The sequence below is a fragment of the Hungatella effluvii genome (assembly GCF_003201875.1).
Lineage (GTDB): Bacteria > Bacillota > Clostridia > Lachnospirales > Lachnospiraceae > Hungatella > Hungatella effluvii.
This window is the reverse complement of sequence record NZ_QJKD01000009.1, coordinates 1-57,671: the sequence shown is the minus strand read 5'-3', so window position 1 is coordinate 57,671 and position 57,671 is coordinate 1. Positions and strand designations below refer to the sequence as shown.

Genomic DNA, 57,671 nt, shown 5'->3' with positions numbered 1-57,671 from the left:
GAACAGTGCGGTTACACCTTTATCTCCGAATCCATGACAAACCAGCTGTTTCCCCTCCTTCCGGATGCGGTCATCGAAGCCTTAAGCGCGGATTTTCTCTTTTCCATTCAGGAACGCGGCACCAACGGATCCAGTGCGATCCGTCTCGTTACTTCCTGGGCCACGAGAGAAGACGCCTGTCACGCCTTCGTCGCAGCCCTTCAAAACTGCAAAATTAAATAATTACATATAAGGACACTACGAATTGCAGTATTAGTGTCCTTTACCCGTAAAAAAGGATTGATATAATATGAAACGGCGTATTTTCGTCATCCTGAGATGGGCTCTGCTGCTCTATCTGCTTTACCTGGCGGCAGGGGCCCTGCTTCCCTTCGTACATACAAAGAAAACGGGAGAAGAATTTAAAAATAATTTTGAACCAGCCTCTTTTTATTCGGAGACAGAAAGTGTTGACAGGGCCCGCGTCGTAGAGACCAGCATGGATGCCCTGGAAAGCCGCGTTTTAATGATCCATCAGGCGGAGAAACGCATCGTGCTCTCCACCTTCGATATCCGGGACGGCTCCAGCTGCAGGGATATCTTTTCCTCCCTGCTGGAGGCCGCGGACCGTGGTGTAAAGGTCCAGATTCTGGTGGACGGATTGTACGGAACCCTTCATATGCAGGGAAACCCGATCTTCTACGCGGCAGGGACCAATCCGAACATTGAGATAAAATTTTATAATATTCCCAACCCGCTGAAGCCGTGGACCATCAACGGACGCATGCATGACAAATATCTGCTTATTGACGATAAGCTCCTGCTGCTGGGCGGCCGCAACACTTTTGATTACTTCCTTGGAGAGTATAACCTGCGCAATCTAAGCTATGACCGTGACGTGATGATCTATAACACGAAGCATGGCCAGGAGGAGGCATGGTCCTCCAGCGTTCTGTCGGAAGCAGACGAATATTTCGAGGCGATGTGGCAGTCCGGGTACTGCAAAACCGTGTTTGACGCCCCCTCTGCGTCCATGAAGAAGAAACTGCCTGCTGCAAGAGCGGAGCTGGCCGAGTATTACCAAACCCTGAAAGAAGCCATGCCGGAGCTGGTTCTGGCCGGTCACGACTACGGACCGGAGACCGTGGCAATCAACAAGGCCACCCTGATCTCCAATCCCACCCACATTCTTGCCAAGGAGCCCTGGGTCTGGTACCAGGTCCAGTACCTGATGGCACACGCGGAGAAACAGGCTTATATTCACACTCCATACACTGTCTTCAGCAAAGACATGTATGAAGGAATGAAGGAAATCACCGGTTCCGTACCGGAGGTCACCATGCTTTTGAATGCAACTTCCGTAGGCGACAATTTTATGGCCTCCTCCGATTACACAAAAAACCGCGGAAAAATACTGGATACAGGAGTCTCACTCCGTGAATATTTCGGAGATCACTCTTCCCATGGAAAATCGATCCTGGTGGACGACCGTCTCTCTATCGTGGGGTCCTATAACCTGGATATGAGAAGCACCTATGTGGATACGGAGACCATGCTGGTCATCGACGGAGAAGCCTTCAACCGACAGCTTAAGGCCTGCATCGACGATCTGGAAGCCGATTCCCTGGTGGTGCAGGCAGACGGCACCTATGTCCCGGACCCGGACGTTCCGGTGATTCCGGTCCCTGCGAAAAAGAAATGGATCTTTGCCGTTACCTCCCGTCTCTTCCAGCTGTTCCGTTACTTAATATAAGAAAACGAAGAAAAAGGATTAGAATCGAAGGCATGAAAGCCTCGGATTCTAATCCTTTTTCTTCGTTTTCTTATATTTCAGAACCAGTTATTTATCCAGCGCCTTCAGAGCCGCCTGAATCTGGTTATCTTCCTTCACATCCACCGTAATCTGATTCTTTAACTCTTCATTCAGCTCCACTTCCACGTCCGGTTCGATTCCCTTACCGTGTAAATCAAAGCCTGACGGTGTATAGTAGTGAGCCGTAGTCATCTTGATGGCAGTTCCATTGTCCAGAGGAATCAGATTCTGCACGATTCCCTTGCCAAATGTCTTTGTTCCCACAACTGTCGCCCTGCCGTAATCCTTCATGGCTCCCGTAAATACCTCGGAAGCGCTGGCGGACTCTCCATTGACCAGAACAGCCAGCGGAATATCGAGAGAATGGCCGTCGGAGGCGTATTCCTGCCCTCCCTTGCCATTCTTGTCGGCCATATACACAAGCAGCGTCGCTTCCGTGTTGGTACGCACCAGATCCTTATCACCCTCGATAATTAAATCATCCGGAAGGATATAATCCAGCATATCCACCACCGTATCCAAAACGCCGCCCGGGTTGTTCCTTAAATCAACCAGGAGCTTCTTCATGCCCTGTTTCTCCAGATCATCGACTGCGGCCTTAAACTGATCGGCTGTCACTACATCGAACTGGCTCACCGCAATATACCCCACATGGTCTTCCAGCATCTGGTATTCCACCGTCTGTACCGTGACATTGCGGCGTTCCATCTTCAAATCGACGTATTCGCCCTCATCCTGCCGGAAGACAGTAAGAGCCACTTCGGAGCCGTCTTTTCCCTTGATATAATCCTTTACCAGAATATCCATATCCATTCCGGTAACTTCCATGTCTCCGACTTTATAGAGAACATCGCCCGGTCTCATGCCTGCTTCCGCCGCCGGAGTATCCTTAAATACTTTGATCACTGTAATGATTCCGGTGGTTCTGTTCTGGCTGATCATGACACCGATTCCATGATACTCGCCTTCCGTATCCTCAGTTAATTTCTGATACTCCTCAGCCGTATAATACGTTGTATACGGATCGTTTAAGCCGTACATCATGCCCTTGTAAATCCAGTCTTCCACCTTCGTGGTATCTTCATCGAAGAGATAATATTTATCTATAATCTGTTGAAGCGTAGTGATCTTCTTCGTAATCCGGTTTAAATCCAGCGAACCGTCCTGGTTTTCCGCCTGATTTGATTCGGCCGCCTGCTGCGGCCCGTCGATCGCGGTTCTCCCAATCAGAAATATTCCGAGGGACATGCCCACGATGATCAGTCCTGCAAATGCTGTCAGAAGTGCGCCGACCAGGGCGCCTTTCCAAAATTTATTTTTGTTTTCCAATGTTATTCTCCTTGTTATGAGCACTTGGCGGACGTCCTTTGGCCGCTTACGTGCGATACATGTCACCTCCACTTAGTGAGGTCTCTCACGAACTTAGTGGAGTGACTTGTCTTTCGGGTTATGGACTTACATAGTTTATGGGATTAACGTAACTTCCATTCACCCGGATGCCAAAATGAAGGTGGGGGCCGGTAGAATAACCTGTAGAGCCCACCTTAGCAATTACCTGCCCCTGTGTCACCTCCTGCCCTGCAGAAACGAGAAGTTCCGAACAGTGCATGTAAACGGTGGAGACACCTCCTCCATGATTGATCATGATATAGTTGCCGGCAGAATAACTGTATGTAGATATGGTTACGGTACCTGAAGCCGCCGCCAGAATGCTGCTGCCCGTGGATGCGCCGATATCGATGCCCTGATGGCTGGATGACGCGCCTTCCGTCGGAGATTCCCGGTCTCCAAACGAGGAGGTGATCCTGCTGCTGGCCGGACATGGCCATATGAAGTTAATATTCCCAATACTAACGGTATTATACTTCTGCCCTGCCTCTAATGCGGCCTTCTTCGCTTCCTCTTCTTTTCGTTTGAGTTCAGCCTCAATAGCCTTAATTTTATCTTCCTGCGCAGCGATGTCTTTTTCCAAATCCGAGAGACTTCCCTCGCTGGCTGCGATCTTACTGTTATAGGATTTCAGTTCCGCTGTCTTTTCATTCATCAGACGCTCAGCGTCCTTCTGCTTTTCTTCCGTATTAGTCTTAAGCGTTACCAGCTCCTCGTGTTCTGCCTTTAGGTCTGCCTCTCTGGCAGCCACCTCTTCACTGGCCGCTTCATACTGATCCAGCATTTTTCTATCATATGCCGCAATCTGACTGATATATTCCGCACGATTAAAAAGCTGGGTGAGATCGGCCGACTTAAACAACAAGTCTAAATAACTGGTCTCACCCTTTTCATACATATATTGGATTCTAAGCTTCATGCTTTCATACTGACGTCTCTCATCTTCCTTCGAGGCGGCCAGCTCTGCCTCCGCCTCCTCGATCTCCGCTTCCTTCGCCGCAACGCGGGAATTAAGGGCGGTTACCTGCTTGTTTAAGGAATTCAGTTCCGCATCCAATTGATTTACATAAGATGCGGTGTCAGATTTCAACACTTCCAGTTTTTCAATCGTCTTCTCTATTTCTTTCTTTTCGTTTTCCAGATTTGACTTGCTTTCTCTGGCCGCATCTACATCAGTCTTTGTACCATAGGAAGGAAATATACAGGATACGGTAAGGACTGCGGTCATGACGGCCGCCTCTATCCGTTTTCTGTATTTCATATGCAGTTCCCCTTATACCTTTAAATGTTTACGAATTGTAAAGAAACTTACAAAAAATCCGATTCCGACGCCCAGCGCCAGCGCAGTTCCCGCCATATACGGGAATATCTGCTCAACCGGCAGAAACTGGAACAGGCCGGACAGGATGCTGAACTTCTCCACCACATATCCCACCGCGTTCCGGTAAAGATAATAGATGGCGACGAGGGGAATCAAAGCTCCGAAGATTCCCAAAAGCACCCCTTCTACTACAAACGGCGCACGAATCATATAGTTCGTGGCTCCGATTAATTTCATAATTTCGTTCTCATGCTTCCGGAATGCAGCCGCAACCGAGATCGTATTGCTGATCAGGAAAATGGCAACCGCCAGGAGAACACCGATAATCATCACGGACAGAACACCAATTACCTTATTGATGCTGGTAATTCCTTCCGCCGCGGTGCTGGAATAGTTCACCCTTCTGATAATGTCCTGACTCTTCAGCCAGGTAACAAATTCCTCCTGATTTTCCAGATCATTCAGGAAAATATCGTAAGAAGCAGAGTTGGCAAGGGGATTGTCGTCACGGAAGCCTTCCGCCAAATCCATCTTATCCTCTCCGAAATAATCACCCTTTATCTCTTCCCATGCTTCCTCGGCCGACTTGAACTTGATCTCTTTTACTTCCGGTCTCGCTTTCAAAGTCTCGCCGAACTGGGCAATTGTCTCATCCGTTGTACCTTCATTAAAAAATACGGTGATTCCCACCGTGCTTTCCGTATTCTTAACCACATACTGCACATTGACTACGATGGAAAAGAACAGGCAAAACAAAAAAATACACGCAGAAATCGTCGCGATCGAAGCAAGCGAAAACAGAATATTTCTGCATATATTATTTACGCCCTGTTTCAGGCAATACCAAAATGTACTAATCCTCATGTGTATATCCGCCCTTTTTCTCGTCGCTTACGATGGTTCCACGATCCATGGTGATAACCCGCCTCTTCATGCGGTCTACGATTTCATGGCTGTGGGTAACTACGATTACCGTGGTCCCTCTTTTATTGATCTCATCTAACAGCTTCATGATCTCCATAGAGTTGTGGCCATCTAAATTGCCCGTAGGCTCGTCGGCTAAAAGTATCTCCGGGCGGTTAATCAGTGCCCTTGCAATCGCAACTCGCTGCTGTTCGCCTCCTGACAGCTGCTGCGGATAAAATTTGTATTTCGATGAGAGTCCCACCATGGTCAGCATGGTTGGAACCGATTCTCTGATGCTCCTTGCGGAAGCGCCGATGACACGCTGCGCAAATGCCACATTCTCATAGACATTGCGGTCCTTTAACAGCCGGAAGTCCTGGAATATCATGCCCAGCCTCCTGCGGTATTTTGGAATGTAGCGCCTGGGCATCTTCCCTAGGTTCATATCGTTAACAATAATCTTGCCGGACGTCGGTTCCACCTCTTTTAAAAGAAGCTTTAAAAGCGTAGATTTTCCAGAGCCGCTCCGGCCGATGATGAAAACGAACTCCCCGTCCTCAACTGTGATGTTGATGTTACGCAGAGCCTTGTTTCCGGTTTCGTATGTTTTATTTACATTCCACAGTTCGATCATCTTTATCCTCTGAAGTCTTTTAATTTCCTTTGTCGCGACCCACTACCCCGCAGTGCAAACCTCGATTCCGCTTCGCTTCATACCCGATGAAGCGGGGCACGCTGTCTCGGTTTCCGGGCTTCACCCTATGAAAAGAGCCAGCAGGAAATCCGCTTTTGTGCCAGCACAACGCTGATTTCTTACTGTCTCTTTTCGCACTGCTCATGCCTCACTAATAGTCCTGGTTCTCCATGTACTTCATGTACTTGACAACCATTAAGGCTATCTTGAACGTTATTGCATCCTCAAATACTCTCAAATCAAGCCCTGTGCTCTTCTGTAACTTATCCAGCCTGTATACAAGCGTATTTCTGTGAATGTATAACTGTCTCGATGTCTCGGATACGTTTAAGCTGTTCTCGAAGAACTTGTTGATCGTGGTGAGTGTCTCTTCGTCGAACTCGTCAGGGGATTTGCCGTCGAAGATTTCTTTGATGAACATACGGCATAACGGAAGCGGAAGCTGATAGATCAGTCGTCCGATACCCAGTTTGCTGTATGCGACTACATTCTTGTTGCTGTAGAAGATCTTGCCTACATCCATCGCCATCTTGGCTTCCTTGTAGGATCTGGATACTTCCTTGATTTCTCCGACGATCGTACCGAAGGCCACATGAACCTGGGTCATGGCTTCTGTGTTCAGCATGTCCAGGATGGTGTTTGCCGTCTTCTCCAGTTCCTCATATGTCTCACCGTCCCGGACTTCCTTGACCAGGATGATGTTCTTCTCATCTACCGCGGTAACGAAATCCTTCGTCTTGGCAGCAAATAAGTTGCGGACCGTCTCTAATGCGTTGACATCCTTCTCGTGCTGTGTCTCAATGATAAATACGACACGCTTGATGTTTGTCTCAATATGAAGCTTCTTGGCGCGGTTGTAGATATCCACCAGAAGCAGGTTGTCCAGAAGCAGATTCTTAATGAAGTTATCCTTATCAAAACGCTCCTTATAAGCAACCAGAAGACTCTGAATCTGGAAGGCGGCAAGTTTGCCAACCATATATACGTCGTCACTGCCTCCCTTGGCAAGAAGAATATATTCTAACTGGTGCTCATCAAAAACCTTGAAAAACTGGTATCCCTGAATTACCTGGCTGTCAGCCGGAGAATCCACAAATGCCAGGATAGAACTCTCATAGTCTTCTGCGTCAGGAAATGTTGTTGCCAATACCTTTCCTTCCGTATCACAAATGCATAAATCAATTCTCGTAATTCCTTTTAATCCTTCAATTGTCGTTTGAAGTATTTGATTCGAAATCATGGCACACTCTCCTTATCGTAAATTTTCCCTTATTCTATATTAATGCAAAAACTAAAAAAAAGCAAGCGAGTATAGCACTCGCCTGCTTAAATTTTCATAAAATTTAGTTTAAGACTACCAGTTCTGTGTCCTTATCGAATACATGGATCTTTGTTAAGTCAAGAGCAAGCTTCACGGTATCGCCAGGTCTTGCTGTTGTACGAGGATTCACTCTTGCGGTAAAGTTTGCATCATCAACATCGAAGTATAAGTAAACTTCAGCACCTAAAAGCTCGTAAACTCTGATGGTTGCATCGATAATGCTGTTCGGAGAAGATGCAAGGAAAGCTTCCTCGTCATGTAAATCTTCCGGACGGATACCTAAAACAACAGTCTTGCCAACATATCCAGCGCCCTCTAACTTCTTCGCTTTTCCTTCCGGAAGTGCGATGGTGTGTCCGCCGAATGTAAGAGTAACGTCGCTTCCGCTCTTTGCAACGGTTGCTTCGATTAAGTTCATCTGAGGAGCTCCGATAAATCCGGCAACGAACTTGTTGCCTGGCTTGTCGTATAAGTTCTGAGGAGAATCAACCTGCTGAACAACGCCGTCCTTCATAACTACGATTCTGGTACCAAGTGTCATAGCCTCTGTCTGGTCATGTGTAACGTAGATGATGGTTGCCTGCAGTCTCTGATGTAATTTGGAGATCTCAATACGCATCTGGCCTCTCAGCTTTGCATCCAGGTTGGATAACGGTTCGTCCATTAAGAAGACTTTAGGATTACGTACGATAGCACGTCCCATAGCAACTCGCTGCCTCTGTCCACCGGATAATGCCTTCGGCTTTCTGTCTAATAAATGCTCAAGGTCAAGGATTCTTGCTGCTTCATGAACCAGCTTGTCGATCTCGTCCTTAGGTGTCTTTCTCAGTTTCAGACCGAATGCCATGTTATCGTAAACGGTCATATGTGGATACAGAGCGTAGTTCTGGAATACCATTGCGATATCTCTGTCCTTCGGCTCAACGTCGTTCATTAATTTGCCATCGATGTAAAGTTCACCGGAAGAAATATCTTCCAGACCAGCGATCATACGAAGGGTTGTGGACTTACCACAGCCGGAAGGTCCTACGAAGATGACAAACTCTCTGTCTGCAATCTCCAGATTGAAATCCTTTACAGCTTCGAATCCGTTCGGATATTTCTTTGTGATGTTCTTCAATGATAAACTAGCCATCGCTTAATCCTCCTAATTTTAAATAAAAATATGTGCTTGTTTTTCTCCTCGGACCCCGCAGCCCCTTGGACTGCCGTCCTTTTCATTTCCTGACCTTATCATACATGAATGGTCTTATCTTTACCATATGGCATTTAACCAAAATCCAAATCTGCCTTTTGGCTAATTTGTATATTCAATAAAAAAAATGACTGAAACGCCAAAATATAGAAAGATCCGGCCGGGCATTTCTGTCTAATATCTCTAACCTGCGGCATTTCCAGGCCGGATTTGGGCGGAAACGACAAAACAGCGCCGAATTTCTTCGCGCTGTCTTGTTAATATTTTCGTAAGATTTACTGTTTTCTGACCAGGACATTCAGCCACCGTGTGTCAGAATGACCAGAACGGACATCCTCGGTTTCCCAGATCCTTACCACGTCAAACCGGTCGTTGTCTTTCAGTACTTCCTCCATGGCATCCTCTGTGTAATCACAGAAATACCGCTCTCCCCGGAAGCCCTCAAAGTCTCCCAGCTTAAAGGACATATAAAGAATTCCGCTGTCTTTCAAGGCCCTTGCTATCTTTTTAAGAATGGCAGACAGTTCCTTTTCCGGAACGTGGAGCAGGGAAGCGCAGGCCCAGATTCCGTCAAACACGCTGTCGAAATCCATCTCCTCAAACGTCATGTTGAGTACTTCCAGCCCTGTGTGAATCTCGGCCAGTTTACACATCTCCTCTGATGCGTCCATGGCTGTCACATCGTATCCCAGTTCGTAGAAAATCAGGCTGTCCCTTCCGGAGCCGCATCCGAGGTCAAGGATCGTATCCCCTTCCTCCAGCAGATTTAAAAACTCCGTTCTTATCTCCGACATATCCTGATCCACTGTCTCTTCGAACACCTTTGCCGCATACTTATTATAATAGTCTATCGAGTCCAAAACAATCCTCCTGTTATTCCTTTCCACTCTATTTCAATATCTCTATGGTTTTCTCGGTAATCTTAACTTTTCCATCTTTTAAAAGATGGCCTACCGCGCGTTTAAACGCGTTCTTACTCATCTGAAACTCGCGCTTGATTACTTCCGGAGCCGCTTTATCCGTAAATGGAAGCACTCCGCCGAACTGGTCTCCGATCACTTCCAACACCCGCGCCGAATCGTCGTCCATCTGTAAGTACGCCTTCTGTCTCGGGCTTAAATCCAACTTGCCGTCTTCCCGAACCTTGGTGACCCGGGCCGAAACCGTGTCTCCCTCATGGTAATCGTCAAAGAGCTCCTTCTTCGGAATCAGTCCATAGTACTTATTGTCGACTGCCACAAACGCACCCAGAGTCTCATTGATCTCGTAGATCGTTCCAGTCACCTGATCGTCCTTCTTATAAGGCGACTCACTGCTCATGTAAGCGTAAACCCGCATGGTGGCCGCCAGCCTCTGGCTCTTATCCACGTACAGCGCCACCAGAACCGATTCTCCCTGGCGTACCTTATGTGTCTGCTCCCTAAACGGCAGAAGCAAATCCTTCTCCAGTCCCATATCGAGAAACGCTCCGATCTTGGCCACTTCCTTTACCGGAAGCATCGCGGTCTCTCCCACCGAAAGCTTCGGGATTCCCGTGGTCGCAATCAGACGGTCCTCCGAGTCTTTATAAATAAATACGCTGATTTCATCGCCCGGCTTCGTTCCTTCCGGAACCTGTTTCTTCGGAAGCAGTACGGAAGCTTCTGAAGCCACGCCCTCTCCCACATATACACCGAACTCCTTGACCCTCTGTACCGTCAGGGTCTGCACTTTTCCCAGTTCTATCATCTTATATCCTCTCTCGTTTTTCCCCGCAGCCATATCACTGCATAAGCGGCTCCCTGCTCATCACAGAGAGAAACCGTGTATCCTTCATCCGTCCGGCTGACATGCGGATAAACCACATCGCCGCAGACGGCTGCTTTCTTATATTCCACCCGAAGCTCTCCGACCTCGATTTCAGACGGAAGCACCTCCCTGGCGATCTCCACATACTGGGCGTTGTTCACATGATGATTCGTATCGATGTGGTGTTTTGCGATCGTCACGCACTCCGCTTCCTCATATTCAGCGGGAACAGTGATCTTTCGCGGTGCGTACTCCATCTCCAGGCGCTTCTCATCGCCTCGGCCGTATCCCCGTATATTCTCTTCCTTCACCTTCACAGGCCGCCCCAGCTCCGTGTCAAACAGAAACCATACGGAATTAGCTCTCACCAGGTAATTCCCGGCCGGATCACAGATAGTAAAATTACGGTATCCGTAAAAGCCTTTGAAATCATAGGGCCATGTACCGATAACCACTTCTTCTCCCAGCGCAGGGTACCGGTCGATCACGATCTGCCAGGAAGAAAGCCACCACGCCTGATGGTGTTCCGTCAAATAGGAAATTCCCAGCCCGATGTCTTCCGACTGAAACGTCGAACAGTCCTGTAAGTAATTCATGATACCTGTAAGAGTCAGTTTACCATATTCATCCGTCTCACTGTACCGTATCCTGCTGCCAAATGTGTACATGCTGCACCTCTCATCAAAATTAAGTAACATTATAAAGCATTTTGCCTGTCTTGTCCAGAAGAAGGAGCGATTCTACTGCAGAAAAAGAAGCAGTTCCTTATGGATTCCTGCTTCTTTTCAAGTTTCTGCAATTTATAAGACGCTATTCTCACAAAATACTGCAAAACCCGCAGGAACTTTCCTGCGGGTTTTATCAAGACTGGGCTACAAGGATTCGAACCTTGAAATGACGGAGTCAGAGTCCGTTGCCTTACCATTTGGCGATAGCCCATTAACACAGCAAGATGTAGTATACACGATGTTAGTCCGATAGTCAAGCACTTTTTTTACTTCTTTTTATTTTTTTTGTTTTAAATTTGCTCAATATTTTAGTTGTATTTTCTATATTTAATGCTATTCTTATATTATCGGAACTTTTGATAATTTTTGCATAAATTTAAATACATTTTAAGGGGTAAAGGGGTTACAAATGAAAAATCTGCGTATCAAAACAAAACTGCTTATGCAAACGACCTTTTTGTTGTTGGGTCTGACCGCACTCGGCGTAATATCCCTCGTGTTCATGTATCGGATGAATGAGCGCAACACGGCTATCAACGATGACTGGCTGCCTTCCGTTGTCACGGCAGAAGAACTGGACACACTCACCTCCAATTTCCGCATCAGGGAATATGGACACATCATCGCCTGGGAGCCGGAAATTATGGCGTTGCGGGAAGAACAGATGGCAGACCTTCTCCTTGAAATCGACTCCAAATTCGCCGAATACGATCAGCTTGGCAGCAGCGATGAGGAAAAACAACTGCTCACCTCCGCCAGACTGGCCTGGGACGATTATCTGCAGCTGCACAACACCGTAGTCGAATTGAGCCGCAGGGGCGAGATGGAACAGGCGATGGTGATTGCACGGGCCGATTCCCAAAACCGTTTTGACGAAGCCACCGAAATATTCGAGGAGCTGGTCGAATACAGCAAGACAAACGCCCAGAATGCAAGCCACGAAAGTACGCTTCTCTATTCCAGGGCGTGGATGCTTCTGATCTCTATTATTGTACTCCTGATCACTGCAGGATTTCTATTATCCCTTGCCACAGTGAAAGCCATACTTACTCCGGTCAATGAGCTCGACAATGTTGCCGCCCGAATTGCAGACGGCAACTTAAATGAAGTAATTACGTATAACTCGAAAGATGAGCTGGGCTCCCTGGCTGTAAATTTCAACAAGACGGTAACGCGGCTTAAGGATTACGTGAATTATATAAAGGAAATCTCCGCCGTACTCAATCAGATTGCAGACGGCGACCTGGCTTTTAAACTGACATACGACTATGCCGGTGAATTTATGAAGGTCAAAGAGGCTCTCGAACATATTTCCGGGTCCTTAAATGGAATTATCGGACAGATCAACCGTGCCTCCGATCAGGTTGCATGTGGTGCGGAACAGGTAGCCACCGGCGCCCAGTCCCTCTCTCAGGGCACCTCCGAGCAGGCGGGTTCCATCGAAGGGCTGGCTGTATTTGTCGGAGACATCTCCGGGCAGATCCGGGGCAATGCCTCCAACGCGGAGCAGGCGAGCGAGAAAGCACGCAAGGTCGGTAATCAGATGTACGCCAGCAATCAGCAGATGCAGCGGATGATCGCCGCCATGGATGAAATCAGCAGCAGCTCCCGGGAGATCGTCAACATTATTGAAACCATTGAATCCATTGCGCTCCAGACAAATATTCTGGCACTCAACGCCTCCGTGGAAGCGGCGAGAGCCGGTGTTTCCGGAAAGGGCTTCACAGTCATTGCAAATGAGGTCAGAAACCTTGCCGGGGAAACAGCGGACGCCTCCCAAAACACCTCCGCTCTCATCGAGAATTCCATGAAGGCAGTGAAAAACGGTGCAGCGATCGCTTCCGAGACAGCGGCCGCCATGATGGAAGCCGTAAACGGTGCCGTGGAGGTAGCCGAGACCGTGGACCTCATCTCCAAGGCTTCCTTAAAGCAGGCGGAGGCCACCTCACAAATCACCGTTGGAATCGAACAGATTACCGCCGTAATCCAGAGCAACTCTGCAACCGCCGAGGAATGTGCCGCGGCCAGCGAAGAACTGTCCGACCAAGCGATCCTTTTAAATGGACTGGTCGAGCAGTTCCGGCTGAAAGAAAGTTGATAGTCTGAAAAGAGTAAACGTATTATGCGACCACCACTTCCACCTTCCCGTCTCCCAGAACCTCAAACGTAAATCCTGCTGAAACGTCCGCCGAAACCTCCTCGGAGGCAGCCACGGCGGTTCTTTCTACCCGAAGCGTAATCTTTCCATCTGCCCGGCTGGCCGCTGCGGTCATCACTACGCGGCCTTCTAAGTCCGTTACGCCAGTCTCTGCGGTCATTCCCTCCTCCGGGAGATACAGAAGGAATCTGACTCCATCCGCAAACGCGTAATCCGGTCTGCTGCTCTCTTTTCCAACCGCCACAATGCTGCCGGGGCGCACCATGAGCGGCAGGGAGAAGTAATCGTGTGTCTCCTTCTGCCATCTGCCTCCCACGACGGTCTTTCCGGTAAGCAGGTTCACCCAGTTTCCCTCCGGAAGGTAGTATTCCACCTCGCCGGATTCCCTAAATACCGGGGCTACCAGCAGGGAATCGCCCAGCATATACTGCTTATCCAGCGGTTCGCAGGCCCGGTCCTCCGGGAATTCCACGAACATTGGACGCATCATCGGTATGCCCTCTTCATGGGCTTTTACCGCCTGACGGTAGAGATACGGCATCAGCGCGCATTTCAGCTTTACAAACTTCCGAAGCACGTCGCAGGCTTCGTCGTCGAACAGCCACGGCACGCGGTAGGAGGAAGAGCCATGGAGACGGCTGTGGGAGCTTAAAAGGCCAAACTGGCACCATCTCTTGTAGATATCGGCCGGCGCCGTATTTTCAAAACCGCTGATATCATGGCTCCAGAAGCCGAAGCCCGCACAGGCCAGAGAGAGGCCGCTCCGGATGGTTTCAGCCATGGACGGATAGGTCGCCGAACAGTCACCGCCCCAGTGAGCCGGGAACTGCTGTCCTCCCACAGTCGCCGAACGGGCGAACAGCACGGCTTCCCCTGTTCCTCTCTCCTGTTCCAGAAGCTGGAATACGGTCTCATTATAGAGAAACGTATAGTAATTGTGCATCTTAACCGGATCGGAACCGTCAAAATAAGCGATATCCCTCACCGGAACCCTCTCACCGAAATCCGTCTTAAAGCAGTCTACGCCCATGTCCAGCAGCGTCTTTAACTTGCCCTGATACCAGGCGGCCGCGTCCGGATTGGTAAAATCCACCAGTCCCATACCGGCCTGCCACATATCAGTCTGCCATACATCCCCGTTCGTCTTTCTGATTAAGTAGCCGTGCTCCATGCCCTCATGGAACAGCGGAGATTTCTGGCCGATATACGGGTTGATCCACACACAGATCTTTAATCCCCTGTCGTGATACCGTTTCAGCATACCGGCCGGATCCGGAAATGTCCTGGGGTCCCACGTAAAATTACACCATTCATACGCTTCCATCCAATAGCAGTCAAAATGAAACACGTGCAGCGGTATATCCCGGTCCGCCATGCCCTGGATAAAGCCGGAGGTCGTCTCCTCATCGTAATTGGTCGTAAAGGAGGTGGTTAGCCAAAGGCCAAAGGACCAGGCCGGAGGCAGCGCCGGTTTGCCGGTCAGCTCCGTATATTTGGATATGGTTCCCTTCGGGGTGGAACCGTTAATCACGTAGTAATCGAGCCGTTCCCCTTCCACGGAAAACTGCAGGCGCTCCACCTTTTCGCTGGCAATCTCATAGGCGGCATCCCCTTCATGATCCAAAAGCACGCCATACCCCTTGTTGGTAATATAAAACGGAATATTCTTGTAGGTGATTTCGCTGGCTGTTCCGCCATCCTCATTCCACATTTCCACCATCTGTCCGTTCTTCACAAACGGTGTGTACCGCTCACCAAGTCCATAGATGTACTCGTCCACATCGATGGCCAGCTGCTCCACCATATAGGTTTTTCCCGTATCCCGGTTGGTCATGTGCGCCATGTTGCGGAATCCGGTGTTGGTCAGTTCCCGGTCTCCGTCGAGGAAACGGATTCCCCAGCCGTTTGGCCTCTTATCGATAACCGCAGATGTGCGGCCGCTCTGATAGCGGATCTCCTCCTCTGTTTCCTCGATTGTCACATGGGGGGCGGTCTCCTTAATCCCGGCGAAGGGGCCGCGGTAAGCGGTTCCCTCAAAATGCCTCACGGAAACCTTAATCACATCTTCCATTGGACTGGATAGACAGATGGTGAGCATCCCCAGATTCAGGCAGTCTCCTCTTCCCGCGATATGCTTTCCCGGCGCATAGATTATGAGTTCATCCCCATGTATCCGGCTGTCTGCGAATTCTGCCGCGTAGAGCGGAGTGATTTCCTTTTTGGTACACCAGTAACCTTCTGTGAATTTCATCGACATTTTCCTCCTGCTAATGCATTATTTTCATAACAGTTCAGACGACCATTTTCCCGCCGTCTGAACTGTTACTCATTTTCTTTGATATCAACGGTCTGAACAAGCCGCACGTCACCAACGGACCGCCCCACGCAGACCGAATACTCATCCTCCGGTACTTCGAACGCCCTTTTCTCCTCATTGTAGTAAGAAAATGCTTTCCATGGAAGCCGGAAATCCACGGCGCGTTCCTCGCCTGGATGAAGAAAGACTTTTACAAATCCCTTAAGCTCTCTGACCGGCCGTTTGACATTCTTTCCGGCTGCACCGACGTAAATCTCCACGACCTCCGCTCCAGACGAAGAGCCGCAGTTTTTCACTGTCACAGTACCATAGATGCCGTCTTCCCGCCGCTCCAGCTTTAAATCCCCATAGGAAAACTCCGTATAGGACAGTCCGTGTCCAAAACAGTAACGGACTGCTTTTTGCTCCGTCTCGTAATACCGGTACCCGACATAAATGCTTTCCCGATACGTTACGGTATCATCTCCCGGAAACTCTCCGATGGAATGGGCCGGGCAGTCCTCCAGCCGCTTCGGGATGGTAAATGGAAGCCTGCCGGAAGGATTCACCCTGCCGAGGAGGACCTTTGCCACGGCCAGGCCGCCTTCCATTCCGTTGTAGCTGCTGTATACAATGGCCTTCGCCCGGTCGGCAAAGACCTCCATGTCCACCGGAGAACCGGCTATAACCACGATGACCGTATTCTCATTGGCATCCAGGACGGCAGAAATCAGCTCTTCCTGTCCATAAGGCAGCTTCATATCCGGCCGGTCACAGCCTTCCAGGTCAAACTCGTGATTCAGCCCGCAGAACAGAACGACGCTTTCGCAGGATTCTGCCAGAGCCGAAGCTTCCCTTATGAGTTCTCTGCGGCGCTCCTCCGCCCCATCGCTTCCGTCTCCCTTATATGACGCCTTATAGGCCCGTTCCTCCAGGCTCTCCGCCTGCCAGTTCTCCTGTTCCGCCGATTTTTCACCGTCGCTCTGGTAGCCTGGAGCATACTCCACGCTGACAGTTCCGCCCAGCTCCATCTTAAGGCCCATGAGCGGGGTAAGCTCGTAAAGCGCCTTGATCGCCGCGCTGCCGCCGCCGCTGGAATGCATCTTCCCTGCATTTTCCCCGATTACTGCCAGGCGTTTCACGGGCTTCAGCGGAAGAATCCCGCCTTCATTCTTTAACAGCACAACCGCCTCTTCGGCACATTTGAGGATTGCCTCCTGATGGCCCTTCGTGTTATAGGAGCCGCTCTTTCTGACGCCGTCCAGCATATGGAGCCGGTCCATGAGAACCAGAATATTCTTAACCTTCTCATCCAGCAGCGCCTCGGACACCTCTCCGGATCTGACCTTTTCCGCCAGCGGGTCCGCCATGCAGTACTGATCAAAATCACTGGTCACCGACATCTCGATGTCCAGTCCGTTTTCCGCGGCCTGCATCGTGTCGTGGACGCCTCCCCAGTCGGATATGACCACGCCGTCAAAGCCCCATTCCCCGCGGAGAATGTCCTCCAGCAGGTAATGGTTATGGCAGCAGTGTTCTCCGCGGAACCGGTTGTAGGCGCCCATCAGCGTCTTCGTCTTTCCCTCTTTCACCGCGGCCTCGAAGCCGGGGAGATAGAGCTCTCTGAGCGCCCGCTCGTCCACGGCAGCGTCCACATCGAGCCTGCGGGTCTCCTGATTATTTAAGGCAAAATGTTTCACGCAGGCAGCCGTATCCTGCTCCTCAATGCCACGGATAAGCGGAACCGCCATTTCCGAGATCAGATGAGGATCCTCGCTCATGTACTCAAAATTTCTGCCGCAGAGGGGGGAACGAATCAGATTGATTCCCGGAGCCAGGATCACGTCCTTTCCACGCCCCCTGGCCTCCTGCCCCAGCACGCATCCCATGTCTGCCGCCCGCTCCCGGTTCCAGGTGCAGGCGATGGCCGTATTACTGGGAAGGTAGGACACGTAATCGTCCGTCGTCCCCTTAGGCGCCCAGTTGTCGTCCTGCAGTTCCTTTCTGACCCCCATGGGGCCGTCCGACATCCAGAGCGGCGGGATTCCGAGGCGCTCCACACCTTTCGTATGGAAAATCCCCTGTCCGTGAATCATCCCGATCTTCTCTTCCAGGGTCATTTCCCGGATCAGATCCCAGATCTTCTGCATTGTCATTCGTTCCTCCTCCTTGCAGGCTTATTTTTTTTCAGCCGTCTTTAACGGCTCTGTTTTAACCTTTTACAGATCCGGCCGACACACCGCCCACGATGTATTTCTGCCCCAGGATAAAGACCAGAAGCACGGGCGCCAGCGTCAGCATGATATCCGCCGCCACCAGGTTCCAGGAATTCTGGAAGGCCCCGAAGAAGTTGTAGACGGCAAGCGTCATGGGCCATTTTCTGGAATTGTTTAAGTAATACAGCGGCATGGTAAAATCGTTCCATACTGCCATGAAATCCAGCACAAACAGTGTGGAAACAATCGGTTTCAACAGCGGCGCAATTACCTTTAAGAAGAGCTGCCACGGCTTGCATCCGTCGATGACCGCCGCCTCGTCGATCTCACGCGGTATCGTCGCCACAAAGCCGTAGGCCAGAAACAGGCTCAGCGGTATGTTGATCGCGGCATATAAGAGAATGATGCCGATTCTGGTGTTGACCAGATGAAACGCCTGCATGACCTTCATCAAAGCTACATTGTTGATCGGCATGGCGATGCCGGAGATGATAAAGTAATATAGAAAACGGTTGACGCCCTTCTGGTTTCTGGATATGACGAAGGCTGCCGCCGCAACCAGTCCGACTACGATGATTACGCTGCCGGCCGCATAGAGGAGTCCGTTGAAGAAGGAGGACACCAGTTTGCCCTGTTCGATGACGGTGGCATAGTTTTCAAATACCCATTTCGTCGGGAGCGACAGTGTCATCCGGTTGGCCTCGGCCGAGGTCTTAAAGGAATTTAAGAACAGCACCACCAGCGGGATAATGACGATCAGGCTGATTACAATCGAGATCAGGTTTCCGGCCACACGGCCGATGGTTCTGCCGGTTCTTCCCATCATGCTTCCACCTCCTTATTTTCCATAGATTTGATGATAAAGTAAAGCAGTGCCAGCACAAAGAAAAACAGGACGCTGGACAACGTGGTGCCCATGGCTAAATCTCCCTTGGAGAATTCCTTGTAAACAGCTGTGTTGATTACGCCTGTAGCGTTTCCGGGGCCTCCGTTTGTCAGGGAATAAATCATATCGAATACGCGCAGTCCGTAAGTCACATTTAAAACCGTTACATTGACAAGAACCGGCTTTAATAAGGGCAGCGTGATATCCCACAGCTTCTGGAAGAAATTGGCGCCGTCTATGCTGGCCGCCTCGTAGTACTCCGGCGAGATGGACATCAGCCCGGCGATGACGACGACCATGATGTAGCCCATGCCCTTCCAGGTATCCACGGTCATGACCGTCGGGAACACCAGGCTTAAATCGGTCAGCCAGTTTTTAGCCAGCCCGTCAAGCCCGATTCCCCTCAGAAAATTGTTTAAGAAGCCTGTGGTCGGATGGAGCATGCTCCGGAACACGAGGCCGACCACCAGATACGACATGACCTGTGGGGAAAAGATGATCATGCGCTGGAAATTCTTGCATTTGATAAACTTCTGGGTCAGAAGAAGGGCCAGCGCAAGGCCGACAACCGTCTTCATGACTGTGGTAACAACCGTGAACAGCACGGTGTTGCCGATATATTTTAAGTACTCGGAATTGCCCTGAAAGATCTTTTTATAGTTGGTAAGGCCGACAAAATTGATCTCATCGCTGAAATTATTCCAGTCTGTAAACGAATATGCGATACCCAGCAGACCTGGAAGGAAGCACAGCAGGAAAAAGAGGATCGCCGCGCCGCTGGCAAAGTACCAGGGATATAATTTGTTTCTGTTCATGACCGTACCTCCTTTCCGCCGCCGTTATTTTACCCAGCCCGGGTCCTTCTGCAGCTCCGCCTGTTCGGTACGCCGTCTCATGATCGTATCCAGCACATCCTGGGGCGTCATGGCTCCGGTATACATTGCCTCCAAATCTTTTCCAACATCCATCCACTGGCTGTCGATGTAGTTCACAGAAGTCTGCACCACGTTGGCTTTTGTGAGGGAATCTAAGAACTTCTGGTCCTCATCGGAGTATTTGCTCTTAATCTCCGGCCAGCAGAGCGCGCTTAATTCCGGCTGTCCGTCGAGGCGCTTCTGAAGGTTTTCCGGTTTCGCCAGGAACTCGAAGAACTGTTTTGCCTCTTCCACGTATTTGCTGTCCTTGTTGATAAAGTAGGCATTGCTGGCAGGATTGACGCCGACTGCTTTGTTGTCATCCCACGGCATAACGAACGCCCCCAGCTTCTCTGTCGCCTTGAAGTCCGGATAATCGGCTTCGATCTCACCGCGGAATCCCAGCTCGGCAATGGTCATGGCGCACCGCTCCGTGGCTATGGCCTCTTTTGCATTCTCCCATGCATTGCTTAAGTAGTCATCTCCGAAGTATCCGGCTTTTGCACACTCGTCTAATTCTGTAATGATGTTCAGTAAGTGGGGAATGGAGTCTAAATCCACTTCATTCGCATTTAACTTGTTGTAGACCTCAGGATCATCGGCCAGCCATAATCCGCCGGTCTCAAACAGGGGAAGTACCTGATGCCAGCCGTTTGTGGTGGCTTCATAGACCGGTGTCGTTCCGGAATCCTGAATGGTCTGGCAGACCGTCCTGAATTCTTCGTATGTAGCAGGCGCCTCCAGTCCAAGCTCGCTGAATGTGTCTTTATTATACAGATAGAAATACATCTTCGCTCCCGGGAAGGTGATGCCGTATACCTTGTCATCCACGGAGACAGCCGAACGGGCGCTGTCTTCCATGCGGCTCACCCACTCCTGCCCGGTCAGCTCCGCACTGTACTGGTCCATGTGAATGCTGGAGGCCAGACCGATGGGCGTATCCACACAGATGATATCCGGCGCCTCCCCGGAATCCAGCTTCACCTTAATTAAGTCTCTCCACTGGGCGTCGGGGGAAATCTGGAAGTCAATTTTGATTCCGGTCTCAGCTTCGAATTCCTTCGCTAAATCCTGGACGATTCCCGATGTCGGAAGGCCGCTCTGGTGGCTGCCAAAGGTCAGGGTTACGCTCTTCTTCCCCTCCTTTGCCGCGCCTGTATTGCTGTCTGATCCACAGCCCGTCACCACTGCCGCCGCCATGACCGCCGCTATAGAAAGGCTTAATGCTCTCTTTATCATCTTTTTCATATCTGTTCTCCTTTTTCTCAACTGATTCTCACACTTTTTCCACTCTTGTCTTTTGTGTCTATATTTTATCGATAAAATACGTTTCCTTTAGCGTAATTTTATCATAACATAAGAGCCATTTTTGCAAAATAGACAATTCCGAACTATCATTTGCATTTTTTTGAACAATCTTGTATAATATCACTCACGAAGGGAGGTGGCTTTCTTATCAAAAAAGCGACAAAGCATTATTCCCAAAAGATGTATCTTTTTGTCATATATGGCCTGTTCATCCTGCTTCTGCTGGGGATTTTCTTCTTTTTCACCTACACGCATTACAGGAAAAATGCCCTGGAAGAGGCGAGAAAAGATTTAGAAAACATGTGCGCCTCTGTGGAAAATTCTGTGGAAACCCAGTTAAACAACATCTCGACCATTTCCATGAATATCGTATACTCTAATGCGGTAAAGTCCAATTTTAAAGAATTTTCGGCCTCTTATCGGAGGAACGGGACGGACCCCCGCCGGCTGGCGGCCTCCCGTGAGAAGGCACTGGCCATCCACGATATCGTCACCGCGATCATCGGCGCCTATCAGTCGGCCTCCGATGTCCGGATCTACACCATGGACGGCTCCGTAGCCGGATACTGGCTGTTAATCTCTTCCGTGGACTTGGAGTCGCTTCCCTGGTACGAGGAGACCATGGCGCAAAACGGCCACATGTATATCAGCAACCCGGAAGTGCAGAAGGATTTACCCGCAAGAGGCGGCAATAAGGAGTCTCAGAAGTTCATATCCCTGGTGCGTCTGTTTCTCGATACCGCGGGACAGCCGGAGGGCATCGTCGAGGTTATACAGGACTGCGATACCATCTTCTCCCTGGCGACCCAGCTGGAAAACCAGAACCCGGACAGCCGCGTCTACATTTACAATTCCAGAAAAGAGCTGGTCTACCCCTACAATGATACGAAAGTTGTGCCCGATTACTACGGGCTGATCGAGCGCAGAGGCCTTCCGGAAAATACCGGCAGGCTTTTAAAAACCGACGCGGGCGAGAACCTTCTCTTTACATACCGGACCACGCCGGACTATAACTGGACCGTGATCTTAACAAAGCCGAAGGCGGCCATCTACGAGCCTCTTAACACCTTCCGGGTTATGTTCGCCCTGATCGGCATGTTCTCCATTTTACTCACCCTGCTGATCTGTTTCTACATCTCAGAACGGCTGACCGCACCGCTTCGGAAGCTGACGGCGGCCACCGGCAAGATCACCATCAACCGGGTGCTGGACGAGAATAAGGTGAATCTGACTTCCGCGGACAGCAATATCACAGAGCTTTCCATGCTGTGCGAATCCATCCGCAGCATGTATGAGAAGCTCCGCAGCACCTCCCAGGAAGTGCTCTTATCCCAGAGCGAGGAGACGAGAGCCAAGCTGCAGGCCACACAGTCGCTGATCAATCCGCATTTTCTCTACAACAGCCTGACGAATATCAGCGTCATGGCCGAGGAGGAGATGAATGAGGACATCATTCAGATGTGCCAGGCCCTGTGCGACTATTTCCGGTATATCTCCTCCTCCAGCGAGATGATCGTTCCGTTAAAAGAGGAGATCTTCTACACCAAACGGTACTTAGAGATCATGCAGATGCGCTATACCGAGGAATTTCATTACACCTTTGACATTGAGGAAGAGGCCGAAAACATCTGTATCCCCAAGCTGATCATCCAGCCTCTGGTGGAAAACGCCTTCAAATACGCCTTCGACAAACAGCCGCCCTGGGAACTCACCATCTCCGCTTCCATCGAACACGAACGCTGGCTGCTGCGAATCCAGGACAACGGCGGCCATTTAAAAGATGAGAAGAAGCAGGAGCTGCTTAACCTGTACCGGAACTTAAACCTCAATGAGGAGTTGAAATCCATGCAGATCGGAGGCATGGGACTGAAAAACGTATATCTCCGGCTGAAACTGCTTTACGGAGAGAAGGCGGTATTCGAGATCGAAAATACACTGCCGCTGAGGACGATCTTTGTCCTTGGAGGGCCTGTTTACCATTCAAAGGAGGAATACCATGAACAGCATCCCCCATTATAAATATCTGGTCGTGGAGGACGAAAGCCTGATACGCAAAAACTTAATTAAAAAAATCACAGCCCTGGATTTGCCGCTTACCCTGATCGGGGAGGCGGCCAATGGAATGGAGGCCATCGTAAAGGTGGAAAAAGACTGTCCCGACCTTGTCATCACGGACATCCGCATGCCGCAGTGCGACGGCCTGGAGCTGTCCCGGTATCTGCACAAGAATCATCCGGGAGTGAAGATCATCATCCTCAGCGGCTATGACGACTTTTCCTACGCTCAGGCCGCCATCAAGTTCGCAGTCAGGGATTATCTGCTGAAACCGGTGACTGCGCAGGCGCTCTCCGAGTCGCTTCAGAAGCTGCTGATCACTATGGGGACGGAGACCGAGGAACTGGAGACCTACCGGACCAGGAACAGCGCCCTGGATCAGAAGTCCATCTGCGAGCTTTTGGAAAAATATCTTCAGGAAAACTATCAGAACGATGTCTCCTTTCAGGAGCTGGCCGAGAAATTCGGATTTACGCCGGAGTATTTGGGGAAAATATTCAAGAAATACACGGGAGAAACTCCGTCCAAATATTTGACGAAGCTGAGAATGAACGAAGCCAAGCGGCTGCTCCTTAACAATCCGGACATGGAGATCCAGATGATCGGGGAGCTGGTCGGCTATAAAGACGGCTTCTACTTCAGCCGTGCATTTAAGAGTTATACGGTAATTCAGCCGAGTGAATTCAGGAACCGCTGATAAGTATCCGTTCAGGCTGTACTTTTCGGTTACACAGAATAAAGAGTCCGGCCAGCCGTAGGTTTTTTGTAATAGCAGCAATTTCCTTAATACAAAAAAGCTTTCAAGCACAAGATTCTTATGCTTAAAAGCTTTTTAACTGGGCTACAAGGATTCGAACCTTGAAATGACGGAGTCAGAGTCCGTTGCCTTACCATTTGGCGATAGCCCATCAACACAACGGTTGTATTATACTATACGATATTCTCCTCGTCAAGCCCTTTTTCCATATTTTTTCTATTTTCTTTATTATTCCTTCAAATCAAACAGCTTAAACCAAATTTCGTATGCGGCAAATGACAGGATTCGCTTCACGCCGCGGGCGTCGCAGCTGTCTGCGGTTGGGTCTGTGGTTCCGTCGGCGCTTCCGTCGGAGGCTCGGCAGCCTGGGTACTCTCCGTCTCCGCTGCCGACTCTGTTTCGGCCGGTGATGTGGCAGAAGCCTCAGACGATTCCGTAGTCTGAGGCTGTGTTTCCGATTCTTTTGTTTCTTCTGTTTCCGGCGGCACTACCGGTTCCTCGTTAGCATCGCCATCCCCGATTACCGGAGTCTCGAAGGTTCCCTTCACCGTCGTCTGCTTCCCGTTCTTCGGGGATATTCCGCCGAGAACGAACGTATATGAGGTTCCGCCTTCCAGGCCGCTTACGTAGATCTCACATGTGGAGCTGTCCGTATCGCCAACCATGGCGGAATAAGTGGTTCCGCCCTCATCCTTTACCGATACGGTGGGGTTCTTCCACTTTACCTTTGTCTTAAAGTTGACGGTCACCACACCATTCTCATAATCGACGTAATCGATCTTGATCTTCGCGTCTGAGACCGGCACCTGCGCTTCCGTCGTCGGCGCCTCTGTCGTCATCACCGGCAGATCGGTGGGAGCCGGCGCTGTCGTCTGCGGAACCGGAGCCGCTGTCGTCTGATTCCCCGTCTCGGTCTCGGATTCCTCCGCCGTCGTCGTTTCCTCTGTCGTCGCCTCTGTTGTCACGGGCACTGTTGTGACCGGCTGCGTGGTCGTCTGGGCGGTGGTGGTCATATCCTCGCTCACACCCGCATGACCTCCTACCGCGTAGGAACGCTCTGTAATCTCCTTTGCAATCTCCTCCATGGTCAGAGGAGCCAGCTTCTCCATATCCTCCATGGTCAGAGCAGGATTCTGATCGATCAGTTCCTTCAAAAAATATGCTTTTCCATAGGATATTCCGTAATCGTCCGCCAGCGCCTTCACATCATCCTCTTCGATGACCTGCTGGTCGTATACCACGGCTTTCACCTGATTTTCTTCCAGGGAACTCTGAATATCATTCACGACCGACGACCGCAGGGCCGATGCCTTGCTGACACTGTCGTTTGAGACTGTTACAAGAATGGCGTTCTCCAGATCATCCAGGTAGCCATGGGTCACCATGGAACCAATCACCGCGTTCACCGCCACATTGAGATCAACACCCTTTAGATTCATGTCTTCCATAATGGCTTTCGCATCTTCGTTCAGCGGCTCCGCCTCCAGCACCCGGTTCTTCCGGTTCACGGACAGCTCCACGCTGGGATTGACATCGATGCCGATCACGGAGTCCACTTTTCCATTGCGGTACGTATAGGTGCCTCCGGCGACTGCCACCATACAGAGGCACGCCGCGGCCAAAGCTGCAACCACGCGCATCCGCTTTCGCATCACGGCGATGGAGCTCACAGCCCTGCCCGCCTCCTCATGCAGCTCCTCCGCTGCCATCTGGGGCGTACTCATATCGATTTTATCCAATACATTCGGAGTCAGGTCCATGACCGCAGACTTCAAATGCGCTTTTATCTGTTCTCTGTTCAGTTGTCTGTCGGTTTTGTAAAACATGAACACTTCCTCCTCTCTTTTTTATTCTTACATTACTTTTGCTCTTTGCGATTCTTCCCGGCATCTGCTCAGGAGATAGAACCCTTGATATTTATGATAAATAATTTTCTAATTTCTTCATGGCACGATTATATTTAGACAGGACGGTGGCCAGAGGCATGCCTAATGAAGCTGCGATCTCCCTGTGCTTCATCCCGGCAGTCGCGTGCAGAAGGACAATCTCCCTCTCCTCTTCTTTCAGGATCTTGAGCGCCGCGGCTAAAACCAGCTTATCTGCCGCCTGTTCAATCTCCGGGCATATTTCACCTGTCTCTTCGCCTTCCAGATCATCAAATGCGATATCCGACTCATGCTTCTGATTGCGAAACTTCATGTAGCATAGATTCCTGGCTATGGTAAACATCCATGCCAGAGGCTTCCCCTGGGACTTATAACCCGCAGCGGAAGTCCACACCTTCATATAGGTCTCCTGCATGATCTCTTCGGCATCCTGGGGATTCTTTACAATAGACAGGATAAACCCGTAAATTGACCGGTCTGTATTCTGATATAATTGTCTGAACGCTTCCTGGTCTCCCGTTCCAACCTTATTAAGGAGCACCTCATCGCTTAACCGGCCGTAGTCTTCCGGCCCATCAAGGCTCATCATACCCATAAACAACATGGAGTCGATTTCCTTTCTACTAAGTTAATGCAGGATGCTGTCTTCTTATTGCATATTATGGAAATTTTTTTGTTTCCTTATTCTTCCACGCCGAAGCCGCTTTCTGTCGTCATGACCAGACAGCATCTGCTATCCCGCTCTGCTACCTTCTCTGTTATCTCTATTCTGATCTGTTCTCTCGCCGCCCTGTCATAATCCCTTGGAACGACCAGATCAAAGATCAGATTAATCTGTTTATCGCCTTCAACCATACGAAAATCATGGAAACTGCACTTGGAATCGATGCTCTTAACGATAGTTTCCACCATTTCCTTAAATTCTGTTACCCTGCTGTCCTTTGTTTCAATCGGATCCATATGGATCACAAGAAAAATTCCGAAACGGCGCTGTGCCTCCCGTTCCACATAATCGATGACTTCGTGGGATTTTTCAATACTTACATCATTCGGTACCTCCGCATGGATCGACGCCATGCTTCTGGAAGGCCCGTAATTATGTACGATCAGATCGTGACTTCCCACAATTCCGTCAAAACTTTCAACAAATTCCGTGATCTCCCGGTAAAGCTTCGGATCGATGGGTTCTCCGATCAGGGGAGCCAAAGTGTCCTTGGCAATCCCGACACCCGCCCACATGACGATAAGCGACACGATAAGGCCTACGATTCCATCGATATTGAGCCCCCAGATTCCGTAAACCAGAATGGACAGTATGGTCGCTGAGGTTGTGCCCACATCGCCCATGGAATCCGCCGCGGTCGCCATCATGACAGAGGAATGGATCCTCTTTCCCAGTTTTCTGTTAAACATTCCCATCCACAGCTTCACGCAGATGGACATGAGAAGAATGACGATCGAAATATACTTAAACGTCATCTCTTCCGGATGAAGAATCTTGCCAAGAGACGTCTTAAACAGCGAAAAACCCACCTGGATGACGATAAATGCCACGATAAATGCCGCGATATACTCCACCCGGCCGTGTCCGAAGGGATGATCCTCATCCGCCGGCTTGCCCGCCATCTTCACGCCAATAAAGCCGATGATGGAGGAGGCCGCATCCGATAAGTTGTTAAATGCGTCAGCCATAACGGAAATGCTGTTGATCAGCAGACCGATAAACAGCTTCGCCGCAAATAAAAGCACATTGCAGCAGATGCCCACGGTGCTGGCCATCAGGCCATACTCCGTTCTCACGCCGATATCTCCCGTATTCTCGTAATCCTTAACAAAAGTCTTCACTAAAAAATCTGTCATGTTACTCCCTGTCCTCATACATAACCCGCTCCAGAAACAGACCTTCCGGCGGCGCCGTAAAGCCGGCCGCCTGTCGGTCCAGTTTCAGCAGGATTTCCTTCATTTCCTGTGGACTGCGCTCTCCGAGCCCAATCTCAATCAGCGTTCCCGTAAGAATTCTGACCATATGATATAAAAAACCGTTTCCCGTATAGCGGATCAACAGTTTCGTTCCTTCTTTTTCAAATGTGATATCCGAAATCGTCCTCACTGTGGACTTTTTCATCTTTTTATTGCCGCAGAAGCTCTTGAAATCGTGTTCCCCCAGAACACAGGCCGCCGCTTCCTCCATTCGTTTCACCGACAGAGGCTTTCCGAGCCCATAACAATACTTCCGCTCGAATACATCCTTCTTCGGTCCCATCTCAATCCTGTATAAATACGTCTTTTTCACAGCATTCAACCTGCTGTGGAACCTGTCCGGCACCGTCTCCACAGAGAGCACGGCGATATCCTCCGGCAGGTACTGATTAAAGTATGCCCTGATCTGGTCTTCCGTCATACCGGTATCTGCATGGAAATTAGCCGTCTGGGCCAGAGCGTGGACTCCGGCGTCTGTCCGCCCCGATCCGTGCACCTCCACCGGCCGTCCGGTGAGTTTCAGTAAAATCCCCTCCAGCTTACCCTGAAGCGTGTTTCCCGTATTGCCCTGTTTCTGCCAGCCGTCATAACGGCTTCCGTCATACTGAAGAACTATCTTATAATTTTTTATCACGTTTTTTTACTCCCGTCCTGCTTAAAATCCGTGCAGCTGCCATAAATACCATGGTTCCGAAGGCCGCCCCCGCACAGTCCAGCCAGACATCGCTGATCTGTCCTGACCGGCCGGCCACAAAAAGCTGTATCGTCTCATCGGTAAACGGCACCAGAAAGCTTACAAGCACCTGAGACAGAACGCGCCTGTCCAATGACAGGGCAAACGTCCGAAAACAGAGGCAGAGCAGAATTCCCAGCGCAGCGTATTCCGTAAAATGCGCTGTCTTGCGGATCACATGCTCTGTAATGATGGTGCTGTCCACGCCTCCCGCTGTCAGAACCTGCTGCACCAGTTTAAGCACCGCCCCGCTGTCCGCGGAGGAGAGGTCGGCCGTCTTCATGGAATTGGAGAAAATAAACAGCACGTAAAGCACCGCCGCGGCACGCCAGAGATACTGCCTCCTCTTCGCTGTCATCGCAGCATACCGCTTTCATCGACCAGCCTCGCCGCTTTTTTAAGCACGTCCTCATCCTGGACAAGGGCCAGCCTCACGTATCCCTCGCCGGAAGGTCCGAAGGCGCTTCCCGGAGTGACCAGAAGTCCTGCCTTTTCGGCCAGTTCCATGGCAAAGGAGGTGGAATCGGAAAAATTATCCGGTATCTTCGCCCACACGAACATGGTGGCCTCCGGCTTGTCCATCTTCCATCCAATCTCCGTCATACCGTCACACAGGGCGTCCCGTCTGCGCTCATAGGCCTTTCTCGTGGTCTCCACACAGGCCTGGTCTCCCGTAATCGCCGCGACCGCCGCCTTCTGGACAGGCAGAAACATGCCGTAATCCATGTTGGATTTCAGCATCTTCAAGTGGCTCACCACTTCTTCATTGCCCACACAGAAGCCGATTCTCGCACCGGCCAGCCCGTAGGTCTTGGACAGGGAGTTAAATTCCACGCCAACCTCTTTTGCACCTGGAAAATGAAGGAAGCTCCCGCAGGTCTTCCCGTCAAATACCAGCTCGCTGTACGCGTTGTCGTGCAGGACGATGATGTCATACTTTTTCGCAAACGCGATGACCTCCTCGTAAAAGCAGTCCGGCGCCATGACCGTGGTCGGATTATTCGGGTAAGAAATGACCATGAGTTTCGCCTTTTTCGCCGTCTCTTCCGGAATCTCGCTCACATCGATGATGTATCCGTTTTCCTTTCTCTGAGGCATATAAAAAAGGGTGGCACCCGCCAGAAGAGGACCATCCGCAAAAACAGGATAACAGGGATCGGGAACCAGAACGACATCTCCCTCATCGGCAACAGACAGCGCAATATGGGCCAGTCCTTCCTGAGATCCCAAAAGAGAACAGATCTCCGTCTCCGGATTCAGGCTCACGCCGTAGCGCCTCTCATACCACTGGGCTGCCGCCTCCAAAAGCTCCTTCTGGTCGCTGATGGCATAGACGTAATTCTTCGGATCCGCGGCCGCCTCGCACAGGGCATCGGTAATATGCCTGGCCGGAGGAATATTAGGCGCCCCCACGCCTAAATCGATCACGATCTCTCCCCGCTCTTCCTTCTGTCTTTTTATCTCCAGTAATTTAGAAAATATTCCTTCTCCGAACCGGTCCATTCTCTCAGCAAACTGCATCGATTTCTTTCCACCTCGCACTTCCATCAAGATTTTATCAAAATCCATAATGTATATTATTATAGTACAAAGGTGGACATAATACAAGAAAATTCCCCAAAAGCCGTCTGCCCGACTTCTGAGGAATCTGATATCCATATTCACGGCCGCAAAGCTCTGCGTACTGCATCAGGCCTGTCCCGCTCCGGGGCGTATCGTATTTATTCTACTGCACCGATTCCAAATAGGCCAGGACCGCCTTCAGGCAGCCGTCCACGCCCACCAGACCGCTTTCCAGAGAAAGGTGGTAGTTCTGGGCCTTTCCCCATTCATTGCCGGTATAATACTGATAGTAATCCTTCCGTTTCCGGTCCACCTCGCGGATTCTGCTCTCCATCTTCACAGGATCGACGCCTGTCTCCAGGGAATTCATACGTCTGATCCGGTCCTTCATCCTGGCGTAAATGAACAGATTCACACTGTTCTCCAGAACCATGTCCGCGCACCGTCCAACGATCACACAGGGGCCCTGGTCCGCCAGCTTCCGAATCACCCTGGACTGCGCCAAAAAGATCTGATCCGACATGGGAACCTGATAGATGGAAGAAAATGGCGAGTAGAAATGGCGGTCCAACGGATCTTTTATGAACGGCATGTTCTCATCATAATGAAGAAATGCGTCCTCCGGCATGTCGCTCTCCTCCGCAGCCATGGAAATCAATTCCTTATCGTAAAACGGAATTCCCAGACTCTCAGCCAGTTTCACTCCCAGTTCACGCCCGCCGCTTCCAAATTCACGACTGATTGTAATTGCTCTTTCCATAAACCATTCCTCCTTGTCCTGAGCACTCAAAACGGCTGAAACAGGCCGCATGTGTACGATGTATGTGCTAAAACTCATACCTGCATTGTACCACATCCGGCCGTTTCTGTACACCATTTTGCATACCGTTTCTGCGTGCCTGTCCGGGAGTCTTTATAAGAGTCTCTTCAGGTTATGACAAACATGCTTCAGGACCCGCGCTGCCGTGCTTTCAGTTCCTCCACGATCGAAACACTGGCCGTCGATCCGATCCGGCTCACCCCCATACCGATCATCTCAAGCGCCGTGTCAAGCGTTCGGATTCCCCCCGCCGCTTTTATCTTCACCGCATCTCCCACCATCCGTTTCATCAGCATGATATCAGCAGCAGTGGCCCCGCCGCTACCAAAGCCAGTAGAGGTCTTGATAAAATCGGGCCGCACCTCCAGGGCAATCCGGCAGAGCGCCTCCTTCTCCTGATCCGTTAAATAGCAGTTTTCAAAGATGACCTTGGAGATTACTCCCGCCTTTCTGCACACCTCCACGATGGAAGCCATCTCCCGTTCCACGTATCCATAGTTCTTCTCTTTCAGCTCCGTCAGGTTTACGACGTAGTCGATCTCATCGGCCCCGTTTCGTATGGCCTCTTTCGTCTCATTGGTCTTGTCGTTGATCGTCGTCTGACCCAGCGGAAAACCGATGGCGGCTCCCACATGGACATTGGAGCCGGAAAGCAGCTCTCTGCACAGAGCCACCGGGGCCGGATTGATGGCTACCATCCGGAATGCGTATTCTCTGCTCTCCCTGCACAGCTTCTCAAAATCGGCCCGTACCGCATAGGCCTTCAGCTGGGTGTGATCAAAATACCCGGCCAGTTCCTTTGGCGTTATCTTCATGTCTGTCTCCCTCCTCATTCCTTACCTGGCCAGCTCCAGAATCTCCATTACCGCCGTCTGGTCCAGTTTTTCCATGCTTCCCAGGCTGCCGCCCGCAACTGCGCGCCCGGCCATTCGTAAAAACTGGCTGTCATCGATTCCGGCCTCTGTGAGCGTGGTAAAAAGCCCCAGTCTCCGGAAGAAATTATCCAGGCAGCTGATTCCCAGCGCGGCCAGCTCATCCTCCCGCTTATCCTCCGCTTCGATTCCGAATACCCTTTCCGCAAACTGTGCAAAACGCGCCGGATTTCTCCTGCTCACAGCCTTCATCCACGCCGGAAATACGATGGCCAGCCCCGCTCCGTGGGCAATGTCGTACAGGGCGCTCAGCTCGTGCTCAATGTTATGGCTGGCCCAGTCCTCTTCCCTTCCTTTTCCCAGCAGTCCGTTGTGGGCCACATTTCCCGCCCACATGAGTTCGGCCCACACCTCGTACCGGCCCGGATCCGCTAGTGCCAGCGGCGCATTATGGATGATCGTCTTCATGGCCGCCTCACAGAGACGGTCTGACAGCTCCGTGTTACCATTGGGAGAGAAATACCGTTCCATCACATGGGCCAGTATATCGGCGCTTCCCGCTGCAATCTGCCGTTTCGGAAGCGTGTAACAGAGCTCCGGATTTAAAATAGCAAATTTCGGATACAAAAGCGGTGAGCAGAACGACTTCTTCTCATTCTCCTCCTCTCTCGTAATCACGCTGCCGTCACTGCTTTCGCTCCCGGCCGCCGGAATGGTCAGGACCACCCCCGTGGGAAGGACTCTCTCCGGCCGCTTCTCCGTATGGTAAAAATCCCACACATTGCCCGGATATAAGACGCCTGCCGCAATGGCCTTCGCCGTGTCAATCACGCTGCCTCCTCCTGCTGCCAGCACGAAATCCAGCCCTTCTCTCCTGCACAGTAAAATCCCCTGGCGCACCAGCGACAGTCTGGGATTGGGACGGACGCCCCCCAGCTCCCGGTATTCCACTCCCGCCACTGTCAGTGATTTTGTGATCGCACCGTACGTCCCCGCAGCTTTTAAGCTCTCTCCTCCATACAGCAGCAGAATCCGCCTGGAGTAAGCGGCCGTTTCCCGCCCCACCTCGTTATGGGTTCCCCTTCCAAACAGGATGCGGGTAGGATTGTACCAGATAAAATTATTCATGTTTTTCCCCCATCTCTTTCCGATAAGCGCCCAGTTCGCCATAGACTCCCGTCAGAGCGTCATACGCATGGTTAAAGATCTCATACAGGCGGTCGTACCGCAGACGGTTTTCCCCCCTCGGCATCACCGTATCCACGATGGCGTTAATCCTTTTCGCCTCGGAGAAATCCTGGTATATTCCCACTCCCACGCCGGCGCACACCGCCGCGCCCATGCTGGTTGCCTCCTCCCGGTATGCCGGTATTTTTAATGGCATCTGGAAGATATCTGAGAGAATCCGGGGCCACGTCTGCCCCTTGGCACCTCCGCCGATGAGCATCAGCTCCTTCATCTCACGTTCCCGCCGCATACTCTCTAAAATAACCCGCAGATTGAAACCAACGCCTTCCAGCACGGCCCTGGATAAGTCATGTTTTCCGGTCGTCACCGACATGCCCAAAAAGGCGCCTCTGGCATCCGGATTCCAGCGCGGTGAGCGCTCCCCCAGAAGATAGGGCAGGTATAGAAGACCGCCCGCTCCCGGTGTGGATTCCATGATTCCCCTGTTGATCCGCTCATAAGGGCTTTCTCCTGTTTTCGCGGCCTCCTCCATCTCTCCGCGGCACAGCGTATTGCGGTACCACTGATAGGAATAGCCTGCCGCCTGCATGGTACCGCAGGGAGTATAGAGCTCCGGGTCTAAATGAACCCAGTTAAATGTCCGCATCTCAGGATCGAATAACGGCTTCCTCGACGCCAGCGATATCCAGGACGATGATCCCAGCACCAGATAGGCGCTCCCCTCATCCACTACACCGGCCCCGACACAGGCGCAGCTTCCATCCCCGCCTCCGATCACGACAGGAGTTCCTTCTAAAAGTCCGGTGGCCTCTGCGGCTGCTTTCGTCACGCCCCCGGCGATATCGGTCGATGGATGCAGCTCCGGAAGCAGCTCTTCATCGAGGTCCAGTGCCCTTAATATCTCTTGGGACCACAATTTCGCCCGGATATCGAAGAGATTCGTTCCCGAAGCGTCGCTGTAATCCGTCACAAACTTCCCCGTCAGACGGCAGATGATGAAATCCTTGGCATGCAGCATCTTATAACAGCGGCGATAGACGTCCGGCTCGCGGCGGCGCACCCATAAAAGCTTTGCCGCGGAATAGGAGGCGCTGAGCCGGTGGCCCGTAATCTCATATCCGCGCTCCATACCGATACGTTCCACCATCCACCGTTCCTCTTCCACCGCTCTCGTATCCGCCCAGATAATCATCGGGCGCAGGGGATTCCCCTCCCGGTCCACAGGCAGGCAGCCCATCATCTGGGCGCTGAAGGACACGGCGGCTATCCTTTCCGGCCGCATCCCTGTTTTTTCCAGAAGCTCTCTCGTCGACGCACAGACCGCATTCCACCAGTCCTCCGGGTCCTGTTCCACAAACCCCGGCTGCGGGTAACTCGTTGGATATTCGTGAACACAGCTGGCCACCAGCGTTCCGTCCGCGCGGTAGAGTGTGGCCTTATTTCCGCTGGTTCCCAGATCGTGGGCCAGAATACAGGTGTCCCCGCGGTCCCCCGCATTTCCTAAAGTTCCCTGTCCCATGGTGCCTCCTTACAGCGGCAGCTGCACCAGTGCAGCCGGCATCTCATGTTTTAAATTCACCTTTCCCGGTCCCGTCACAAGGTCGAAGCAGGAGGCGATAATCCGGCCGTCCCATACAATCGGCTCCCCTGGCTGATCCAGTCCCCCGTCCGCGCCTTTGCAGTCCGGGCTCTGGGCAATCCGCCGTACCGTTCCTCCGGGTGTCACCTGCACGATCGCATTGGCACAGAAATCCGCGATATACAAGTTTCCTTCCTCGTCGAATATCATTCCATCCGTGCTTTTAAGCTCCTCCGGATCCCGGGCGAACAGCGTGTTCTCGTCCAGACTTCCGTCCTCCTTAAACGTAATCCGGTAAACGGCTCCGTCCCCGAAATTCCCCACATAGAGCCGTCCTTCCTGATCGAAGACGATCCCGTCGGCGCCATACTGGCAGTCCGGATTCTCCGTCACAAAGGTGGCGAAGATATGGCGGTCCTCCAGGGTATTGGTGATCTGAATCCCTTCCTCGTCAAGGCCGAACCGGTATACGCAGCTCACCAGCTTTCCATCCGGCCTCCTGACCGGATGCAGATAACTCTGTGTGACGTACATGTACCCGCCTCTGATCCGGATACCGTTAGGATGCTCCATGTGTTCCGCTACGACAACGGTCTTTAAGATGGTTCCTTCCTCATCTACCGTGAGCTTCAGGATTCTGCCCTTGTACAGCAGCTCTTCCCGTTCGCTCCAGCCCTGGTTATCGCAGAGATAGAGATTCCACTCGTCATCGAAGGCGATCCCCATATTTCTGGCCACTCCGGTCTCCGGATGGACCGGTACGTCGAACCACTTTCGCACATGGCCCTCTTTATCGATCCGGACCACACAGCCGGAAATGCTGTCATCCGCGTAATTCGGACAGGACAGCACCAGATTTCCATGGCGGTCAACTGCCATCCCGTCAGGTGTGCATACGTACTCGGGCAGCGTGCAAAACAGTCTGCTCTCTCTCATTCCAACTCCTCCATTTCTAAAATCGAACCACGATTTTCTTCGTATCCGGCTTCTTCGCCTCGATCAGTTCAAATGCGTCGGTGATCCGCTCAAAGGGGATCACATCGGAGATAAAGTCCATGGGATCCAGGACCCCCTGGTTAATCCACGCCATAATCTGGGAATGAGCTTCCCCTTCCTCCTTCTTGCTGGGCCACTGCACAAACTGGAGCGTCCAGTTATAGGGGGCGCTGCTCCAGTCCAGCTTCATGGTCAGTTCAGGAGAGATACCGTAGCAGCAGATTTTTCCGTTGTATTTCAACAGCCCCATCGCCTCATTAATCAGTGCATTGACGCCCACCGCGTCCACTACATAATCCACACCATCCGGAAAAATCCGCTTCACCTCCTCAGCCACATTGCAGGAGGCAGAATGAAACGCATAATCGGCCCCCATCCGCCTCGCGGTCTCCACCTTTTCCTCCAGAATATCCGTTGTGACGACCGTCTTAAGTCCCAGCAGCTTTAAAAACCTGGTAAAACAGAGCCCTACCGGACCCGCACCGAATATTACCGCGGTCTCATTAGGCTGGAATCCGAACCTACGGATGGCGCTTAACACCTCCCGAAACGTGATGATCATGGAAGCGCCCACCGCATCCACCCGATCCTCCGGCCGGATAACGGTCTGAGCCGCATACGCCTCGTTCCACTGTTTTGTGCCAGGGCCCATCCCATGGCGTACGGCGCTCTTCTCATCTCCCACCACACAGTATTCCGCATAGGCGCCCCAGCCCGGAACGTATCCGTCGGCCGCCTCCTCCAGAAATGGGAGCAGCACACGGTCACCCACATGGAGGTTTTCCACAAATTCTCCCGTTTTTACCACTTTTCCCACACCTTCGTGCCCCAGTATGGCGGGGTATGTGTGGAAATTCTTAAATGTCCTGTGAATCAGCTTCATATCCGTTCCGTTGCACACCCCGCAGCTCTCCATTTTCACGAGAGCCTGGCACGGGCCAATCTGCGGCATACTTATCTCTTCCACCGATAAACGGCCTTCCCCATCTACAATTAATGCTTTCATACGCTTCTCCTTTTTTGTTTGCCCGGAATGCATTGGTCTATTCAAACAGTACCTAGCCAATCGCTGTCACCAGAGCCCATAGGCAGCCGCATACCGCCTCCTGCGCATTCACGGTCTTGGGATAATGGATATAGTCCTCATAACAGTTCTGGACGCAGAGCCCCTGACACGCCGTATGGACATCAGGCAGCCCGTCTTTCCCCGGTACGATACGGGCAAGAAGCCCTTCGTATCCTTTTCTTAAGATCCGCTCCGCCGTCTCCTCCGGCACCATTCCCTTATCCACCGCCCATTTCCAGGTGTACAGAAACATGGCGCTTCCCGAAGTGTCACACCAGTTATCCACGTCATCGGTCCGGTCCACCACCTGTCTCCACAGACCATTCTCCCGATTCTGATATTTTTCCAGGCCGGCCAACAGCTGTTTCAGCTGATTCTCCACCTTCCCCTTTCCCTCGTAACCGGTGGGAAGGAGATCGAGAACTTCAGTCAGAATCAGGGCATACCATCCCAGTCCCTCGCTCCAGACACATCCTGACCTGCCATCCGGCCCGGCCCAAGGAGCCAGACAGTCCTCACTGTAGGCGTGGACCAAAAGACCGTCGTGCGCATGGCAGTACCGGTAAATCAGTTCCAGCTGCAGCACCGCCTCGTCAAAACACTCCGTCTCCTCGAATACGGCACCGTACCGGCATAAAAACATCTGCCCCATAAAGACGCCGTCCACCCACATTTCTCCCGGAAACTCGGTACGGTTATGAAGAAACCCTCCTTCTCTCGTCCGCGGATAATCCCGGTAGGTTTCCCGGATCTTTCTGCATGCTTCCTCAAACCGTTTCTCCCCCGTCTGCTCATACAGCCAGACCAGCACAGCCCCAGTCATCATGTCGTCCATGCTGCATCCCGTAAAGCCCCGGACACTTCCGTCCTCCGCCACATGATCCATACAGTATGCAAGCACATATTGGAAGTACAACTCATCCCCTGTTTTCTCCCATAAATGAATAAACCCCATCAACAGATAGCCCTGCGGATAGCTCCATGAACGGTATGGATACTCATCCGCCTTTGGATACCGTTTCTGTATGGCCGCCGCCAGTTCCCGCGCCCTTCCGGGCAGGTCCGTTCTAATTATTTTCATTTTGCTTCTCCTTGCTATGAACATTTTGATAAATCCCAACTATCCCTTAACCGCCCCTGCAGTCACTCCCTGCACGATGAATTTCTGTATAAACAGGAATAAGAAAAACATGGGAATAATCGAGAGGAGGCACGCCGCAGACGCCAGATTCAGATACGAGATCTGCTGCCCGATAAAAGACTGCTGCGCCACGGGCAGTGTCCTCACCGCTTCCTTGGAGACCACAACCAGGGCAATCTGATAGTCATTCCAGATTCCCAGTGCCGATAATACGACAACCGTCATGGTAACCGGTTTTAATAATGGAAAAACAATTCTCCAAAAGATCCCCATCCTGCTGCATCCGTCGATCGCCGCCGCTTCCTCCAGCTCCACTGGAACGGTTTTGATAAAGCCGCAGTAGAGGAAGATATCAAATCCCATCTGAAATCCCACAGACACGAGCACATAGGCTGGACGGCTGTTTAAGAGATGAAGGTTCATCAGATTCTTATAGAGAGGAAACATGATTGTCTGAAAGGGCAGCATGACGGAAGCCAGGAAAATGTACTGCCAGATTCCGTAAAACCGGTTATTTCCCCGCCGCACCACGATATAAGCCGCCATAGAACAGATGAGAACCAGAACAATGACTCCGCACACGGTAGATACCGTGGAATTGGTAAAGGCCCTCAGAAAATCAGATTTCTGCACCGCCTCCACAAAATTCTGAAGATAGAGCGTATCCGGAAATGCGAGGGGGTTCTTAAGCATGGTCGCCTCCCTCGGCTTAAACGCATAGATAATCAAGACGTAAAACGGCGCCAGAAACAGAATCGTCACACACCACATGACCAGGCTCAGCAGGATAAAACGCCGGCCGGAGGCCGTATGTAATTTCTTTCCCATCACAGCTGCACCTCCCTCTTCCGCAGAAGCTTCGTAACCACTCCCGTGATTACCACCACGAAGATCAGCATCACCAGGCCGGCCATCTGCCCGTATCCGGCCCTGTTATTCGTGAAAAAATGATTGTATACGAACAGAGAAAACGTCTCGGACGCCTTTCCCGGTCCCCCATTGGTTGCCGCCTTCGGATAATCGAAGACTTTTAACCCATATCCCAGCCACAGTGTGACACAGGTGGTAAAGGCCGGGGCCAGCATGGGAAATGTCACGTTCCAGAAGGACTGCCACGCGTTTGCCCCATCGATTCGGGCCGCCTCCTTTAGGTCTCCGGGCACCGACTGAATACCGGCGTTGTAGATCACCATGGCCAGTCCCGTATCCCTCCACAGACACATCAGGGCAATTCCCGGAATCACCGTGGTCAGCTTGGTAAGCGGACTTACAATACCGAAATTCACCGGAAATACGTCTCCATAGATTCTCTGCCAGATAAATGCCGTGATTACCAGGCTGGCGATAATCGGAAGGAACATGGCGCTTTTCAGGAACCGGTTGCCCGCAACGCTGGAGTTTAATCCCACAGTTATGGCCAGTGCCAGGATGTTGACGCCGATGCAGGTAATCACCGTGTACTCCATGGTATTGGAGACTGCATTGATCGTCTGTGTATCGTGAAACAGGGCGGTTAAGTTCTTAAGCCCCACAAAATCATACTCCTTCGACAGACCGTTCCAGTTTGTGAACGCAATCCCGAACGCCTGAAAAAATGGGACCGCGATAACGAAAAGGAACACAAGGGCGGCCGGGAGTAAAAACATGAAATCAACACTGTTTTTCTTAACAGACTTCCATCTGCCTTTCATAGCATACGCCTCCTTTAGGAAAAAGGGAGCCGCCGCGTTTCCGACCGCTCCCTTTTCGTCAATTCCCGTCAGCCCCCTGTAGCCCGGATATTGTCAAATGATTTCTGCCACTTCTCGATCACAGTCTCCGGAGAATCCCCCGCAATTCTTCCCTCGATGTATATCTTGTCAAAATCCTGGTAATACTGGCCCGCCAGGCCCGGATTCATCTCAAAATAGTATCCCTTTTCGTCCAGGACCTTCGTAAAGATCATAAGAAGCGGATCCGGATTATCCGCGCTGACGCCCGAAAGAGCACTGATACAGCCCGATGCGTTGGCCCATACTTTTCCCGCCTCCGGTGTCAGAACAAACTCTGCGAACAGCATGGCCTCTTCCATGTGCTTGCTCCCCGATGAAATCATGAAGGAGTCATCGGCGTTGGCCGGCATATAGTTCTTTGCCGGATCGTCAGACCATGGATAATACGTAAATCCAAACTCATCCGTATTGCCTGCTGCCTTCTGAGCAATACGGATATCGGAAATCGCCCATGTTCCCTGCATCATCATGGCTGCGTCGCCGCGTCCGAACTGCGCATACTGGTCGGAAGCCTGCTGGCTTGCCGCCTTCTCATCTACCAGCGCGTAATCGCGAACCAACTGCTGGCCGTGTGTAATAATGTCCACAAACTCCGGATAATCGGAAAACTTCTTTTCACCGCTCATCAGTTTCTCAAAAATCATCGGATCGGCAACCATCGGTCCCGTAAAAGTCTGGCCCTCGATGATGATATTCTCTGTCCATGATTCCGCATAACCGGAAGCCAGCGGAACCATTCCCGCATCCTTTATCTTCTGGCAGGCCTCTAAAACTCCCGACATCGTATCTAAATCCTCTGGCTTCACTCCCGCCTTCTCCAGCATGTTTTTGTTGTAATAGAAGCCGTATCCGCCTCTGTCCAGAGGAATTCCATAGATTTTTCCGTCCAGTGATATGGAATCGATACAATTCTTATCGATATTATCCGGGAAAATGGAGGGATCCAGCGGTTCCACCAGCTCGGCTTCGATGACCTCCGGCGTCTCAAACGGCCGGTAATTGATGAAATCAGGCGCATTGTCCGCCGCTACCCGCTGTTTGTACTGATTGATAAAATCATCTCTGGAAAGGAACTCCACCTCGATCTTAATGTTCGGATACTTCTTCGTAAATGCTTCCGACAGCGCTACCAGTCCGTCTTTCTTTCCCTGTTCCCCCATGTGGTGAAGAAATGTCAGTGTGACTTCCTCTTTGCTCTCCTCCTTTTTCTCTTCCTTTCCCTCCTCCTTCTTTGCCTCTGCTTTTGCTTCTGTCTCTGCCTGAGCAGCGCTCTCCGTCTCTCCGGTCTTCCCGGATCCCGAGCTGCATCCTGTCACGGCCGCGATAGCCATACATGACGCCAGTGCCAGACTAACCCATCTTTTTTCTCTCTTTCTCATATCTCTTCTCCTTTTCTTTGTTCTTGGGTTTCCCACTGACACTATTGTATATCATTCAACATGCACAAACAATTTAACATAAATGATATTTTATTAGTTATTATGACGTCTTTTATCTGCCGTGCCAAATTACCAGGCAGACGCCTGATAGGGATAAATGTATTACGTTCCGTTCTGAATATACTCCGTCGGTGATTTTCCTGTTTCTTTTTTAAAAAACTGATAGAAATACGCATAATTGTCGATTCCCACCATGTTGGATACCTCGTAGACCTTATATCTGCCCTCACGGAGCAGCTGGACCGCTGTCTCCAAGCGAATCTGATTGAGAACGTCGATAAAACTCTTCCCCGTATCCTTTTTGATCAGCCGGCTTAAATGAGCCGCCGACAGTCCCACATAGTCGGCCAGTTCCGTCAGACTGATCTTCCTGCTTAAGTTTTCCCGCATATACGCCAGCGCCCGGCGCACCACTATGGCATAGTGCTCCTCCTTCTTCTCTTCCAGATACTGCATATGCTCCTCGCGGATCATTTCAGTCAGAATTTGATTTTCGGTCAGGCCGAAGGTTCCATTGAGGCTTACATTTCCGGTCAATTTTTCATCTCTTCCCAGACTTCCTACTCTGCTCAGACCTCCGCCTCCGTACCTCCTCTCCATGCTCCCTCCGGCAATCCGCCTCACCGTCTCCACCAGTTCCTTATTTTCAATCGGCTTCAGCAGAATATCCGCGGCCCCCAGCCGCAGCGCCTGCTGCGCATACTGAAACTCGTCAAAACCGGTAATGACAATCGACGAAAACTTATCATACTCCTCTTTCAAGGCCTTAACCATCTCCAGGCCATCCATTCCAGGCATTTTAATATCGGTGATGACGATGTCCGGATGATGCTCCTTCGCATATCGAAGTCCCTCGATTCCATTCGTCAGCCTTCCCTCGATTTCGCAGCCCATGGCCGCCCAGTCGATGGTCTCGCAGACAGCCCTCCGGACGAGAGCATTGTCATCGACTACCATAATTTTAATCATGTAAATCCCCCGTTTCTGTCGATGGCAGGAAGGGCTACCTTCACGACGGTCCCCTTCCCTACCTGGCTCGACACTGTAATCCCGTACTCCTGCCCGTACAGAATTTTTATCCGTTTCTCCACGCTGACCAGGCCGAAATGGCTGGAACTGTCTTCCTCCGCGCTGACAGAAAAATCGCAGTACCGTTTCAGAGTCTCCTCGTCCATTCCCACTCCGTTATCTGCAATCTGTATTACTACGGCCGCTTCTCCCTTCGGCCCGGCTATCAGATCCGATGAGACAAAGATCACTGCCCCCTCGCTTAAATTCTCCACTCCATGAATAACCGCATTTTCCACCAGCGGCTGTAAAAGCAGAGAAGGCACCTGGCACTCCTCCGCCTGCGGTTCCACATCAAAAAATACCTCCAGCCGGTCCTCCATCATGAATTTCTGAACCTCCAGATAGTCACTGACATAGCTGAGCTCCTCCCTCAGCGTCACAGTGCTCTTTCTCCGGTTAATGGCCACACGCATCAGCCGTCCCAGAGACGTACAGATGGAGGCGATTGTGTCCTGTCCGTTTAATTTGGCAACGGCATTTAAGGACTCCATGGCATTGAAAATAAAATGCGGATTCACTCTCGCCTGAAGTGCCCCGTACTCCGCCTGAAGCGCCTTATACTCCGCCTGCTCCGTCTCCAGCTTCTGTCTGGCCAGATGCTCCACCATGTCCTGCAAGCTGACTGCCATATCGTTGAATGCAATGGTAATCTGGCCGATCTCATCTTTGGAATAGGGGACGGAGAGCGTGGTCCACTCCCCCTGCTTGAGGCGCTGGATGTGGTCATACAGCTGGCGGATTCCCCTCGTAATACTGCCAGAGATCACCGCGGCGCAGATTACCGCCGCCAGTATGGTCGCAGAACAGACGATCAGAATCGCCACCAGCATCTGATTCATGGGGCCGAAAAGCTCCTGCTCGTTAATAAGATAGATCACGTTCCACTTCTTGTCCTCGGTTTCCTTATTTCGGACCAGATAGCTCCTGCTTCCGCTCCTGATTAAATGGCGGGAATCACCGGATTCCCTGCTCTTCTCCAGTATAGATGCAGGATTTAATTGTTCGCCATTCTTTCCAAAGATCACATCCCCCTCCGGGTTTAAGATGGTAACCTTTCCATTTTTGCTCTGTTCCAGTGCCAGAAACTGACGTTCAAATATATCCCTGCTGATCCCCACCGCGATCACACCGTCATACTCCAGCCTGACCGGACTGTAAATGGACCGGATCATGTAGACCTTTTCCGGCTCTGAGGCAAAACACCTCCAGATGGCACCCTTCGGTATTTCTTTTCTGTTGACCCGGATATAGTCTGATATCTCCTGGTTCACATCCTTAAAACTCTGCGTTTTATAATCATAATAGGTAATCACCGAGCTGTTGTCCAATGCGTAGAAATCCAGGATCGGCGACCTCGATGTGTTTCTCTGATTCACAAAGGAAGCCACGGCGCGGCGGTTATAATAGATATTACTGTCTTTTTTATTTAAATAGTTGCCGAATAAATCCCAGTTCTGCACCATATTTAACATCGTATCCTCATATTCCCGTGTTCTCGTTCCGATGTTGACGGCGATCTGGTCGACCAACGTCTCCACGTACACCCCCGTGCTGTCCAGCTGACGTCTTATGTAAACCGAGCTGATAATCCCTCCCGCCGCCAGAATACCGGCTGTAATCAAGGATACACTGGTCAGAAGTATCTTTTTTCCAATTTTCATACTGCAATCCCCCGATTTTTAACAGAATGTTCTGATTTTATTCTAAGCTTTTCCTGAAGAGATAGCAATTCTGTTTTTGGTGGAAATTATTAGGTTTTCTGACTTTTCTGGAAACCGGGAAGGAAACAGGGAAAACAGCATCCGGAAAGGGACGGGGAATTGCGTTTTTTTTGTATATAGTATATGATATAGGAGATTATAAAATAAAAGCTGCAGCAGATACAAGAAGAATGGAGAAACGCATGATAGGATTGATTATCACAGGACATGGGCAGTTTGCCTCCGGATTGGTCAGCGCGCTGGAATTGCTGATTGGACATCAGGAGCTGCTGACTGCCGTGGATTTTGAATCCGGGCAGAGCTGGGACACATTGATGGAACATTTAAAAGATGCAGTTGGAACCATGCAGACTTGTGACGAGCTTCTCATACTGTGCGATATGATCGGCGGATCTCCTTATAAATGTGCCGCCGCGCTGGCAGATGCAGACTCGCGGCTGACGGTTCTATATGGAATTAATCTGGGTATGGCGCTGGAACTTGCCATTCGATGCAGGATGGGACTGGACAATGACGCACCCGCGCTTGCCGGAGAGATGGTCGCTACCGGAAAGGCACAGATCGGAACGTACCGGTCGTAACCGGAAAAGTGCAACAGGAAAAAGCAGGAGGAATGGAATTGAAACCGTACCGACCTCCTGCGGTCTGAAAAATTATTTTGATTACGTAGTAAGCGGAGAAGAAACCTGGAAAGCAAACCGAATCCGGAAATCTATCTGCATACAGCAGGCACCCTGCAGTGTACACCGTCACAATGCCTCGTCGTGGAAGATTCCACTTACGGTATCATGGCCGGCCACGGAGCCAGTATGACCGTGGCTGCGCTCATCGACGACCGTTTTCATTTTGACCGTACACTGGCTGATTACAGCATGTATGAGCTCTCCGAAGTTCTCGCTATTCTGGATCAACTGGCCGCTGTGAATCAGCAATAGCTTCGAAAGAACTCGCATTCCTCATCGTTGCACCGTGAAGCCTCCTGCAGGCGGATGTTGCAGTGGAACACGTGTCCCAGAGGCCGGTCCGCGCAGCCATAATACCGGTATACAAACGGAATCTCAAACTCCATCAGCTTCTCCGCCAGAAGCGGCGCCTGTTCTCTCAGAAAATCTCCGGTAGCCGTCATGAGAAATACCGGCGGATACTGGCTGGTCACGTAATTCACGAGGCTGATTTTCTTGTATTCGTCTTTCGTCCCTCTCTCCGGCAGAAGATCTGCCATAAGCAGATTGCTCTGGTCCTTCTCGTCTTCGGAGACCGGCGCCCGGTAGACGCCGCAGTTCAGTGCAACAGCCGTCGGCGCAAATCCCACAGGCGGCTGAAATGGATACTTTGCCGCATATTCCGGGTTTGTACAGACAGCGGCATAAAGCCCCAGATTATGGGCCCCGGCAGAATCCCCCACACCGAAGATCCGCGTCCGGTCAAAGCCATATTCCTCCGCATGATCCAGCACCCAGGCAAACACCCGGTTTGTATCCTCCAGCGATGCCGGAAACTTATATTCCGGTGCGAGACGGTAGGTGAAATTTACGACTGCGAATCCGCGGCACGCCAGATCCATACAGTAGTACTGGTACCTCTCCTTGTCACCGTACACCCAGCCGCCGCCATGAACGCTCACAATAACCGGGAGTACCCCCGCCTTGTCTTTTGGACGGTATACATCGAGAATCTGCCGCTCTGCATCCTCCCCATAGACGATATCGTCAAAACGCCGGATTCCCTCCGGTGTGGTGAGACCGGCGTCCCGCCGGTCATCCCCCTCCCGAAACAGTTTACGAATTGTATCACTCATTTCTGACATAGTTATCTGTACCTCTCTATTTTGTATTTCGTTTTGCTTCCAGGTCATTCTGAATCTCCACAATATACTTATCGATATTCATCATGAAACACAGAACCAGGCAGATCACCGCGATGATCGCACCGCTGTATCCAAACCCGAACCGAATCATGGTAACAGCAGAAGCCGGCTGCACCGCAGCAGTCCCATCATATCCACCCATGGTAATGATCCAGGTGCAGAGGGCGGAGCCGAGGCCGATTCCAACCTTCATACCGAAGGATGTACAGCAGTTGACCAACCCTTCCGAGCGGACTCCGGTCTTCCATTCACCGTAATCCACGACATCCGCGGTCATCGCAAAGATACCGGACATGATCGGTCCCATTCCCGTCCCTTTTACGATCAGCCCCAGAAGAACCAGCGGGAAGCTGGAACCGGCCGCACCGATGATCAGCCCGCCCAGAGCCATCAGGAATGCGCCGCCAATCATCAGTTTCCATTTTCCGTATCTCTGAATGGCCTTCGGCAGCATAAGATTCACGATGATGGCCGGAATCGTGGTAGCCATGGATATGTAGGTTAAGTAACCCAGATTATTTAAAACGATGTTGCAAAAATAGAATGTTGTGGAACCGGTACTGACGATTCCAATATACAGAAACATGAACAGCAGACTCTGAATATAAAAATACCTGTTTTTGAAAAGTGCCGGCAGTGCTGTACTCAGCGGAACATTCTCCACCTGAACCACACCGGTTTCCGTGTCTTCTCCGATATGCTCCCTGGTACCCAGAAAGCAGATGAGACACATAAAAAATGTTACGATGCCGTAAATAATCGACAGCCAGAACCATCCCGCCGTAGACAAGAGGGTTGCTGTCACCGCATTGATAATCAGCGTTGTAAGCTGAGTCATGACAAAACGCGTAGTCGCCGCAGAGGCACGGTCCTGAACATTCAGCGTCATGCGCGACAGCAATGCATTAAACGGCAGGTTGTTGGCTGTATACACGATACAGTTCTGGAAAATATAGGTCAGATACGCATAGACCAGCTTTCCATTCCCGCTTAAGCCACCGGGAACATTAAATTCCAGGATCAGTGCGATCGCCATAAGCGGCGCCGTCCACAGCACCCACGGTCTGGCCTTGCCCCAGCGTGTCTTCGTCTTATCGACAATCGCCCCCATGATAATATCGGTAACCCCATCGAACACGCGCGCCAGCAGCATCATAGTGCCGACCGCGGCAGCAGCGATCCCCACAGTGTCCGTATAATACGCAGTCAAAAATGTGGAACACAGGGCTACTGTCACATTGGCTCCGCAGTCTCCCATACCATAAGAAATTTTTTCCGACCATGATAAACCGGTTTTCTTTTTTCCCATTGCTTCCCCTCTCCTGTAACTTGATTTTTATAATCCTCATTATAATGGAGACAGACAGGAAATTCCTTGCGTATTTTATCTAAAAACATCCATATATTGACCTGTACATGAAAATTCAGCCGCTATTCTTCTTTATTCTTCTTTATTTCTTTCCATTTTTCTATATTGGAATGGGGTTGCGCCATACTCCTCCTTAAACGCCAGAATCAGTCTCCGATCGTCAGAGAAACCATTATTGAGAGCAATTTCTAGAATTCCAGAATTAGAAGCCATCAACTGCATCCGCGCCTTTTGAAGGCGGTATTTCGTCAGGTACTCGATAAAGGTCATCCCCGTGTGCTTCTTGAAGAAACGGGCGAAATACTCTTTGGAAAAGTAAAACTTATCCGCGATCTCTGCCTGAGAAAGCTTCTCCATGTAATGGTTTTCAATGAACTGAAGGACGCCTTTCAACCGCTCGATGTTCTTTTGATTGTTCAGCGGCAGGATCACATTTTTCTCCGCCACTCCCTCCTGCGTGATATGGTAGAGAAGCTGGAGTACCAGTCCCTTTATATAAATCCGCTCATAGCATGACGTCTCCGACTCATCGTCGTAATGGGACAGTGTCACCATCAAATCCCCTATTTCCGGAGTCGTCATCTCCTTCTCATTGAGAAAATACATGTTTTTAAAGTCCGGAAATACCCCCTCCAGAAATTCCCGCGAAATAAGCAGCGCAATCACCACTTTTCTTCCGCTTCCATATACCGTGCGGTCCGGTATGATATTATGACTGCTTTCTGAGTTCACGACGATCAGCCTACCCGGCTGTGACTTGATGCAGGTCCCGTCAATATAATGCAGACTGTTCCCCTGCAGCGTATAAACAATCTCCAGTTCCTCGTGCCAGTGATTAAACAGAAGTTCATCACTGCTCGACGGATAATAGGGAATATTATAGATATGAAACGGATTATCCCCGTCATATTCAAACATCTGGCGCTTTGCAACAGGTTCACTCACATTCCCACCCCTTTCCAGCCCCGTCCGGCTGCTTTTCTTTCGTCTTAATGCACGGTCTTATCTTTCTTCGCTTTCGTCTCGGTGTGCTGTCTTATCTGCTACTGCCTCTGTCCTGATTATAGCGGATATTACGGCTTCTGTAAATTTAAACGTCAGCTCATTCATCCTCGTATTTGACAGGCAATCCAAAAAGAGATACACTTACTGTAATTCACCGTGCAAGGCGGTACCACTGACAGGAGGATCATAGCTTCATGAGATTAAACCAACGTCTTCTTACCATTTCCGCAGGATTATGTCTGTCCCTGGCACTCGCCGGTACAGTTTCGGCTGTCCGGCCGCAGGAGGCATATGCCGCGGTAAGCACGGCCAGCAGGAATCAAAGCACTGGCTGGCTGCACAAGGGAAATCAATGGCAGTATGCGCTCTCTGACGGCACCCTGATACGCGGCGGCTGGATCAGAGATGGAAACGGCTGGTACTACTTTGATGCCGATGGAATAATGGTGAGCGACACCACGCGCGACATAGAAGGCCATACCTACACCTTCGAACGCTCGGGAGCCTGGAAAGAGACGCCCCCAACGGACCCTCTTTTCGTCCATCTTCCATCCGGCCGGTTCGAGAATTCAGTCTATGAGCATCCCTGGGCCGGAATCCGTATTACACTGCCGGAATATACCTTTGTACAGACAGCCGAAGAACTGAATGTACTTTCCGCTCATGACTATATCCCAAGCTATTACGATTTCCTGGCTGTCACTCCGGATCAGTCGCTGTTTGGAGTCGTCATTCAGTATAACAGTGATCCGATGGAGCAGATTCTGAGGGACGATCTCAATGTATTTTCTGCATTCTGGGGGAAATACGATCTGACTCCGACTGCCCCCCGGCCCGTGACTGTGGCCGGCCAGACTTATCAGAAAATGGTCTGTAAAATACCGGAGAACCTCGAGATGAACGTCTACCTGCGAAATGAGGACAACAAAGTGGTCTATCTCTTCTCCATCGCCGCAGACGAAGAGACTGCCGACCGGTTAATTGAGACAGTTGTTCCCTGCGAGTAATCCACCGGGACACTGAGCTGCTGTAGAATTCAGGTGAGCTTATGATAAAGACAGAATTTGGAATCATGGATACAATCGATCCAGAAAAAAATTATGTGAAATATGAACCTCAGAAGTATGGCTGTGTTGCCATCGATGACGACAAGTATATCAATGACTGGTGGCCGCAGCTGATGTTGATCCAGACCTACACGCAGTCTCTCAGCCGCCCCTCCTTTGCCCTCGACAGATACGGTGTTACCTTAATCCCGCCGGAGTCTCTCCCCGCACTGCAGGATATCGTGATCAGCGACAAAAGAATCAATCACGATCACAACCTGATTGCGCTTGCAGACAGGATCAGCCAGGCGATCGATGAACAGAAGTATATGATACACTTTGGAGTGTAACGCAAAAACGGATTTCCATCTCTGGAAATCCGTTTTCTTATATAATAAGAGCGCGAGACGGGGATCGAACCCGTAACAGAACGAAAAAATAACCAAAATACAGGAGGTCTGAGAGGTGCTCTTCCGTACTCTACCCCATACTCTACCCGCGTTTTTAATCACCAAATATAAATTTTGAAATGAAAGCCGTCAAGGATTTTGGAAAAACGAAGCATGTCCTTGACGGCTTGGACTCAAAAAGAATGATACCCACCATTGAAAATGCCAGGAAAGACACTCACCCTTTCCTGGCTTGATTATCGGTTTATAGATTGTGAATAAAGGTGTGCACATTCTAAACCTTTTCACATGTACCCCTCTTTTCATTTTGTAATTTATGCACAGGAGGAATGTTACCCTCCTGTGCTTGTTGATTGTTAATCTGTTAATACATTACCGTATATGACATCTTCCTCAGGAATCATAATAAGCTCTTCATACACAAAGTTACCATCCATGTCATAATCATGAACATCTGCATTCGTATGGTCTGTTGACGGAATATGATCAACTAACAGATACTCGTCACCATGATACTTGTACATAAGTGCAGACGACCAATAACGCTGACCACCTAACTCTATTACAACATCCTGAGCTGTCTGACAGGTATTATCAAACGTACGATTAATGTAAGCAGTCATTGTGTGACCTACGACATTAATTCCAGCTCCCTCTAACATACACGTGTATAACTTATCAAAATGTCTGGTTTTATCCTTACCGATTACTTTAAAAATAGCATCAAACTGTAAGTCCCATTCATAGCTATTTTTAATGTAGTCCGCAACAGCTTTTATGCGTTCTTTCTCGTCTGCGATATCACGAAACTGCTCACCGAGATTTAATGCATACACAGTCTCTGCAGAATCTATTTTCGCGCCATTCATATACCAGCCATCAGCTTCCTTAGAATACACGAACATATCATTAGATGCAAATGCAGGTGTTGCCATAGTAACGCACATAGCTACTGTTAAAAGCATTCCTAATAATTTCTTCATAATATATTACCTCCTGTTAAATAAACATGGTCGTTATCTTCTCTATTTATGTATGTCCGGAGACCTTGTTTATTTACCGCAGTCGAAAGTTTTAGTAGCTTACTGCTTAACTCTTCTTATATTTAAATAATAGCACTTCTCTTTAGAATATGCAACCTTTTCCAGGCTAGGCTAAAGGTTGTTTCATAATTAAACAAACCTACTCAAAATATCAAAGGGGACAAGCTCATCTCTCTGCAAGTGAGTTGATTGCAATTGCTGAAATTTTATCAATATACATTGATGACTTATTTATTGCGAAATAATTGATTTTATTTGCATTGCTCTACAATATTTAGTATTTTTTTCATTACTATGCTTTGTTGACTTTTACTAAGCATTGCATACGTAATAGCTTTATTAAGACAATCTTGTTTCACACTCAGTACATGTCTATTTCCTGATGACACAGTACTTTTCACTAGCTTCATACAATAATACACGGTTTCAAAATTTATATTAGTGCTAAATTCATTTATAACTAATACACTATTGTATCTATACCCTTTTCTTTCATCATAAACAATACACTGCTTTTCTTGTTCCAACGTAATAAAACTCTTTTGCATACATATTAAGTTAATAATATCATCGTTAAATCCATGATTCATTATATTTGTAATATGCATGCGTGATGCTTCGACAGCTTCTTTTAAAATTGTATTGACTTCTTTTCTCATTCTACGTTCATATTGTAATGATAAAATTTGAGTTAAAAATTCTTTGCTTACTTTTAATTTTTCATAATAGTTATACAAGAAACTTATATATTCTTTATAATCACTCTTACTTTTATTCCATGTTTCCTTAACAATTTTTTCCTGCCACCCATCTAAAACCTCTTGTAAAATATCACTAATGTCCTCTAAATTTTTTCCCAACACTTCCAAAAAACTGTCATTCACCAAATCTAAATAATTAATGAATACATCAGTATAACTAAGTTCATCTTTAGAAAGTTTATATGGCTCATCAATCCATTCAGTATATAAATCTTGATTGATTTTTTCCTTTTCATTGCAAAATAATTTTTCTTTTTTCTCTTCATCAAGTTCATAATATAATTTCCTTTTTGTAAATAATTCTTTCCTTGTTAGACCCAGATATTTCTCACTGGCTTTTAAAAATTCATAATATTTAACGCCGCTATTTTTTCTTGCAAAACCACACGATGCAGTAAAGTATCTATGAACTGTCTTGACTGAACACTTTAGCTTATCGCTTACTTTTCTTTCATAATCAGTTGTAGACTTTTTTTGCTTCATCAATTCATAAACAATAATTGTACTAAATTGTAAAGCTGTATTTTTATCCATCATATTCACCTTCAAGAATTAAATCTGTGGACATTTCGATTTTTTGTACCAATCAGGTTTCTGTCCATTACATTTTCTCTGTTTTATATTATACTATGCTCATGTTGAGTAAATCAACCGACTTTATAAGACTACACAAACTCTTCCATCAGGAATAGACTTTGCAAAACAATCCATATCGCGCGATGTTTTACATACATGTACCTTGAAAATTTAAGATTAGAAACGTAATTGCTATGATAATAACAATACATTTTACAAAGATGAGGTGTTATAAATGGACGAAACAACAAACAAAGCAATTAATCTTTTGACCTTAGGAACCATTTTGATTGAAAGAACAAGAAAAGAAGATGAACGTTTAAAAGCCTTACTTTCCGAGATAAAAGCAAGTGGGGAATCCATAAACCAGTGTGTCATTCATGAAATTATAAACACCCGTTTAAATGAGCTTTTTATGGTTCGTGAAGCAATTGGAGAACTGATTGACAGAGTCGATTATCCTGATCTTTCGCATACGCTCAATTCGGTGCGCAAAGAAATATTCGAATTGGAAATTGAGATTTCCTGCGTTGAAGTAGATTTACAGCCATATTTATATTGCCCTGCTCTTGAGAAACCGGAAAAAATTAGCTAAACAGATATTTCATGCTGGGAGGTAAGGGTGTTCCTCCTCCCAGCAAAACCATATTTCAGTAAGACATCACCCGGGAATGTCAAACTGGTGAGGAAAAAATGAAACTTATCAAGTATTTCGGAAGTATTCCGAATAGCAAAAATCGAAAAGGAGATTTACTAATGATATTGAAAACTTTTGTTAAAATTTTAAATGCAAAAAGCAGTAAGTACATCGGAAGAGATGGTATTGAGCATCAGTCTTTTAAAATAACGTTCAGCCAGGAGGACGACAACATTGTTGGCGAGGCAAATGTAAATCAGGAGGTTTTTAACATGGTCGAGAAAGGTAAGGACTACGAACTTACAGGCGAGTACCGGCAGACCAAGAACGGAAATTTCATCTCGTGGACAGCTGCAAAACCGCTTGTAAATAACGGAAAAGCTACAATAATTTAGTGGAGGTACAGACATATGAAAGAATCCCTTAAAAAGTTTTGGAACTCTGCAAAAGAAACGGTAATGAATGGGCTGGAAACAGCCCGTTCCACCGGACTTCCACGAAAAATCATTTTGATTCTTCTGGGGGCTGCCTCTTGTATTATAGTAGTTATCCTCTTTATGAAAGCGCTGGGATATTTATTTGATTCCATATATTCCTTCGTCAACAGACACTTTTACGGTGTAGCAGCTACGGCCGCCGGCGGCTCCTGTGTTGCGCTGCAATACTACAAAAAGAAAGAGGAACGGGAACGGAAAATGGCGGAACTACAACATGGAAGTGACGCACAGAAAGAAAGATTCTGTAAAGGCTGCTACCAAACCATTGGGAACTGGCTGTACAGTGGAATTTTTTCTGCTCCTAATTTTAGCGCCCTTACCTCCTGCCAAAGACCGCTCCGTCCGGCTGACATGGGCAATCCAACGCTTGATGCATACACATACCGCGGCATGATGTACCACAGATACATGATTCCTAAAATAGATACGGAAAATCTCGACACCGCATTAATACGCTCTGCTGTCCAGGGTTTGATAGACCAGCATATTAGGACAAATGGACTTCCCCCGCTGATAGAACGTTCAGAAAACAATATGCTTTACGTGGACAAGGCAGAGGATATGAAAACGTATGTCACCCTGACACTGGTATTATCGTTTGATGATAGTTATATCCAACGCGTCGCCTACGAAAACGCGATGACAGAAGTACTCAACCAGACATACGGAAGCCGTACACTACAGGACGATGACTATCATGGCTGACGGAATTATTAAGCCTTTTGTAGACGAAAACTACTGGCAATACGGTGTTACAAAGTGGATTGAATGGGATATGACTTCAAGTGCACGCGCAATAATTTCCGGACCTTCAGGATCTGGAAAAACAGTATTAGCTACTGGTATTACTTCTAAAATTTCCCGTCATTTATCCGGGTGTGAAATTTTTCTACTGGATTATAAAAACGTGGATTTTGCATATTTAGAAGGGGCTAAGCATTACTTTAAATACGATGACTGCCTCGAAGGCTTTACGCAATTTTATGACATATTCGAGGAACGGCTTAAACAAAATACAACTTATAACTGGCTTGTCCTCTACATTGACGAATATCCTTCCTGGCTGCTTTCCTTTCCTGCAAAGGAGCAAAAAGAGATCATGTCCAAAATGGCCCGGCTTCTAAACCTCAGCCGTGCGAAACAAATTCATATCATCGTATCGGCACAGAAACCACTTGCAGAGTTTTTTTCTGTCGGCAGCCGGGAATCATTTTCTTTTAAGGTATTATTACAAGCGCCTTCAAAGGAAACGATAAATATGCTTATGCCCAGCTACAAAGATGAAATTGAGACGTGTCCTACCGGGGTTGGTTATTATACGGTTAATGATGCTAACCTGACTAAAATACGTGTCCCATTTCCACAAAATGTCAAAGCAATGCATGACGATCTGTGGAGTGCAGTCAACCGATAGCAAAGTTTTTCAGGGCGTCCGCCATGCGGAGCGTGGCGGGCAAGCCCTGAAAGCCTAAAGGCTTAGTATTAACCTTTAGGCCACATATGTGTCATGTGTCACGTGTCATTTTCTGTTATAATTTTAACAATACATTTCATTGAAAGAAGGTGTAAAAAGCATTGTCTACCCGTACAAGACGAATGCAGATCACTTGTAACAATCCTTTAGAAAAAGGATTTACTGCTGATAAAATCAAAGAAACCATGAAAAAATGGAAAACTGAATATTACTGTTTCTGTTATGAAACAGGAGAACAAGGCACCCATCATTTTCACCTGTATGTGAAGTTTAAAAATCCTCAGTCAGTGTCTACAATATCCAAACAATTTGACAATTCACACATCGAGGTGATAAGAAATTCAACATCTAAAGAGAATCGAGACTATACGAGGAAGGAAGGCGCCTATCTCGAAAGTGAAAAGAAATCAACAAACCACATAGAAACATTTTATGAGTCCTGCGAATGTCCAGATGATGGAAAAGACTATCAGGGACACCGCTCTGACATTGATGCCATGATTGCGCTTGTACAAGATGGAGCCTCAAATCTGGAAGTGGTTCAAGCGGTTCCCTCTCTGGCACTTCATCTGCCCGCAGTAGAACAATATCGTCAAGCATTTTGGGAAGATAAAGGCAAAGAATACCGTAACATGACAGTCTGGTATATCTATGGCAAAACGCGCACAGGGAAGACCTCCTATGTATACCAGTCACATGATGCAAGTGAAATCTATTCTGTCGTTGACTATAAAGGCTCTGGCATATGGGACAAATACGACACGTCCAGAACCCGGATTCTGCTATTAGATGAATACAGAAGTGCTCTGCCATTCTCCCTGATTCTCGCATTATGTGACGGCCAGCCATTAACTTTAAACTGCCGCTATGCGAACCGCGTCTGTCTCCATGATACTGTATACATTGTTTCAAATCTTTCACTGCTTGAACAGTATCCGAATATTCAGCGGGAAGAACCGGAATCATGGAAAGCATTTCTCGCCCGTATCAATCAGATAAGGCACTATTATGATTTAGGAAAGTATAAAGATTATACCGTAGACGAATACTTGCATATGGAGCAGCACCCACGCTCGTTACATGAATTTGAGTCATGCAGTACCGAAAATACTCCTTTCGGTAACGATCCGGCACGACAGTTAGAACTTCCCTTAATCTGAAAAAGAAAGCACAGGAATACAAAATGGAAATAATCACACTTTATCTCAGCCCCTCCGAACTGGCAAATGTCCGCGGAGTACCGCTGTCAGATATTTTTAAGGAACTTCGTCAGCACACGTTACCATATCTGCTGACAAACGATGGTATTAAAATACCTGTTACTTATATTTTTGATTCATCAATCTGATACAACTTGCTTCATACACCACTACAAACATATAACACCAATAAAATTTTTAATAAAATACGCAAACAAACAATAATAACACATTTCAGCAAGCTGTATCATCTCGAAAGGATGGTACATTTTTTGTGTATTTTAAACAATAAAAGTAAAGAAAACGCCACTGATTTATGGACAAATTTGGTAAAATATGATATAATAGATATAAATACGGAAGAGCTTCTCGAATTAATCAATATGACAAAACAAGAGAAAAAAGAGAATGCAATCCTTAAAGAGCACATTGAAAACTTTTACCATATCTGGACAAATGAAAAAGGTGTACATTTATCTTATCTACCGGATTCAACCAAACCAAAGGGACGGAAACCCGTTACTGCGTCCACACGGGAAAAGCTGGAACGGAAAATCATTGACTTTTATTTAGACAGGGAAAGCCAAGAGCAGGAAGCGCAAAAGAAAAACCAGTTGTCTACTCTGGCTGCTATTTATCCTTTGTGGCTGAAAATTAAAGGTCTGGAAACTAATGCAACCAGTTATATCCGCAGGATCGACAACGACTGGAATGCTTACTACAAAGATGATCCTATTATTAATCAGGATATAAGGACTTTTACAAAAGCGTCGCTGAAAGAATGGGCTTTAAATAAAATAAGAGAAAAGTCTCTTACCAAAAACCAGTACTATAATATGTCCATGATTATGCGGCAAAGCCTTACCTATGCTGTAGATCATGAGTTGCTGTCTTCCAATCCTTTTAATGAGTTTAAGATCGAAGGGAAACTGTTTAGGAAGGTTAAAAAGCCGGACGATAGTACTCAGGTATTTCTTACGTCGGAACGGCCTTTAATTGAATCCGAAGCATGGCGGGAATTTGACGAAAAAGGGTGTACAACGGCTCTTGCTATCCCCCTTGCATTTCAGACAGGTGTACGTTTAGGCGAACTGATTGCCATAAAAGAGACTGATATCTCCTCTAACGGTAAGTATCTTCATATTCATCGAATGGTACAGAAGCAGGAACGGCAACGGCCTGACGGCACATGGTACCCGGCCGTATGGGTCACCGTAGAACACACAAAGAGTTCCGCTGGTGACCGCGATGTATACCTTACAGAAGAAGCACGCCGCATTATTAAAATCATTCTTGACACAAACAAAGAGAGTGGTTTTTGCGATCATGATTTTCTGTTTATACACGGCGGGAAAAGAATTACTCCCCGTGCAGTTGATACGCGTATCCGTAAGTATTGCGATCATATCAATATCAACAGGAAAAGCACTCATAAGATCAGGAAATCTTATATCTCCGCTCTCCTCGATGCCGGAATAAATATTAATGAAATACGCCGCCAGGTCGGCCATGAGGACGAAAGAACTACGTTACACAATTACGCATTTAACCGTGCAACAACTGCCGAAAATGAATCCGATATGGAAAAAGCCCTTGCAAGTTAAGGTCTACCCTACTCTACCCCATAAAATATCACTAGGATAGACTAAAAAAAGCCGGAATCCCGCATAAACACAGGCTTCCGGCCACTTAATAAAAAGAGCGCGAGACGGGACTCGAACCCAATGCCGGAAACGGCTGCCTACATTTTTATGTAGACACTTCCAAAATTCTACCCCACTCTATCCCAGCAAGGACAAGTAAAAGAAATCAAAAAAAGCCGGAATCCCTTGTAAAATCAAGGTTCCGGCACCAAATAAAAAGAGCGCGAGACGGGGATCGAACCCGCGACCCCAACCTTGGCAAGGTTGTACTCCACCACTGAGCCACTCGCGCTTATTCTATAAAAACGAAGCGACTCTCATCTCTCCGTTTTCTCTTAGGGCATATACCCTCAAAACCACACATTGTACATATCTTTTCATCCGTTCTTATTTCCTCTGCCATTTCTGACAGCCAAAACACTAAGTTCGTGAACAACCTCTCTAAGTGTTTTGACATGCCTCGCACTAAACTCGAAACTACCTCGTTAAGTGCTCTGGCAACCTAAACCAACTTGGTTAAGCCCTCGACCTATTAGTGACAGTCAGCTGCACATGTTGCCATGCTTCCACCTCTGCCCTATCTACCTCGTCGT

52 protein-coding genes and 3 tRNA genes (1 of these 55 running past the window's edge) are annotated in these 57,671 nt (G+C 49.1%); 15 read left to right on the top strand and 40 right to left on the bottom strand.

Annotation, left to right across the window (positions count from 1 at the left end):
- A protein-coding gene (locus DFR60_RS17160) for a threonine aldolase family protein (RefSeq protein WP_110324003.1) crosses the window boundary here: on the top strand, positions 1-222 show its 3' portion. The gene continues 810 nt to the left of window position 1, outside the view; the window shows 222 of its 1,032 coding nt (coding positions 811-1,032); its start codon lies beyond the left edge, outside the window; it ends in the stop codon at positions 220-222.
- A 67-nt stretch (positions 223-289) separates the two neighbouring features.
- Positions 290-1,732 carry a phospholipase D family protein gene (locus DFR60_RS17155; protein WP_110324002.1) on the top strand — a complete coding sequence of 481 codons (1,443 nt, stop codon included), beginning with the start codon at positions 290-292 and terminating at the stop codon, positions 1,730-1,732.
- A gap of 87 nt (positions 1,733-1,819) precedes the next feature.
- Here the strand turns inward: DFR60_RS17155 and DFR60_RS17150 are convergent, their stop codons facing one another.
- From DFR60_RS17150 to DFR60_RS17105, 10 genes are all read right to left on the bottom strand, one after another.
- Positions 1,820-3,121, bottom strand: a complete 1,302-nt coding sequence (locus DFR60_RS17150) for a S41 family peptidase (protein ID WP_110324001.1) — start codon at positions 3,119-3,121, stop codon at positions 1,820-1,822.
- Between the two features lie 118 nt (positions 3,122-3,239).
- Complete coding sequence (locus tag DFR60_RS17145) at positions 3,240-4,442, bottom strand: murein hydrolase activator EnvC family protein (protein ID WP_038257747.1); 1,203 nt, start codon at positions 4,440-4,442, stop codon at positions 3,240-3,242.
- A 12-nt stretch (positions 4,443-4,454) separates the two neighbouring features.
- Positions 4,455-5,366, bottom strand: coding sequence for a permease-like cell division protein FtsX (gene ftsX, locus DFR60_RS17140; protein WP_002602301.1), 912 nt, complete (start codon positions 5,364-5,366; stop codon positions 4,455-4,457).
- Positions 5,356-6,042 carry a cell division ATP-binding protein FtsE gene (gene ftsE, locus DFR60_RS17135; protein WP_002602300.1) on the bottom strand — a complete coding sequence of 229 codons (687 nt, stop codon included), beginning with the start codon at positions 6,040-6,042 and terminating at the stop codon, positions 5,356-5,358. The genes ftsX and ftsE overlap by 11 nt, the downstream gene beginning before the upstream one ends.
- A 211-nt stretch (positions 6,043-6,253) precedes the next feature.
- Entirely contained in the window at positions 6,254-7,342 is a 1,089-nt protein-coding gene (locus DFR60_RS17130) for a PucR family transcriptional regulator (protein WP_002602299.1), read from the bottom strand.
- Positions 7,343-7,445: 103 nt separating this feature from the next.
- Positions 7,446-8,558 carry an ABC transporter ATP-binding protein gene (locus tag DFR60_RS17125; protein WP_055654329.1) on the bottom strand — a complete coding sequence of 371 codons (1,113 nt, stop codon included), beginning with the start codon at positions 8,556-8,558 and terminating at the stop codon, positions 7,446-7,448.
- A 335-nt stretch (positions 8,559-8,893) separates the two neighbouring features.
- Entirely contained in the window at positions 8,894-9,478 is a 585-nt protein-coding gene (locus tag DFR60_RS17120) for a class I SAM-dependent methyltransferase (RefSeq protein WP_110324000.1), read from the bottom strand.
- A 28-nt stretch (positions 9,479-9,506) separates the two neighbouring features.
- Positions 9,507-10,346, bottom strand: a complete 840-nt coding sequence (locus tag DFR60_RS17115; protein ID WP_055654331.1) for a CvfB family protein — start codon at positions 10,344-10,346, stop codon at positions 9,507-9,509.
- Positions 10,343-11,074, bottom strand: a complete 732-nt coding sequence (locus tag DFR60_RS17110; RefSeq protein ID WP_110323999.1) for an acyl-[acyl-carrier-protein] thioesterase — start codon at positions 11,072-11,074, stop codon at positions 10,343-10,345. The genes DFR60_RS17115 and DFR60_RS17110 overlap by 4 nt, the downstream gene beginning before the upstream one ends.
- 199 nt (positions 11,075-11,273) lie before the next feature.
- Positions 11,274-11,345: transfer RNA gene (locus tag DFR60_RS17105), tRNA-Gln, on the bottom strand.
- A 198-nt stretch (positions 11,346-11,543) separates the two neighbouring features.
- Here DFR60_RS17105 and DFR60_RS17100 point away from each other — a divergent pair.
- Positions 11,544-13,232 (top strand): methyl-accepting chemotaxis protein, encoded by a 1,689-nt coding sequence (locus DFR60_RS17100; RefSeq protein WP_110323998.1) that lies wholly within the window; start codon positions 11,544-11,546, stop codon positions 13,230-13,232.
- A gap of 22 nt (positions 13,233-13,254) precedes the next feature.
- On the opposite strand, the gene yicI is transcribed toward DFR60_RS17100, so the two are convergent.
- The 5 genes from yicI to DFR60_RS17075 form a co-directional block, all read right to left on the bottom strand.
- Positions 13,255-15,543 (bottom strand): alpha-xylosidase, encoded by a 2,289-nt coding sequence (gene yicI / locus DFR60_RS17095; protein WP_110323997.1) that lies wholly within the window; start codon positions 15,541-15,543, stop codon positions 13,255-13,257.
- A 71-nt stretch (positions 15,544-15,614) separates the two neighbouring features.
- Entirely contained in the window at positions 15,615-17,744 is a 2,130-nt protein-coding gene (locus tag DFR60_RS17090; RefSeq protein WP_110323996.1) for a glycoside hydrolase family 3 C-terminal domain-containing protein, read from the bottom strand.
- A 55-nt stretch (positions 17,745-17,799) separates the two neighbouring features.
- On the bottom strand, positions 17,800-18,630 hold the full coding sequence (locus tag DFR60_RS17085) for a carbohydrate ABC transporter permease (RefSeq protein WP_373266135.1): 831 nt from the start codon (positions 18,628-18,630) through the stop codon (positions 17,800-17,802).
- Positions 18,627-19,505: a carbohydrate ABC transporter permease gene (locus DFR60_RS17080; RefSeq protein WP_002602290.1), complete on the bottom strand. Its 879-nt coding sequence runs from the start codon at positions 19,503-19,505 to the stop codon at positions 18,627-18,629. The genes DFR60_RS17085 and DFR60_RS17080 overlap by 4 nt, the downstream gene beginning before the upstream one ends.
- Positions 19,506-19,529: 24 nt before the next feature.
- The gene (locus DFR60_RS17075; RefSeq protein WP_110323995.1) at positions 19,530-20,852 is read right to left on the bottom strand and encodes an ABC transporter substrate-binding protein; all 1,323 of its coding nucleotides are present in this window, start codon (positions 20,850-20,852) and stop codon (positions 19,530-19,532) included.
- 240 nt (positions 20,853-21,092) lie between these two features.
- Between DFR60_RS17075 and DFR60_RS17070 the strand changes: the two genes are divergently transcribed.
- Together DFR60_RS17070 and DFR60_RS17065 are read left to right on the top strand one after the other, a co-directional pair.
- On the top strand, positions 21,093-22,931 hold the full coding sequence (locus DFR60_RS17070; RefSeq protein ID WP_110323994.1) for a cache domain-containing sensor histidine kinase: 1,839 nt from the start codon (positions 21,093-21,095) through the stop codon (positions 22,929-22,931).
- On the top strand, positions 22,909-23,664 hold the full coding sequence (locus DFR60_RS17065) for a response regulator transcription factor (RefSeq protein WP_110323993.1): 756 nt from the start codon (positions 22,909-22,911) through the stop codon (positions 23,662-23,664). Before DFR60_RS17070 ends, DFR60_RS17065 begins: the two co-directional genes overlap by 23 nt.
- Positions 23,665-23,803: 139 nt before the next feature.
- Here the strand turns inward: DFR60_RS17065 and DFR60_RS17060 are convergent.
- From DFR60_RS17060 to DFR60_RS16970, 19 genes are all read right to left on the bottom strand, one after another.
- Positions 23,804-23,875 (bottom strand) — tRNA-Gln (locus tag DFR60_RS17060).
- A 139-nt stretch (positions 23,876-24,014) separates the two neighbouring features.
- Positions 24,015-25,550, bottom strand: a complete 1,536-nt coding sequence (locus tag DFR60_RS17055) for an anti-sigma-I factor RsgI family protein (protein WP_110323992.1) — start codon at positions 25,548-25,550, stop codon at positions 24,015-24,017.
- 91 nt (positions 25,551-25,641) lie between these two features.
- Complete coding sequence (locus tag DFR60_RS17050; RefSeq protein ID WP_110323991.1) at positions 25,642-26,214, bottom strand: RNA polymerase sigma factor; 573 nt, start codon at positions 26,212-26,214, stop codon at positions 25,642-25,644.
- Positions 26,215-26,291: 77 nt separating this feature from the next.
- Positions 26,292-27,470: a cation diffusion facilitator family transporter gene (locus DFR60_RS17045; protein WP_167437636.1), complete on the bottom strand. Its 1,179-nt coding sequence runs from the start codon at positions 27,468-27,470 to the stop codon at positions 26,292-26,294.
- A gap of 1 nt (position 27,471) precedes the next feature.
- A complete protein-coding gene (gene truA, locus DFR60_RS17040; protein WP_110323989.1) occupies positions 27,472-28,224 on the bottom strand; it encodes a tRNA pseudouridine(38-40) synthase TruA in 753 nt (250 codons plus the stop codon).
- Complete coding sequence (locus DFR60_RS17035) at positions 28,208-28,681, bottom strand: VanZ family protein (RefSeq protein WP_110323988.1); 474 nt, start codon at positions 28,679-28,681, stop codon at positions 28,208-28,210. Before DFR60_RS17035 ends, truA begins: the two co-directional genes overlap by 17 nt.
- Complete coding sequence (locus DFR60_RS17030) at positions 28,678-29,844, bottom strand: aminotransferase class I/II-fold pyridoxal phosphate-dependent enzyme (protein ID WP_110323987.1); 1,167 nt, start codon at positions 29,842-29,844, stop codon at positions 28,678-28,680. Before DFR60_RS17030 ends, DFR60_RS17035 begins: the two co-directional genes overlap by 4 nt.
- 205 nt (positions 29,845-30,049) lie before the next feature.
- Positions 30,050-30,646, bottom strand: coding sequence for a cytidylate kinase-like family protein (locus tag DFR60_RS17025; protein ID WP_110323986.1), 597 nt, complete (start codon positions 30,644-30,646; stop codon positions 30,050-30,052).
- 188 nt (positions 30,647-30,834) lie between these two features.
- Entirely contained in the window at positions 30,835-31,521 is a 687-nt protein-coding gene (gene deoC / locus DFR60_RS17020) for a deoxyribose-phosphate aldolase (protein ID WP_110323985.1), read from the bottom strand.
- A gap of 21 nt (positions 31,522-31,542) precedes the next feature.
- A complete protein-coding gene (locus DFR60_RS17015; protein WP_110323984.1) occupies positions 31,543-32,706 on the bottom strand; it encodes an iron-containing alcohol dehydrogenase in 1,164 nt (387 codons plus the stop codon).
- Entirely contained in the window at positions 32,699-34,285 is a 1,587-nt protein-coding gene (xylB, locus tag DFR60_RS17010) for a xylulokinase (protein WP_110323983.1), read from the bottom strand. Before xylB ends, DFR60_RS17015 begins: the two co-directional genes overlap by 8 nt.
- A 9-nt stretch (positions 34,286-34,294) precedes the next feature.
- A complete protein-coding gene (locus tag DFR60_RS17005) occupies positions 34,295-35,281 on the bottom strand; it encodes an SMP-30/gluconolactonase/LRE family protein (RefSeq protein WP_110323982.1) in 987 nt (328 codons plus the stop codon).
- 16 nt (positions 35,282-35,297) lie between these two features.
- Entirely contained in the window at positions 35,298-36,347 is a 1,050-nt protein-coding gene (locus DFR60_RS17000; protein ID WP_110323981.1) for a zinc-dependent alcohol dehydrogenase, read from the bottom strand.
- 52 nt (positions 36,348-36,399) lie between these two features.
- On the bottom strand, positions 36,400-37,488 hold the full coding sequence (locus tag DFR60_RS16995) for a glycoside hydrolase family 88/105 protein (protein WP_167437634.1): 1,089 nt from the start codon (positions 37,486-37,488) through the stop codon (positions 36,400-36,402).
- Between the two features lie 39 nt (positions 37,489-37,527).
- Positions 37,528-38,376 (bottom strand): carbohydrate ABC transporter permease, encoded by an 849-nt coding sequence (locus DFR60_RS16990; protein ID WP_110323979.1) that lies wholly within the window; start codon positions 38,374-38,376, stop codon positions 37,528-37,530.
- On the bottom strand, positions 38,376-39,239 hold the full coding sequence (locus DFR60_RS16985; protein WP_110323978.1) for a carbohydrate ABC transporter permease: 864 nt from the start codon (positions 39,237-39,239) through the stop codon (positions 38,376-38,378). The genes DFR60_RS16990 and DFR60_RS16985 overlap by 1 nt, the downstream gene beginning before the upstream one ends.
- Positions 39,240-39,307: 68 nt before the next feature.
- Positions 39,308-40,699 (bottom strand): ABC transporter substrate-binding protein, encoded by a 1,392-nt coding sequence (locus tag DFR60_RS16980; protein WP_110323977.1) that lies wholly within the window; start codon positions 40,697-40,699, stop codon positions 39,308-39,310.
- Between the two features lie 162 nt (positions 40,700-40,861).
- Positions 40,862-41,728: a response regulator transcription factor gene (locus tag DFR60_RS16975; protein WP_110323976.1), complete on the bottom strand. Its 867-nt coding sequence runs from the start codon at positions 41,726-41,728 to the stop codon at positions 40,862-40,864.
- Positions 41,725-43,491, bottom strand: a complete 1,767-nt coding sequence (locus DFR60_RS16970) for a sensor histidine kinase (RefSeq protein WP_110323975.1) — start codon at positions 43,489-43,491, stop codon at positions 41,725-41,727. The genes DFR60_RS16975 and DFR60_RS16970 overlap by 4 nt, the downstream gene beginning before the upstream one ends.
- 242 nt (positions 43,492-43,733) lie before the next feature.
- Between DFR60_RS16970 and DFR60_RS16965 the strand changes: the two genes are divergently transcribed.
- Complete coding sequence (locus DFR60_RS16965; protein WP_110324141.1) at positions 43,734-44,132, top strand: PTS sugar transporter subunit IIA; 399 nt, start codon at positions 43,734-43,736, stop codon at positions 44,130-44,132.
- A 105-nt stretch (positions 44,133-44,237) separates the two neighbouring features.
- Entirely contained in the window at positions 44,238-44,486 is a 249-nt protein-coding gene (locus DFR60_RS16960) for an HAD-IA family hydrolase (protein WP_110323974.1), read from the top strand.
- Here the strand turns inward: DFR60_RS16960 and DFR60_RS16955 are convergent.
- The 3 genes from DFR60_RS16955 to DFR60_RS16945 all read right to left on the bottom strand — a co-directional run bounded on the left by DFR60_RS16955 (position 44,477) and on the right by DFR60_RS16945 (position 47,732).
- Complete coding sequence (locus tag DFR60_RS16955; RefSeq protein WP_110323973.1) at positions 44,477-45,358, bottom strand: alpha/beta hydrolase; 882 nt, start codon at positions 45,356-45,358, stop codon at positions 44,477-44,479. The two genes, DFR60_RS16960 and DFR60_RS16955, sit on opposite strands and share 10 nt — an antisense overlap.
- Before the next feature lie 16 nt (positions 45,359-45,374).
- Entirely contained in the window at positions 45,375-46,727 is a 1,353-nt protein-coding gene (locus DFR60_RS16950; protein ID WP_110323972.1) for an MFS transporter, read from the bottom strand.
- A gap of 132 nt (positions 46,728-46,859) precedes the next feature.
- Positions 46,860-47,732, bottom strand: a complete 873-nt coding sequence (locus DFR60_RS16945; RefSeq protein ID WP_167437633.1) for an AraC family transcriptional regulator — start codon at positions 47,730-47,732, stop codon at positions 46,860-46,862.
- A gap of 254 nt (positions 47,733-47,986) precedes the next feature.
- On the opposite strand from DFR60_RS16945, the gene DFR60_RS16940 reads away from it, so the two are divergent.
- Together DFR60_RS16940 and DFR60_RS16935 are read left to right on the top strand one after the other, a co-directional pair.
- Positions 47,987-48,799: an N-acetylmuramoyl-L-alanine amidase family protein gene (locus DFR60_RS16940; RefSeq protein ID WP_110323971.1), complete on the top strand. Its 813-nt coding sequence runs from the start codon at positions 47,987-47,989 to the stop codon at positions 48,797-48,799.
- Between the two features lie 41 nt (positions 48,800-48,840).
- Positions 48,841-49,188, top strand: coding sequence for a hypothetical protein (locus tag DFR60_RS16935; RefSeq protein WP_110323970.1), 348 nt, complete (start codon positions 48,841-48,843; stop codon positions 49,186-49,188).
- 416 nt (positions 49,189-49,604) lie between these two features.
- On the opposite strand, the gene DFR60_RS16930 is transcribed toward DFR60_RS16935, so the two are convergent.
- Positions 49,605-50,231, bottom strand: a complete 627-nt coding sequence (locus DFR60_RS16930) for a hypothetical protein (protein ID WP_110323969.1) — start codon at positions 50,229-50,231, stop codon at positions 49,605-49,607.
- 311 nt (positions 50,232-50,542) lie between these two features.
- Positions 50,543-51,589: a hypothetical protein gene (locus tag DFR60_RS16925; protein ID WP_146218615.1), complete on the bottom strand. Its 1,047-nt coding sequence runs from the start codon at positions 51,587-51,589 to the stop codon at positions 50,543-50,545.
- Between the two features lie 274 nt (positions 51,590-51,863).
- Between DFR60_RS16925 and DFR60_RS16920 the strand changes: the two genes are divergently transcribed.
- From DFR60_RS16920 to DFR60_RS16890, 6 genes are all read left to right on the top strand, one after another.
- On the top strand, positions 51,864-52,223 hold the full coding sequence (locus DFR60_RS16920) for a hypothetical protein (protein WP_110323967.1): 360 nt from the start codon (positions 51,864-51,866) through the stop codon (positions 52,221-52,223).
- Positions 52,224-52,384: 161 nt separating this feature from the next.
- Positions 52,385-52,660 (top strand): hypothetical protein, encoded by a 276-nt coding sequence (locus DFR60_RS16915; RefSeq protein ID WP_110323966.1) that lies wholly within the window; start codon positions 52,385-52,387, stop codon positions 52,658-52,660.
- 15 nt (positions 52,661-52,675) lie between these two features.
- A complete protein-coding gene (locus DFR60_RS16910; RefSeq protein WP_110323965.1) occupies positions 52,676-53,467 on the top strand; it encodes a hypothetical protein in 792 nt (263 codons plus the stop codon).
- A complete protein-coding gene (locus DFR60_RS16905) occupies positions 53,460-54,176 on the top strand; it encodes an ATP-binding protein (protein ID WP_243005106.1) in 717 nt (238 codons plus the stop codon). Before DFR60_RS16910 ends, DFR60_RS16905 begins: the two co-directional genes overlap by 8 nt.
- Before the next feature lie 161 nt (positions 54,177-54,337).
- Positions 54,338-55,396 (top strand): hypothetical protein, encoded by a 1,059-nt coding sequence (locus DFR60_RS16900; RefSeq protein WP_110323963.1) that lies wholly within the window; start codon positions 54,338-54,340, stop codon positions 55,394-55,396.
- 311 nt (positions 55,397-55,707) lie between these two features.
- A complete protein-coding gene (locus DFR60_RS16890) occupies positions 55,708-57,039 on the top strand; it encodes a tyrosine-type recombinase/integrase (RefSeq protein WP_243005105.1) in 1,332 nt (443 codons plus the stop codon).
- 259 nt (positions 57,040-57,298) lie between these two features.
- Here DFR60_RS16890 and DFR60_RS16885 read toward each other — a convergent pair.
- Positions 57,299-57,370, bottom strand: a tRNA-Gly gene (locus DFR60_RS16885).
- Positions 57,371-57,671 lie beyond the last annotated feature (301 nt).

Coding starts and splice junctions, on each gene's coding strand:
- DFR60_RS16950 (WP_110323972.1), bottom strand. CDS start 46,727: ATGGGAAAAAAGAAAACCGGTTTATCATGGTCGGAAAAAATTTCTTAT.
- DFR60_RS16955 (WP_110323973.1), bottom strand. CDS start 45,358: ATGTCAGAAATGAGTGATACAATTCGTAAACTGTTTCGGGAGGGGGAT.
- DFR60_RS16995 (WP_167437634.1), bottom strand. CDS start 37,488: ATGAAAATAATTAGAACGGACCTGCCCGGAAGGGCGCGGGAACTGGCG.
- DFR60_RS16985 (WP_110323978.1), bottom strand. CDS start 39,239: ATGAAAGGCAGATGGAAGTCTGTTAAGAAAAACAGTGTTGATTTCATG.
- DFR60_RS17155 (WP_110324002.1), top strand. CDS start 290: ATGAAACGGCGTATTTTCGTCATCCTGAGATGGGCTCTGCTGCTCTAT.
- ftsX (WP_002602301.1), bottom strand. CDS start 5,366: ATGAGGATTAGTACATTTTGGTATTGCCTGAAACAGGGCGTAAATAAT.
- yicI (WP_110323997.1), bottom strand. CDS start 15,543: ATGAAATTCACAGAAGGTTACTGGTGTACCAAAAAGGAAATCACTCCG.
- DFR60_RS17015 (WP_110323984.1), bottom strand. CDS start 32,706: ATGAATAATTTTATCTGGTACAATCCTACCCGCATCCTGTTTGGAAGG.
- DFR60_RS17000 (WP_110323981.1), bottom strand. CDS start 36,347: ATGAAAGCATTAATTGTAGATGGGGAAGGCCGTTTATCGGTGGAAGAG.
- DFR60_RS17080 (WP_002602290.1), bottom strand. CDS start 19,505: ATGAACAGAAACAAATTATATCCCTGGTACTTTGCCAGCGGCGCGGCG.
- DFR60_RS17035 (WP_110323988.1), bottom strand. CDS start 28,681: ATGACAGCGAAGAGGAGGCAGTATCTCTGGCGTGCCGCGGCGGTGCTT.
- DFR60_RS16905 (WP_243005106.1), top strand. CDS start 53,460: ATGGCTGACGGAATTATTAAGCCTTTTGTAGACGAAAACTACTGGCAA.
- DFR60_RS16980 (WP_110323977.1), bottom strand. CDS start 40,699: ATGAGAAAGAGAGAAAAAAGATGGGTTAGTCTGGCACTGGCGTCATGT.
- DFR60_RS17030 (WP_110323987.1), bottom strand. CDS start 29,844: ATGCAGTTTGCTGAGAGAATGGACCGGTTCGGAGAAGGAATATTTTCT.
- DFR60_RS17005 (WP_110323982.1), bottom strand. CDS start 35,281: ATGAGAGAGAGCAGACTGTTTTGCACGCTGCCCGAGTACGTATGCACA.
- ftsE (WP_002602300.1), bottom strand. CDS start 6,042: ATGATCGAACTGTGGAATGTAAATAAAACATACGAAACCGGAAACAAG.
- xylB (WP_110323983.1), bottom strand. CDS start 34,285: ATGGGACAGGGAACTTTAGGAAATGCGGGGGACCGCGGGGACACCTGT.
- DFR60_RS17055 (WP_110323992.1), bottom strand. CDS start 25,550: ATGTTTTACAAAACCGACAGACAACTGAACAGAGAACAGATAAAAGCG.
- DFR60_RS17110 (WP_110323999.1), bottom strand. CDS start 11,074: ATGTACACATTTGGCAGCAGGATACGGTACAGTGAGACGGATGAATAT.
- DFR60_RS17125 (WP_055654329.1), bottom strand. CDS start 8,558: ATGGCTAGTTTATCATTGAAGAACATCACAAAGAAATATCCGAACGGA.
- DFR60_RS17130 (WP_002602299.1), bottom strand. CDS start 7,342: ATGATTTCGAATCAAATACTTCAAACGACAATTGAAGGATTAAAAGGA.
- DFR60_RS17145 (WP_038257747.1), bottom strand. CDS start 4,442: ATGAAATACAGAAAACGGATAGAGGCGGCCGTCATGACCGCAGTCCTT.
- DFR60_RS17115 (WP_055654331.1), bottom strand. CDS start 10,346: ATGATAGAACTGGGAAAAGTGCAGACCCTGACGGTACAGAGGGTCAAG.
- DFR60_RS16910 (WP_110323965.1), top strand. CDS start 52,676: ATGAAAGAATCCCTTAAAAAGTTTTGGAACTCTGCAAAAGAAACGGTA.
- DFR60_RS17025 (WP_110323986.1), bottom strand. CDS start 30,646: ATGGAAAGAGCAATTACAATCAGTCGTGAATTTGGAAGCGGCGGGCGT.
- DFR60_RS17065 (WP_110323993.1), top strand. CDS start 22,909: ATGAACAGCATCCCCCATTATAAATATCTGGTCGTGGAGGACGAAAGC.
- DFR60_RS16990 (WP_110323979.1), bottom strand. CDS start 38,376: ATGGGAAAGAAATTACATACGGCCTCCGGCCGGCGTTTTATCCTGCTG.
- DFR60_RS16965 (WP_110324141.1), top strand. CDS start 43,734: ATGATAGGATTGATTATCACAGGACATGGGCAGTTTGCCTCCGGATTG.
- DFR60_RS17075 (WP_110323995.1), bottom strand. CDS start 20,852: ATGAAAAAGATGATAAAGAGAGCATTAAGCCTTTCTATAGCGGCGGTC.
- DFR60_RS17070 (WP_110323994.1), top strand. CDS start 21,093: ATGTATCTTTTTGTCATATATGGCCTGTTCATCCTGCTTCTGCTGGGG.
- DFR60_RS17050 (WP_110323991.1), bottom strand. CDS start 26,214: ATGTTGTTTATGGGTATGATGAGCCTTGATGGGCCGGAAGACTACGGC.
- DFR60_RS16975 (WP_110323976.1), bottom strand. CDS start 41,728: ATGATTAAAATTATGGTAGTCGATGACAATGCTCTCGTCCGGAGGGCT.
- DFR60_RS17085 (WP_373266135.1), bottom strand. CDS start 18,630: ATGATGGGAAGAACCGGCAGAACCATCGGCCGTGTGGCCGGAAACCTG.
- DFR60_RS17090 (WP_110323996.1), bottom strand. CDS start 17,744: ATGACAATGCAGAAGATCTGGGATCTGATCCGGGAAATGACCCTGGAA.
- DFR60_RS16915 (WP_110323966.1), top strand. CDS start 52,385: ATGATATTGAAAACTTTTGTTAAAATTTTAAATGCAAAAAGCAGTAAG.
- DFR60_RS16920 (WP_110323967.1), top strand. CDS start 51,864: ATGGACGAAACAACAAACAAAGCAATTAATCTTTTGACCTTAGGAACC.
- DFR60_RS17100 (WP_110323998.1), top strand. CDS start 11,544: ATGAAAAATCTGCGTATCAAAACAAAACTGCTTATGCAAACGACCTTT.
- DFR60_RS16935 (WP_110323970.1), top strand. CDS start 48,841: ATGATAAAGACAGAATTTGGAATCATGGATACAATCGATCCAGAAAAA.
- DFR60_RS16925 (WP_146218615.1), bottom strand. CDS start 51,589: ATGATGGATAAAAATACAGCTTTACAATTTAGTACAATTATTGTTTAT.
- DFR60_RS16970 (WP_110323975.1), bottom strand. CDS start 43,491: ATGAAAATTGGAAAAAAGATACTTCTGACCAGTGTATCCTTGATTACA.
- DFR60_RS16930 (WP_110323969.1), bottom strand. CDS start 50,231: ATGAAGAAATTATTAGGAATGCTTTTAACAGTAGCTATGTGCGTTACT.
- DFR60_RS16940 (WP_110323971.1), top strand. CDS start 47,987: ATGAGATTAAACCAACGTCTTCTTACCATTTCCGCAGGATTATGTCTG.
- deoC (WP_110323985.1), bottom strand. CDS start 31,521: ATGAAGATAACGCCAAAGGAACTGGCCGGGTATTTTGATCACACCCAG.
- DFR60_RS17045 (WP_167437636.1), bottom strand. CDS start 27,470: ATGACAGATTTTTTAGTGAAGACTTTTGTTAAGGATTACGAGAATACG.